The organism is Capnocytophaga sputigena, from assembly GCF_900446695.1.
Taxonomy (GTDB): domain Bacteria; phylum Bacteroidota; class Bacteroidia; order Flavobacteriales; family Flavobacteriaceae; genus Capnocytophaga; species Capnocytophaga sputigena.
On sequence record NZ_UAVP01000010.1, the window covers coordinates 57,672 to 115,342 of the forward strand.

General features: G+C 38.2%; 60 protein-coding genes (2 of these 60 cut by a window edge). 25 read left to right on the top strand and 35 right to left on the bottom strand.

Features of this window, described 5'->3' with window-relative positions; all coding sequences use genetic code 11:
• On the top strand, positions 1–742 hold the 3' portion of the coding sequence (locus tag DR017_RS11630; protein ID WP_002680741.1) for a YoaK family protein. Its footprint begins 98 nt before the window's first position; only the last 742 of its 840 coding nucleotides appear in the window; the start codon falls outside the window, past its left edge; its stop codon occupies positions 740–742.
• Complete coding sequence (locus DR017_RS11635) at positions 633–1,313, top strand: RluA family pseudouridine synthase (protein ID WP_040361571.1); 681 nt, start codon at positions 633–635, stop codon at positions 1,311–1,313. Before DR017_RS11630 ends, DR017_RS11635 begins: the two co-directional genes overlap by 110 nt.
• On the opposite strand, the gene DR017_RS11640 is transcribed toward DR017_RS11635, so the two are convergent.
• The 4 genes from DR017_RS11640 to DR017_RS11655 form a co-directional block, all read right to left on the bottom strand.
• Complete coding sequence (locus DR017_RS11640; protein ID WP_002680742.1) at positions 1,314–3,113, bottom strand: AMP-dependent synthetase/ligase; 1,800 nt, start codon at positions 3,111–3,113, stop codon at positions 1,314–1,316. It abuts the gene before it with no gap.
• Between the two features lie 144 nt (positions 3,114–3,257).
• Positions 3,258–3,944 carry a PAS domain-containing protein gene (locus DR017_RS11645; RefSeq protein ID WP_002680743.1) on the bottom strand — a complete coding sequence of 229 codons (687 nt, stop codon included), beginning with the start codon at positions 3,942–3,944 and terminating at the stop codon, positions 3,258–3,260.
• A 53-nt stretch (positions 3,945–3,997) separates the two neighbouring features.
• Positions 3,998–4,681 (bottom strand): PAS domain-containing protein, encoded by a 684-nt coding sequence (locus tag DR017_RS11650; protein WP_002680770.1) that lies wholly within the window; start codon positions 4,679–4,681, stop codon positions 3,998–4,000.
• Between the two features lie 134 nt (positions 4,682–4,815).
• The gene (locus DR017_RS11655) at positions 4,816–7,347 is read right to left on the bottom strand and encodes a DUF2339 domain-containing protein (protein ID WP_002680744.1); all 2,532 of its coding nucleotides are present in this window, start codon (positions 7,345–7,347) and stop codon (positions 4,816–4,818) included.
• 181 nt (positions 7,348–7,528) lie between these two features.
• Here DR017_RS11655 and DR017_RS11660 point away from each other — a divergent pair, with 181 nt between their 5' ends.
• The 4 genes from DR017_RS11660 (at position 7,529) to DR017_RS11675 (ending at position 11,150) form a co-directional block, all read left to right on the top strand.
• Entirely contained in the window at positions 7,529–8,947 is a 1,419-nt protein-coding gene (locus DR017_RS11660) for an L-serine ammonia-lyase (protein ID WP_002680799.1), read from the top strand.
• A gap of 55 nt (positions 8,948–9,002) precedes the next feature.
• Entirely contained in the window at positions 9,003–9,821 is an 819-nt protein-coding gene (folP, locus tag DR017_RS11665) for a dihydropteroate synthase (protein ID WP_002680682.1), read from the top strand.
• Entirely contained in the window at positions 9,818–10,594 is a 777-nt protein-coding gene (locus tag DR017_RS11670; RefSeq protein WP_002680782.1) for a diadenylate cyclase, read from the top strand. Before folP ends, DR017_RS11670 begins: the two co-directional genes overlap by 4 nt.
• 76 nt (positions 10,595–10,670) lie before the next feature.
• Positions 10,671–11,150 (top strand): hypothetical protein, encoded by a 480-nt coding sequence (locus DR017_RS11675; RefSeq protein ID WP_002680657.1) that lies wholly within the window; start codon positions 10,671–10,673, stop codon positions 11,148–11,150.
• A gap of 43 nt (positions 11,151–11,193) precedes the next feature.
• On the opposite strand, the gene DR017_RS11680 is transcribed toward DR017_RS11675, so the two are convergent.
• A complete protein-coding gene (locus DR017_RS11680) occupies positions 11,194–11,805 on the bottom strand; it encodes a fumarylacetoacetate hydrolase family protein (RefSeq protein WP_002680686.1) in 612 nt (203 codons plus the stop codon).
• Positions 11,806–11,935: 130 nt separating this feature from the next.
• Here DR017_RS11680 and DR017_RS11685 point away from each other — a divergent pair, with 130 nt between their 5' ends.
• From DR017_RS11685 to DR017_RS11730, 10 genes are all read left to right on the top strand, one after another.
• Positions 11,936–12,889, top strand: a complete 954-nt coding sequence (locus DR017_RS11685) for a phosphoribosylaminoimidazolesuccinocarboxamide synthase (RefSeq protein WP_002680677.1) — start codon at positions 11,936–11,938, stop codon at positions 12,887–12,889.
• 146 nt (positions 12,890–13,035) lie between these two features.
• A complete protein-coding gene (folK, locus tag DR017_RS11690) occupies positions 13,036–14,163 on the top strand; it encodes a 2-amino-4-hydroxy-6-hydroxymethyldihydropteridine diphosphokinase (protein ID WP_002680668.1) in 1,128 nt (375 codons plus the stop codon).
• Positions 14,164–14,166: 3 nt separating this feature from the next.
• Positions 14,167–15,045, top strand: a complete 879-nt coding sequence (locus tag DR017_RS11695; protein WP_002680716.1) for a hypothetical protein — start codon at positions 14,167–14,169, stop codon at positions 15,043–15,045.
• A 91-nt stretch (positions 15,046–15,136) separates the two neighbouring features.
• Positions 15,137–16,375 carry a sulfate adenylyltransferase subunit 1 gene (locus tag DR017_RS11700; RefSeq protein WP_040361574.1) on the top strand — a complete coding sequence of 413 codons (1,239 nt, stop codon included), beginning with the start codon at positions 15,137–15,139 and terminating at the stop codon, positions 16,373–16,375.
• A 512-nt stretch (positions 16,376–16,887) separates the two neighbouring features.
• Positions 16,888–17,301 (top strand): hypothetical protein, encoded by a 414-nt coding sequence (locus tag DR017_RS11705; RefSeq protein ID WP_002680698.1) that lies wholly within the window; start codon positions 16,888–16,890, stop codon positions 17,299–17,301.
• Positions 17,302–17,419: 118 nt separating this feature from the next.
• Positions 17,420–18,664 (top strand): ornithine--oxo-acid transaminase, encoded by a 1,245-nt coding sequence (gene rocD / locus DR017_RS11710; RefSeq protein ID WP_002680797.1) that lies wholly within the window; start codon positions 17,420–17,422, stop codon positions 18,662–18,664.
• Between the two features lie 121 nt (positions 18,665–18,785).
• On the top strand, positions 18,786–19,595 hold the full coding sequence (locus DR017_RS11715; RefSeq protein WP_002680779.1) for an enoyl-ACP reductase FabI: 810 nt from the start codon (positions 18,786–18,788) through the stop codon (positions 19,593–19,595).
• Positions 19,595–19,804: a membrane protein insertion efficiency factor YidD gene (gene yidD, locus DR017_RS11720; protein ID WP_002680684.1), complete on the top strand. Its 210-nt coding sequence runs from the start codon at positions 19,595–19,597 to the stop codon at positions 19,802–19,804. The genes DR017_RS11715 and yidD overlap by 1 nt, the downstream gene beginning before the upstream one ends.
• Positions 19,805–19,905: 101 nt before the next feature.
• Complete coding sequence (locus DR017_RS11725; RefSeq protein WP_002680679.1) at positions 19,906–20,484, top strand: hypothetical protein; 579 nt, start codon at positions 19,906–19,908, stop codon at positions 20,482–20,484.
• The gene (locus tag DR017_RS11730; protein WP_002680754.1) at positions 20,453–20,908 is read left to right on the top strand and encodes an SMI1/KNR4 family protein; all 456 of its coding nucleotides are present in this window, start codon (positions 20,453–20,455) and stop codon (positions 20,906–20,908) included. The genes DR017_RS11725 and DR017_RS11730 overlap by 32 nt, the downstream gene beginning before the upstream one ends.
• 21 nt (positions 20,909–20,929) lie before the next feature.
• Here DR017_RS11730 and DR017_RS14555 read toward each other — a convergent pair whose 3' ends face one another.
• From DR017_RS14555 to sucC, 7 genes are all read right to left on the bottom strand, one after another.
• Entirely contained in the window at positions 20,930–21,247 is a 318-nt protein-coding gene (locus tag DR017_RS14555) for a hypothetical protein (RefSeq protein WP_172458410.1), read from the bottom strand.
• Positions 21,248–21,654: 407 nt separating this feature from the next.
• Positions 21,655–22,035, bottom strand: coding sequence for a type II toxin-antitoxin system HicB family antitoxin (locus DR017_RS11740; RefSeq protein WP_002680655.1), 381 nt, complete (start codon positions 22,033–22,035; stop codon positions 21,655–21,657).
• A 15-nt stretch (positions 22,036–22,050) separates the two neighbouring features.
• Positions 22,051–22,230 carry a type II toxin-antitoxin system HicA family toxin gene (locus DR017_RS11745; RefSeq protein ID WP_002680670.1) on the bottom strand — a complete coding sequence of 60 codons (180 nt, stop codon included), beginning with the start codon at positions 22,228–22,230 and terminating at the stop codon, positions 22,051–22,053.
• 157 nt (positions 22,231–22,387) lie between these two features.
• Positions 22,388–22,897, bottom strand: a complete 510-nt coding sequence (locus DR017_RS11750) for a lipocalin-like domain-containing protein (protein ID WP_002680707.1) — start codon at positions 22,895–22,897, stop codon at positions 22,388–22,390.
• 450 nt (positions 22,898–23,347) lie between these two features.
• On the bottom strand, positions 23,348–25,648 hold the full coding sequence (metE, locus tag DR017_RS11755) for a 5-methyltetrahydropteroyltriglutamate--homocysteine S-methyltransferase (RefSeq protein ID WP_040361650.1): 2,301 nt from the start codon (positions 25,646–25,648) through the stop codon (positions 23,348–23,350).
• 158 nt (positions 25,649–25,806) lie between these two features.
• Entirely contained in the window at positions 25,807–27,513 is a 1,707-nt protein-coding gene (ggt, locus tag DR017_RS11760) for a gamma-glutamyltransferase (RefSeq protein WP_002681098.1), read from the bottom strand.
• A 79-nt stretch (positions 27,514–27,592) separates the two neighbouring features.
• The gene (gene sucC, locus DR017_RS11765) at positions 27,593–28,786 is read right to left on the bottom strand and encodes an ADP-forming succinate--CoA ligase subunit beta (protein ID WP_002681011.1); all 1,194 of its coding nucleotides are present in this window, start codon (positions 28,784–28,786) and stop codon (positions 27,593–27,595) included.
• A 139-nt stretch (positions 28,787–28,925) separates the two neighbouring features.
• Here sucC and tsaD point away from each other — a divergent pair, with 139 nt between their 5' ends.
• Together tsaD and DR017_RS11775 are read left to right on the top strand one after the other, a co-directional pair.
• Positions 28,926–29,942: a tRNA (adenosine(37)-N6)-threonylcarbamoyltransferase complex transferase subunit TsaD gene (tsaD, locus tag DR017_RS11770; protein WP_002681087.1), complete on the top strand. Its 1,017-nt coding sequence runs from the start codon at positions 28,926–28,928 to the stop codon at positions 29,940–29,942.
• A gap of 78 nt (positions 29,943–30,020) precedes the next feature.
• On the top strand, positions 30,021–30,803 hold the full coding sequence (locus DR017_RS11775; RefSeq protein WP_002681040.1) for a class I SAM-dependent methyltransferase: 783 nt from the start codon (positions 30,021–30,023) through the stop codon (positions 30,801–30,803).
• Positions 30,804–30,894: 91 nt separating this feature from the next.
• On the opposite strand, the gene DR017_RS11780 is transcribed toward DR017_RS11775, so the two are convergent.
• Positions 30,895–31,539, bottom strand: a complete 645-nt coding sequence (locus DR017_RS11780; RefSeq protein ID WP_002681031.1) for a hypothetical protein — start codon at positions 31,537–31,539, stop codon at positions 30,895–30,897.
• Between the two features lie 99 nt (positions 31,540–31,638).
• On the opposite strand from DR017_RS11780, the gene DR017_RS11785 reads away from it, so the two are divergent.
• The gene (locus tag DR017_RS11785; RefSeq protein WP_002681020.1) at positions 31,639–32,820 is read left to right on the top strand and encodes a C1 family peptidase; all 1,182 of its coding nucleotides are present in this window, start codon (positions 31,639–31,641) and stop codon (positions 32,818–32,820) included.
• A gap of 111 nt (positions 32,821–32,931) precedes the next feature.
• Here DR017_RS11785 and DR017_RS11790 read toward each other — a convergent pair whose 3' ends face one another.
• The 3 genes from DR017_RS11790 to DR017_RS11800 form a co-directional block, all read right to left on the bottom strand.
• Positions 32,932–33,309 (bottom strand): RidA family protein, encoded by a 378-nt coding sequence (locus tag DR017_RS11790; RefSeq protein ID WP_002681047.1) that lies wholly within the window; start codon positions 33,307–33,309, stop codon positions 32,932–32,934.
• A gap of 7 nt (positions 33,310–33,316) precedes the next feature.
• Positions 33,317–35,029: a M23 family metallopeptidase gene (locus tag DR017_RS11795; RefSeq protein WP_002681049.1), complete on the bottom strand. Its 1,713-nt coding sequence runs from the start codon at positions 35,027–35,029 to the stop codon at positions 33,317–33,319.
• Positions 35,030–35,194: 165 nt separating this feature from the next.
• Positions 35,195–35,902, bottom strand: coding sequence for a metal-dependent hydrolase (locus tag DR017_RS11800; protein WP_002681019.1), 708 nt, complete (start codon positions 35,900–35,902; stop codon positions 35,195–35,197).
• Between the two features lie 139 nt (positions 35,903–36,041).
• Between DR017_RS11800 and def the strand changes: the two genes are divergently transcribed.
• Together def and DR017_RS11810 are read left to right on the top strand one after the other, a co-directional pair.
• Complete coding sequence (def, locus tag DR017_RS11805; RefSeq protein ID WP_002681010.1) at positions 36,042–36,623, top strand: peptide deformylase; 582 nt, start codon at positions 36,042–36,044, stop codon at positions 36,621–36,623.
• A gap of 30 nt (positions 36,624–36,653) precedes the next feature.
• Positions 36,654–37,061: a DUF5606 family protein gene (locus tag DR017_RS11810; RefSeq protein WP_002681042.1), complete on the top strand. Its 408-nt coding sequence runs from the start codon at positions 36,654–36,656 to the stop codon at positions 37,059–37,061.
• A 73-nt stretch (positions 37,062–37,134) separates the two neighbouring features.
• Here the strand turns inward: DR017_RS11810 and rpmF are convergent, their stop codons facing one another.
• From rpmF to DR017_RS11900, 18 genes are all read right to left on the bottom strand, one after another.
• On the bottom strand, positions 37,135–37,329 hold the full coding sequence (gene rpmF, locus DR017_RS11815) for a 50S ribosomal protein L32 (RefSeq protein ID WP_002681079.1): 195 nt from the start codon (positions 37,327–37,329) through the stop codon (positions 37,135–37,137).
• A 10-nt stretch (positions 37,330–37,339) separates the two neighbouring features.
• Positions 37,340–37,873: a YceD family protein gene (locus DR017_RS11820; protein WP_002681064.1), complete on the bottom strand. Its 534-nt coding sequence runs from the start codon at positions 37,871–37,873 to the stop codon at positions 37,340–37,342.
• 90 nt (positions 37,874–37,963) lie between these two features.
• Positions 37,964–38,719: a response regulator transcription factor gene (locus tag DR017_RS11825; protein WP_050772808.1), complete on the bottom strand. Its 756-nt coding sequence runs from the start codon at positions 38,717–38,719 to the stop codon at positions 37,964–37,966.
• A 47-nt stretch (positions 38,720–38,766) separates the two neighbouring features.
• On the bottom strand, positions 38,767–40,308 hold the full coding sequence (locus DR017_RS11830) for a sensor histidine kinase (RefSeq protein WP_040361647.1): 1,542 nt from the start codon (positions 40,306–40,308) through the stop codon (positions 38,767–38,769).
• A gap of 184 nt (positions 40,309–40,492) precedes the next feature.
• Entirely contained in the window at positions 40,493–41,518 is a 1,026-nt protein-coding gene (gene ruvB, locus DR017_RS11835; RefSeq protein WP_002681066.1) for a Holliday junction branch migration DNA helicase RuvB, read from the bottom strand.
• 24 nt (positions 41,519–41,542) lie between these two features.
• Complete coding sequence (locus DR017_RS11840; RefSeq protein ID WP_002681090.1) at positions 41,543–42,775, bottom strand: pseudouridine synthase; 1,233 nt, start codon at positions 42,773–42,775, stop codon at positions 41,543–41,545.
• 41 nt (positions 42,776–42,816) lie between these two features.
• Entirely contained in the window at positions 42,817–43,680 is an 864-nt protein-coding gene (gene atpG / locus DR017_RS11845) for an ATP synthase F1 subunit gamma (RefSeq protein WP_002681023.1), read from the bottom strand.
• A gap of 66 nt (positions 43,681–43,746) precedes the next feature.
• The gene (locus tag DR017_RS11850) at positions 43,747–44,424 is read right to left on the bottom strand and encodes a DUF2625 domain-containing protein (RefSeq protein ID WP_002681071.1); all 678 of its coding nucleotides are present in this window, start codon (positions 44,422–44,424) and stop codon (positions 43,747–43,749) included.
• Between the two features lie 4 nt (positions 44,425–44,428).
• On the bottom strand, positions 44,429–46,009 hold the full coding sequence (gene atpA / locus DR017_RS11855; RefSeq protein ID WP_002681075.1) for a F0F1 ATP synthase subunit alpha: 1,581 nt from the start codon (positions 46,007–46,009) through the stop codon (positions 44,429–44,431).
• A gap of 81 nt (positions 46,010–46,090) precedes the next feature.
• Positions 46,091–46,639: an ATP synthase F1 subunit delta gene (gene atpH / locus DR017_RS11860; protein WP_002681092.1), complete on the bottom strand. Its 549-nt coding sequence runs from the start codon at positions 46,637–46,639 to the stop codon at positions 46,091–46,093.
• A 9-nt stretch (positions 46,640–46,648) separates the two neighbouring features.
• Positions 46,649–47,140, bottom strand: a complete 492-nt coding sequence (locus DR017_RS11865; RefSeq protein WP_002681103.1) for a F0F1 ATP synthase subunit B — start codon at positions 47,138–47,140, stop codon at positions 46,649–46,651.
• Between the two features lie 85 nt (positions 47,141–47,225).
• Positions 47,226–47,423 (bottom strand): ATP synthase F0 subunit C, encoded by a 198-nt coding sequence (gene atpE / locus DR017_RS11870; RefSeq protein WP_002681043.1) that lies wholly within the window; start codon positions 47,421–47,423, stop codon positions 47,226–47,228.
• 51 nt (positions 47,424–47,474) lie between these two features.
• On the bottom strand, positions 47,475–48,542 hold the full coding sequence (gene atpB, locus DR017_RS11875) for a F0F1 ATP synthase subunit A (RefSeq protein WP_002681038.1): 1,068 nt from the start codon (positions 48,540–48,542) through the stop codon (positions 47,475–47,477).
• A gap of 151 nt (positions 48,543–48,693) precedes the next feature.
• A complete protein-coding gene (locus DR017_RS11880) occupies positions 48,694–49,212 on the bottom strand; it encodes an adenine phosphoribosyltransferase (RefSeq protein WP_002680989.1) in 519 nt (172 codons plus the stop codon).
• 8 nt (positions 49,213–49,220) lie between these two features.
• Complete coding sequence (gene ctlX / locus DR017_RS11885) at positions 49,221–50,156, bottom strand: citrulline utilization hydrolase CtlX (RefSeq protein ID WP_040361644.1); 936 nt, start codon at positions 50,154–50,156, stop codon at positions 49,221–49,223.
• A 64-nt stretch (positions 50,157–50,220) separates the two neighbouring features.
• The gene (gene mobA / locus DR017_RS11890) at positions 50,221–50,781 is read right to left on the bottom strand and encodes a molybdenum cofactor guanylyltransferase (protein WP_002681004.1); all 561 of its coding nucleotides are present in this window, start codon (positions 50,779–50,781) and stop codon (positions 50,221–50,223) included.
• Positions 50,747–51,094 (bottom strand): winged helix-turn-helix domain-containing protein, encoded by a 348-nt coding sequence (locus DR017_RS11895; RefSeq protein WP_002680990.1) that lies wholly within the window; start codon positions 51,092–51,094, stop codon positions 50,747–50,749. The genes mobA and DR017_RS11895 overlap by 35 nt, the downstream gene beginning before the upstream one ends.
• Positions 51,082–52,266 carry a molybdopterin molybdotransferase MoeA gene (locus DR017_RS11900; protein ID WP_002681101.1) on the bottom strand — a complete coding sequence of 395 codons (1,185 nt, stop codon included), beginning with the start codon at positions 52,264–52,266 and terminating at the stop codon, positions 51,082–51,084. The genes DR017_RS11895 and DR017_RS11900 overlap by 13 nt, the downstream gene beginning before the upstream one ends.
• A 200-nt stretch (positions 52,267–52,466) precedes the next feature.
• On the opposite strand from DR017_RS11900, the gene DR017_RS11905 reads away from it, so the two are divergent.
• The 4 genes from DR017_RS11905 to DR017_RS11920 all read left to right on the top strand — a co-directional run bounded on the left by DR017_RS11905 (position 52,467) and on the right by DR017_RS11920 (position 56,820).
• Positions 52,467–54,539, top strand: coding sequence for a TonB-dependent receptor plug domain-containing protein (locus DR017_RS11905; RefSeq protein ID WP_002681069.1), 2,073 nt, complete (start codon positions 52,467–52,469; stop codon positions 54,537–54,539).
• 91 nt (positions 54,540–54,630) lie between these two features.
• A complete protein-coding gene (locus DR017_RS11910) occupies positions 54,631–55,173 on the top strand; it encodes a hypothetical protein (protein ID WP_002681028.1) in 543 nt (180 codons plus the stop codon).
• A gap of 334 nt (positions 55,174–55,507) precedes the next feature.
• Positions 55,508–56,584 (top strand): ABC transporter substrate-binding protein, encoded by a 1,077-nt coding sequence (locus DR017_RS11915; RefSeq protein WP_002681073.1) that lies wholly within the window; start codon positions 55,508–55,510, stop codon positions 56,582–56,584.
• Positions 56,585–56,586: 2 nt separating this feature from the next.
• Complete coding sequence (locus DR017_RS11920) at positions 56,587–56,820, top strand: MoaD/ThiS family protein (RefSeq protein WP_002680999.1); 234 nt, start codon at positions 56,587–56,589, stop codon at positions 56,818–56,820.
• 31 nt (positions 56,821–56,851) lie between these two features.
• Here the strand turns inward: DR017_RS11920 and moaCB are convergent, their stop codons facing one another.
• On the bottom strand, positions 56,852–57,671 hold the 3' portion of the coding sequence (gene moaCB, locus DR017_RS11925) for a bifunctional molybdenum cofactor biosynthesis protein MoaC/MoaB (RefSeq protein ID WP_002681030.1). The gene runs 86 nt beyond the window's last position; 820 of the gene's 906 nt are visible here — the last part of the coding sequence; its start codon lies beyond the right edge, outside the window; the stop codon is at positions 56,852–56,854.

Genomic DNA, 57,671 nt, shown 5'->3' on the forward strand with positions numbered 1-57,671 from the left:
TTTGTTTGTGGGCAAACTCACTACAAACGTTACGGGGCACTTTGCTTATTTTATTTATGATGTATCGGTAGCCGAATTTTGGAAAGGATTGATTTACTTTCTGTATATCTTTGCTTTTTTGTCGGGCTCTTTTACTTCGGGGTTGCTCATAGAAAGTTCTAATTACCATCGTACCCAAAATAAATATCTGAAACCTACACTCTTAGAGTGCTTTGCTTTGTTATTGGTAATAGGGTTACACTTCTTTTTCCCTGAAGCAATTCCTACAGATGTAACGGCTTGTATCTTGCTCTTTGCGATGGGGTTGCAGAATTCTTTTGTAACCAAAATCTCCAACTCAGTAGTGCGCACCACTCACCTTACAGGACTTTTTACCGATTTGGGTATTGAACTCGCTCAAAGGCTTTATTTAAATCGCAATCACTATGAAAATCAACACGCGCAACTGAAAAATACTATTCGCTTGCGACTTTTCATCATTGCCTTTTTCTTTTTAGGGGGATTTAGTGCGGGTTATTTTTATATTGAACGTGGGCTTTCTATATATACACTGCTGATTTCAGTAATTATACTTCTCATCGGACTTTTTTACGATGGAATACGTTTTCTCTACTTCACTAATAAACGACATTATGAAACTTATCACAAACGCCGAAAACGTAGACGTGCTTTACGAAGACAATCACGTTATCGCCGTAAACAAGCGAGTGGGCGACATAGTTCAGGGCGACAAGACGGGTGATATACCTTTAAGCGAAATCGTTAAGGCTTATCTTAAGAAAAAATACAACAAACCTGGGGAGGTGTTCCTCGGGGTAGTTCATCGTTTAGACCGCCCTACTACGGGGGTGGTACTTTTTGCTAAGACATCTAAGGCACTTGCGCGTCTTAATGCGATGTTTGCTAATAAGGAAGAAGTGCAAAAAACTTATTGGGCTTTGGTAGATGCGATGCCTCCGGCCGAGGAAGGGACGCTTATCCACTGGTTGGTGCGCAATGAAAAGCAAAATAAATCGGTTGCTTATAATAAAGAAGTGCAACACAGCAAAAAGGCTGTATTGCACTACAAACTATTAAAAACTTATGATCGTTATTATTTATTGGAAATCGACCTTATTACAGGGCGACATCACCAAATAAGAGCACAATTGGCTGCCATAGGGTTGCACATCAAAGGCGATTTGAAATATGGGGCTAAGCGCTCAAATCCCGATGGCGGTATCTGTCTTCACGCTCATAGCCTTCGCTTTTTACACCCCGTTAAAAAGGAGAATGTTTCAATTGAGGTAGCTCCTAATTGGCAAATTAGTTAATTATTTGTACATCGCCTCTATTTCACGACTGTAATTAGCGTAAATCACCTTTCTTCTCAACTTTAATGAAGGGGTAATCTCGTTGCGTTCAATCGTAAAAGCTGAAGGAAGTAGTGTAAACTTCTTAATTTGCTCGTAGTCAGGTAAGTCTTTTTGGAATTTTTGCAACTGCTTGCCTATGTACTCAATCACCTGACTGTGTTTGATTAAATCTGCTGTATTTTTATACTTAATGTTGAGGTCTTTTAAGGCTTGCGACAGCATCTCAAAATTAGGAACGATAAGTGCTGAAACAAATTTCTTTCCATCGGCAACTACAGCTATCTGTTCAATAAGGTTATATTTGCCCACTTTACCTTCAATCATTTGTGGAGCAATGTATTTGCCATTAGAAGTTTTCATCAATTCTTTGATGCGTTCAGTAATAAAGAGACTATTGTTACCATCTAACTTACCAGCATCACCAGTACGCAAATAACCATCGGGAGTAAATACTTTAGCAGTTTCTTCGGGGTTTTTGTAATAACCCTTCATTACCATTCCTCCTTTTACCAATATTTCGTTATCTTCACCTATACGCACTTGTACGTTAGGCATTACTTCCCCTACCGATTGAGGGTTGATACGATTGTCACCCCAGCAAGATATGGTGGCAACTGTTTCGGTCATTCCATAACCCAATTTCAAATTAATACCAATTGATTGGAAAAACCTACCTATACTGGGTTCGAGATTTGCACCCCCACAAGGCATAAACTTAATGCGACCACCAAGAGCTTCTTTTAGTTTTTTGTATACTAATTTATCAAAAAGGTTATAGGCTTTTTGTAGTGCTAATGACGGTTTTTTGCCTTGTTCGCGCAAGTTCAACACGCGTCTACCGGTAGCAATGGCTAAACGGAAGAGTTTGCGTTTCACAAAGGAAGAAGCATCCGCTTTGTCATGCACTGTTGCAAATATCTTCTCGTAGAAACGAGGTACAGCACACATCAAAGTGGGGCGCACTTGGGCAAGGGCTTCACGCACTAAATTAGTATCGTCTAAATAGTATACCGTAACAGCTTTATAAAGACAGAAAAATGTCCAAGCGCGTTCAAATACGTGTGATAAGGGTAAGAAAGCTAAAGAAATATCGGTGTTATCCACAGTTGATAGGCGCTCAGTATGTCCTATCATTTGGAAAGCTAAGTTCTCGTAGGAAAGCATTACTCCTTTGGGTTCACCAGTAGTACCCGATGTGTAGATAATCGTAAAAAGATCGTCTAAGTTGCGTTCTTTAAGGCGTTTTTCAAACTCAACATCGTACTGAGAGCTGCTGCCGAGTGCTAAAAAGTCGTTCCAATGAATGGAATATTGTTTTTCGGTAAGAGCAACCTCGTTGTCGCATACTATAATCATTTGTAATGATGGACATTGATTAGCAACTTGAAGTACTTTTTGGTATTGTTTTTCATCGCCTACAAATAGTACTTTCACTTCAGCGTGATTCATCACGTAAAGAGCTTGTTCGGCTGTGTTTGTAGTGTATATAGGCACCGTAATAGCGCGTATTTGCAAGCAAGCGAGGTCGGCAAGCGACCATTGAGGAGTGTTTTGAGAGAGAATCCCTACAGTTTCTTGAGGTTGTACTCCCAATGAAAGTAGGGCTTTAGAAAGAAGGGTAGTGGTATTGCCTAAAGTTTCCCACGTGATACCTTTCCATTGAGAAGCAGCGTCTCTTCCCATTAAGGCATCTTTTTGTGGGTATTGCTGTACATTATTGCGGAACAGCGACACAAAATGATAGGCTGTTAAATTCATTTTCGTTATTGAATTAATTAGTCGGGGCAAAAGTATAAAATATTTTTCAATTAGCAATATGCAGTGAGCTACAAATCTCATACCACAAAAAAAGGAACAGAGCATTGCTCTATTCCTTTGTATAATCAATGAAAAATTAAATTACTAAGAGAACAAACGTTCAAAGAAGTTTTTGCGTTTTTCGTTCATTGAGTCGTCTACGTTCAAAATGTCATCGGATACGATTACAGAAGCTGGTGTATTATCTACTGCAGAAACAGTTTCTGAACTAAAGGTTTGTTGTTGTCCTTCCGACATAATATCGATTACAAAGTCGATATAGTCTTTACCTTGTTTAGCCAAGTAGTTTTTGAAGAAACGACTGCTGAGTTCAACACCTCCTATTCTTTCCATTTTCAAAAGTGAATCATAGAAAGGAGCCACGTAATTGGTAATAGCCGATTCGGGTACTGACTTACGTCTACCAATGTAGTGTGTAATTTTACCAGTCTCATCGCGACGCATTTCAAAATCGGTTACTACCCAGTAGTATTCACCTGTTTTTGCTAAGTTTTTGATAACCCCTACAAAGTTGTTACCTACTTTCAAGTTATCCCAAAGGAGTTTGAAAATCAATTTAGGCATATCGGGGTGACGAATAAGGTTGTGAGGTTGCCCGATGAGTTCTTCAGCTGAGTAGTGTGCCACTGAACAAAACACATCGTTCACATTGGTAATAGTACCTGCTGCATCAGTTTCACTGATGAGTACTTTGCTTTTATCCCATTCCACTTCACGGTCTATAGGGGTAGGACGCTCGATAGTAGGTACTGGATTTTGAAAATCTGACATATTATTTCTCTTTTTATTGTTAATAAAATAAGTTCTTCAGTAATAATTTTCTCCTAGTTAAATAGGTGACTGAAGAAACTTTTGCGTTTTTCGTTTTGAGCTTCATTCATTGTTACAATATCATCGGATACTACAGTGCTGGTATCTACTGATGATACAGGAATTTCTTCAAAGGCTACATTTTCGCGGTTTTCATTCATTACATCAATGATGAAATCGATATAATCCTTGCCTTGTTTAGCCAAATAGTTTTTGAAGAAACGAGAACTGAGTTCCATACCACCTACTTTTTCAAGTTTCAATAAGGTTTCATAAAGTGGTGCTACGTAGTTTTCAATAACAGCTTTAGGAACTGATTTACGGCGAGCGATATAGTGGGTGATATTACCCATTGCGTCGCAGCGCATTTCAAAATCGGTAATTACCCAATAGTATTCACCGCTTTTAGCTAAGTTTTTGATAACTCCAATAAAGTTGTTACCTACTTTAAGGTTATCCCAAAGGAGTTTAAAAACGAGTTTAGGCATATCAGGGTGACGAATGATGCTGTGAGGCTGTCCTATCATCTCCTCTGGTGAATAGCCACAAACATTGCAAAACACATCATTCACGTTAGTAATACGACCATAAACGTCGGTTTCACTAATCACTACTTGTGATTTGTTCCAACCTACTTCTTTGTCAATTGGAGTAGGACGCTCTACAGTGAGCTCAATGTCTCTGTAATCTCTAATCATTGCAAAATTTTATTTTATATTGGTTATTATTGCACAAAAGTACAAAGTTTCTTATATACAAAAAGTTTTTTATTTCTTAAACTTTTCATAAAATTTTGATATATTTAAAAGTGATTTCTTTACACTTTTGAATTTCAATTGGTTACATTATTATCTGTAGTCTCGTTGTTCTCTGATTTGTCTGTTTCTTCAATCTTATTTGTATACTTATTGTAAAAGAATGATGCTACAAGCACTAAGAAACCGAGAATTACAAACACAATAGTTTTTCTCAAAGCATCTAAATGGGTGGTATCGTACAAGAATAATTTTAATATACTGAACCCGATGAGTACAATACCTGAAATACGCAGGTGTTTCTTCCGTTTGAAAATACCTAAAACTACCAAGAATAGTGCGTAAGAACCCCATAAAATAGTAAGTCCTAATTTGTAGTTAGAAGCTGAGCGGTAAAGTTCTGTCCAATGCAAAAGCTCGCTGCTGGCAACCCATAAAATAATAAGGTGTAGAACAAATTCTAAACTTTTTTGCATTTCTTCTTTCAAATTGAGAAAACGACTCAATAAATAGGATGTATAACAGAATATAGCAAAAACTACAATCCCTACATATCTCACATTCAAGAACCAAAGTGATAATTGTGGATTGTCGAGGTAACTTTCTCTCAATTCACTGAAAGTGTATAGCCCTAAGGTCATAAAAATAAATGCGAGCAAAATGCTGATGCCAAACTGTATTTCACCCAATAATTTAGATTTGAACAATCTTATATTTAATAAGGTGTAAACAACAACAAAAAGCAAACTATAAACTATTTTCCATACGTTTTTAAAATTATCTAACGCTTCCCAAGCACTATAATTATCTGTAAGATTAGGTGTTTGCTGGAGAGCTCTTACATCGCACAAAATATCGATTTCTCTAAAGAATATAAAATAGAGAGACCCTACACACAAAATATTTAGTATGATGGTAAGGAGCTTGTAGATTTCTTTGTTAGCAAGTTGAGTTAAATGGTGTGTATATGCCATAAAACCAAAGGCAGCACTATATAACAATGCATTGATGAACATCGCATTGCCAAACGGAACGATATTATTAAACTCATTCAAATTTGTATAGTATAAACTGTAGTCTGCTTTTGTCCAATCGATTAATAAACTGATGCTCGCCAATACCATTACAGCGTATGAAATTCGCTCGTATACCAGCAAGTTTTTGCGGCGACCAAACCAGAAGAGCAAAGCAGCTTCAGCACTCCAAAATACTGTAATCCAAGAGCCTTTGAATTGGATAGGTATCACTAAAGTAGCATAGGATAGCGCCAATACTAATATCAAGTATTTTAGAGCTTGTGAAGGGAATTTTTTAACATGGAAATAATAGGCTACCCCAAAGTGCAATAAGGCATTTACCAAAGTGAATGCCGCTATAGCAGTGCGATTACCTATAGAATAGTCGTGAATATACCACACTCCCATACTAAAGAAAAGCAAACTATTAAATAGGAATAGTATTACATCTAAACCTTTTAACTCTTTTTCTTGATGTATTTTCTGGAAGATAAAAGCTATATAAAAAGTGAGAAAAGTAACTAAATTGAAAGTGAAATAAGGTGCAAAATCATCGTACTCGTAATTGTTAGCCCACAATGAAAGCAACATTAACCAAGCGAAAACAAAAGCTGATAAATAAAGAGAACGCCATTGTTTGTAGAACGAAATGATGAGTACCCCAATGTTGATAATAGCTGTATAAGCAAACAAAATAGATACGCGTCCTGAGTTATCGCTCAGTAAGAATGGAACGGCATAACTACCTACTAAGCCTATCAGTGCAATCACTACTTTGTTGTAGTTTAGCGATGCGGCTACCGTAAAGGCGGTAAAGAGGAACATCAGTATAAAGGTAAGCGACTGCGGGAAGAAATTAAATACCGAATAACCTATAAAAGTAACGAAGTAGAAAATCGTCATCGCTCCACTCACAAGCACTGCGCTGAAGCTCTCGTATTTCTTTTTGAGCATTGCTCCTGCCACAAAAAGTCCTGCTCCCACTAAGTAGCCCAATACCAATCGCATTGCAGGGCTGATTAAGTTGTGTTCTATAGAGTATTTTACTCCTATAAACACCCCAATAATGATAATGCCTATCCCTATTTTGCTGAATAAGTTTTCACCAATAAAACGTTCCCAGTTAATAGATTTTTTAGGTTTAAACCAATTGTCTACTTGTTTTTCAAAATCAGGTTTTCTGCTATGGTAAGGTTGGTTTGCTTCTATGGGTTGAGGTGCAATAGTAGTTTCTTCGGCTGTTACTTCTTCTACTATTTGAGGATTAATAATAGGGTCTTCAGCAACTCTTTCTACAGTTTCTTCAGCAGTTTTTTCTATAACTTCTTCCATTGCAGCAGGAGCAAGTTTTTCTTCCACTACTGTAGGATCAAGTTTTTCTTCTTCTACCACTGTGGGTACAATAGGCTGTTCTGCAATTGTCTCTATAACTGGAGGCGCAATAGTTGCTCTCTCAGTACTTTCCTGCATTGTAGCTTTCAGCTCCCAAAGGTAGTTTTTAATACCTTTCATCTCTTTGATGAAATCATATTGTTTATCTACAGCCCCATCAACTTTGTTCATTAGGGCTTCTAATTCTTTATTAGTGATCATATTCTTTTGAAAAACTTCGTTTGAAAGCACAAAGATATAAAACTGTTAATAATTAACAAACAAAAGATAAATAAAAAAATAGTCTTACCTCTTGTTACTTACTGTTTTCACAAATAAAATTTTTGCTAATTTGCTAATTGTTTCCTACTTTTGCGGTCTTAAAACTCTTATAGTAAATTAAATGGAACGAATAAGTGTATTCGATATGCTTAAAATAGGGGTAGGACCTTCCAGCTCTCACACTTTAGGTCCTTGGCGTGCTGCCGAGGCTTTCCTCAAAGAATTGAGAGAGAAGCGCCTATTGTCCAAAACAACGAAAGTACACGTAGATTTGTATGGTTCTCTTTCCCTCACTGGCAAAGGACACGCTACTGATTTAGCAGTAATGCTTGGTCTCAGTGGTGCCGACCCTGAGTATGTGCCTATTGAGAGCTTAGACGTAATCATTACAGCTATTACTAACAATCAAAAACTCTGTTTGGGTAACGAACAGATTATCAACTTCAACCCTAAAGAAAATATCGTTTTTAACAGGAATTTCTTGCCTTTTCACGCTAATGGGCTTACTTTTACTGCTGAAGGTGAAGACTTTAGCTATGCTTCTACTTTCTACTCAGTAGGGGGTGGTTTTATAGTAAAAGAAGGGGAACAAAAAATAACTAAAGATGATAACCGACGCAATTTTCCTTTTCCTATTGATAAAGCTGAAGAATTGATAAACTATTGTCGGCAAGAGGGTAAGAAAATATCTGAAATAGTTTATGAAAACGAAAAATCCTTGCGCTCCGAGGAGCAAATTCACAGCGAGTTGATGCGTATATGGCATACAATGCTGGAATGCACTTATATAGGTTGCCATACCGAGGGAGTACTTCCTGGCGGCTTGCACGTGCGCCGTCGCGCTTATGATATCCATAAGAACCTCATTGGGGTAGTTACCTATAATAGTCCTGAAAATTGGCTGAACTCTATCAAGAAAACGAATATTAAGTTCCGAGAAATTCTCAAATGGGTGAGTTGTTTTTCACTGGCAGTCAATGAAGTGAATGCTTCGTTAGGGCGTGTGGTTACCGCACCTACTAACGGAAGTGCAGGAGTAATTCCAGCGGTGTTGCTCTACTACGTAACTATTGAAAACCAACAGGCTACTGAGGAGCACATTCAGCAATTTCTCTTGGTGGCAGGCGAGATAGGCAGTCTCTTCAAAAAAGGGGCAACCATCTCGGCGGCTATGGGTGGTTGTCAAGCGGAAATAGGGGTGTCATCAGCAATGGCGGCAGGCGCACTCTGTGAACTCTTAGGCGGTTCTCCTGAGCAGGTGCTCATCGCTGCCGAAATAGCAATGGAACACCACTTGGGGCTTACTTGCGACCCTATTGGCGGATTGGTGCAAATCCCTTGTATTGAGCGCAATGCAATGGGGGCAATCAAAGCAATTAACGCTGCCGAATTGGCTATCGAAACCGACCCTAAGAATGCCAAAGTTCCTTTGGATAAGGTGATAAATACAATGTGGCAAACTGCCAAAGATATGAATTCTAAATATAAAGAAACCTCCGAAGGTGGTTTAGCCGTCGCCGTAAATATGGCAGACTGCTAACCCCCTGAACCCTGAAACCTAACACCTGACACCTGACACCTGACACCTAATATTTATGACCATCAATTGTAAAGGAGAATTACTCTCTATGGATACCCCAAAAGTGATGGGAATCCTCAATCATACCCCCGACTCTTTTTACGAAGGGAGTCGTGTAACCGAAAAAACGCTCTTACAACGCGCAGAAACAATGCTTGCTCACGGCGCAGATTTTATTGATGTAGGGGGCTATAGTACCCGCCCCAATGCACCTGAAGTCTCACAAACTGAAGAACTTAATAGGGTAGTACCTGTAGTACGCTCTTTGGTACAACATTTCCCCGAGATACGTATCTCGGTAGATACTTTCCGCAGTGAGGTAGCACGCCAATCGCTCTTAGAAGGAGCTTGTATAATCAACGATATTTCTGCGGGACTTTTAGACGATCAGATGCTCACCGTAGTAGCACAATTTCAGGTGCCTTATATTGCGATGCATCTTGTAGGTACCCCCCAAACAATGCAACAACATACTGATTATAAGGATATCATCAGCGATATGCGTTACTATTTCTCCGAGCGCAAAGCTAAAGCCTTAGAAGCAGGAATTAATGATTTTATAGTAGATGTAGGCTTTGGATTCTCTAAAACCTTAGACCAGAATTACGAAGTATTGAAGCACTTAGAACTATTTCAGTGTTTTGGTTGTCCGCTATTGGTAGGTTTTTCCCGCAAGTCGATGTTGTACAAATTGTTAGAAACAGACCCCGCTAATGCACTGAATGCTACTACCGTAGTCAATACCATTGCCCTAATGAAAGGGGCACACATCTTGCGGGTACACGATGTAAAAGAAGCTAAAGAATGTGTAACACTCTTTGAAAAAATACAATGAAACTATTCGATATTTTAGACTTTACCGTTGTCGATGCGATTGATATACTGCTATTTGCATCCCTTTTGTACTACCTCTACCGATTGATTCGGGGTACGGTAGCTATCAATATTTTTATGGGGATTGTGATTATCTACCTGATATGGAAAATTACAGAAGCCCTGCAAATGCAGTTACTCAGCAGTATATTAGGTCAGTTTATTGGGGTAGGAGTCTTTGCATTAATAGTTGTGTTTCAGCAGGAAATACGTCGCTTTTTGCTCACATTGGGTTCTACTAATATCACAGCGCGCAACAAGTTACAACGCGTATTTCATTTTTTTAAAGAAAAGGAAATTGTACTCAATATCGAAAGTTTGGTAAATGTATGTTTGAAATTAGGAACTACCAATACAGGAGCGCTTATTGTTTTGGAACACAATATGCCCCTTGATTTTGTAACTGAAACGGGTGACAAGGTGAATATAGAATTTTCCGAGCCTATTATTGAAAGTATCTTTTATAAAAACAGCCCGCTACACGATGGAGCTATTGTGATAAAGGGCGATCATATTGTAGCTACAAGGGTGATATTGCCTGTGGCAAGTGAAATCAATTTGCCTAAACGCTACGGTTTGCGCCACCGAGCTGCTATTTCCATTACCGAAAAAACCGATGCTACTGCATTAGTAGTCTCTGAAGAAACAGGGTATATCTCTTACTTCAAGAATGGAGCTTTTGTAAAATTCAAAGACCCCGATGAACTCATCAAAACTATACAAGCTGATTTTTAAAATTGCTTTTGTATCACACACATTGTCAAAGTCCTTGGACTTTGACAATGTCTAAAACTCCTAATGATAGTATGATATGAAGTCTTTATTTTTAATACTTTTTTTTAGCTTATACAACCTCTGTTTTAGCCAACTTTCCACAGCAATGCAATGGGAAAAACTTTATAGGGGATCTATCGACAGTGTGATAGTAGTGAGTAGCAGTGGCTATACTAAAGAAACCTCGCCTAATATAGAAGGATTTCCTGAAGAACAAATTGTTGAGACAATTAAAAAAATCCACTATAACAAAGGAGTTAAATTGTTAAACGCTTTACAACAAAAGAAATCGTTTAACGAAGCCTATCCTTTGGTTAATGATGTATGTGATACTTTCTATTTTTATAGAAATGGACAGCAAAAAATGACCCTCATTTTTATATTCTCTACTAAAGCAGTTACTATTTACAGAGGCGATGACCTTATTTTTGCAGGTTCAGCCACACCTTTCCTACAAAAGAAAATAGGAAAAACTCTTGGCTATAATTTCAGGAAGATAGAGAGACTAAATAGGTAAAATTACACTCGGGGGCTAACTCCCAAATTTGCTAATTTCCAAATTATCTAATTTTCAAGCTAAAACTCTTCTCTTCTCCTAAAAATCCCTCTAATAAATCACCTGCTACTGCTTTCCTTGCACCTTTGGGCGCTCCTGTAAAGATAAGGTCGCCTTTGCGAAGGGTAAAGTACTGTGATACTTCAGCAATGATAGTATCAAATCCTCTGAGCATTTGTGTTGTCTTTCCCTCTTGTATAGTAGAGCCGTTTTTATCTAAGTGAAACTCAATAGGGGAGGAGTTGCTAAACATTTCTTTAGATACAAATTTTCCTACGATAGCCGAGCTGTCAAAAGCCTTTGCTTGCTCCCAAGACAGCCCTTTTTGGCTCAATTCAGCTTGTAGATCGCAAGCTGTAAAATCAATGCCCACAGCAATCTCGTCGTAATATTTATGCGCAAACTTCTCCGAAATACATTTCCCATTTTGGTTGATTTTCAGCACTAATTCTATTTCGTAATACAAATCTTGTGTAAAATCAGGAATGTAATAAGGAATTTCGAGGTTGTGGATAGCTGTGTCTGGTTTCATAAACACTACTATAGGTTGAAGTGGTGTTTGATTGTTTTCTTCGATAGTCTCGCGGTAATTTCTACCTATACAAATGATTTTCATAGTCTTTACTTTTTTAACGTATAAAAATGATATTGCAAAAGTAGTATTTTTTCATAATTCGTAACTCGTAATTCGTAATTATTTTATACCTTTGCCCCGAAAAAAAAGATTTTAAAAACTTTTTACGAAGATGAATACCATAACAAAAACAAACTTTAAATTCCCTAAACAAAAGTCTGTTTACAGAGGGAAAGTACGTGATGTGTATCAACTAAAAGATGATACCCTCATTATGATTGCCACCGATCGTATTTCAGCTTTCGATGCTATTCTTCCCAAAGGCATCCCTTATAAAGGTCAGATATTAAACCAAATAGCTGTAAGTTTTTTGCAACAAACTGAAGATATTGTGCCTAACTGGCTCATTGCCTCTCCCGACCCCAACGTCTCTATAGGGCAAGTGTGCGAACCTCTAAAAGTAGAAATGGTGATTCGCGGTTATCTTGCAGGGCACTCAGCTCGCCTCTATAAAAACGGAGTGCGCAAACTCTCAGGAGTGCCTTTACCAGAAGGATTGCGCGAGTTTGATATGTTCCCTCAACACCCCATCATCACCCCTGCTACTAAAGCAGAACAAGGCTTGCACGACGAGGATATCTCACGTGAAGAAATCATTCGTCGCGGAATTGTAAATGAAGACGACTATCGTTTGATGGAAAAATATACCTATGCTCTCTTCGCACGAGGTACCGAAATCGCTTCTAAACACGGTTTGATTTTGGTAGATACCAAATATGAGTTCGGTAAAACCCGCGATGGTGAAATCGTACTCATCGACGAAATTCACACCCCCGATTCTTCCCGTTATTTCTACAAAGAAGGCTATGAAGAACGCCAAGAAAATGGTGAACCTCAAATCCAACTCTCCAAAGAATTTGTGCGTCAGTGGCTCATCTCACAAGGCTTCCAAGGCGAAAAAGGACAAAAAATGCCTGAGATGAGCGATGAATATGTACAATCTGTTTCCGATCGTTATATCGAGCTCTACGAAAATATTATGGGTGAAAAATTTCTCCCTGCCGATACCTCCGACATTGAAAACCGTATCCACGACAACGTATTGCGATTTTTACAAAATCAATAATCAAAAAATCTATAAAAATAGTATTCTTGCTTCTACTTTGCCAAAGTTTCTAATTGCCCATTGTGGATTGCACCTTTGGCAAAGTTCGTCTCAAATTGTATCAAAAACACTGGGACTTTTGTTAATTATTAATTGTCAATTGTCAATTGAACCACGACGTCTACATATCATTAGGAAGTAATTTAGGGAACCGTAAAGCGTACTTACAACAAGCCATAGAAGGCATTGCTACGCGGGTAGGTACCATTGTGGATATAGCCCCTATCTACGAAACACCCTCTTGGGGATTTTCAGGCGAGGCTTTCCTCAACACTTGTCTGCTCTGTCGCACCTTCCTCTCTGCTGAGCAGGTGCTAATGCAACTCTTGCAAATAGAGCAAGAACTGGGGCGCGAACGTATGCCTCATTCTAAAGGCTACCAGTCCCGTACGATAGACCTCGATATACTTTTCTATGACGATGAAGTGATTCATACCGATGTACTTACTGTGCCCCATCCGCTTTTACACCAACGTAAATTTGTGCTCAAGCCTTTAGCTAATATCGATGACCTCAAAATACACCCCGTACTTAAAAAAACAGTTGCCGAACTGCTCCGCACTACCAATGACACTTCACCTGTACAACGCTTGTCCGACCAACTGTCATTTCCCGCACAAAAGTCGCCGTTTTTAAACTATAAGTACATCGCTATTGAAGGAAATATAGGTTCTGGTAAAACTACTTTGGCTACTAAAATCGCCGAAGATTTCAATGCTAAACTGATTTTAGAACAGTTTTCCGATAATCCTTTCTTGCCTAAATTCTACGAAAATCCTAAACAATACGGCTTTACGCTCGAAATGTCGTTCCTTACCGAACGATACCAACAAATGCGTGAGCAATTAGCACAAACCGATTTGTTTAAAGAGTTTGTTGTTTCCGATTACGATATCTTCAAATCTCTCATTTTCTCTAAGGTAACCCTTACTGATGATGAATTTATGTTGTACCGCAAACTCTTTTATATTCTTTATAGCCAAATTATCAAACCCGATTTGTACGTATTCCTCTATCAAAATACCGACCGCCTCATAGAGAACATCAAAAAACGCGGCAGGGAATACGAACAGAACATCTCTCCTGATTATCTGAAAAAGATACATTATGGCTATTTGGATTTTATACAGAAGAATACTGCTATCAATTCTCTTATCATCGATGTAACCGACCTTGATTTTGTGCAACACTACACTCATTACGAGTTTATCATTGAAAAAATCCGTGAGAATTAAGCTATGAAATGTACACTTTTGCTTTTAGTATTTTCTACGATTGCCCTCAACCATTGTAATACTCAATCATCTACCTCTACCGCTGTTAAAGAGCCTGAAGTAATAACCATTCCTTTCAGCGATGATATTTCTCTACAATGGGATGTCGCTTCTAAACAACTGCTTCAAAACACCAATTATCAACGCTATCAAGAAGATAGTGAGGCTATCACTCTATTGCTTAATAGTATTACTGATACTACAAATCTTAAAGTAATGGTCTGTTCCAAAGAAAAACCATTGCGCAAAGGTGATGTAGTTTTTCTTTATTTGCAAAAAACACTAAATATTCCTTTGTTTCAATGTTTTTATATCCAATTTGATGTATTTGAGAAAAAATGTACTTATCCTTCAGACTTACTGAATTATGTAGAAGAATATCGGACAGAAGTACAACAAAAGCTACGTACATACCTTGGAAAATCCTCGCCTAATCCAAAAATTGGCGTACAAGCAACACTAAACTACACTGATGTAAACCGAGAATATGCTGAGGCAGTTATTGTAAATTACTCCGATAAACCCATTGAAATCAATATTTATAATGTGTTTCACTTTGGGTTACAATATGAAGATGAGAATGGCAAAGCTAAAGATATACAAGGTTGCCTACCTCCTTCTGTACCTCCAGCAAATTTAGATGATTGTAAAATAACTTTGCAGAAAGGTGAGAAGTATAATCTTGTCTATTACATAATTGATAAAATGATCAATTGCCAAGACATAATAGACTTTGATAAACCGGTTGTAAAAATCCGTGCTTCTATACATTACAAGTATCCAAATGATAAGAAATATAATGTAGCTTATACCAATTGGATAACTTATGAAAAACTCCCTTAATATTTTCCTCTTAACAAATTATTTTCGCTATTCGTAACTCGTATTTCGTAATTATTTGTATCTTTGCCAAAAATTGATTTTTAAGATACAAATGAATATATTACGATTTATCACTGCAGGTAGTGTAGACGACGGTAAAAGTACTCTCATAGGTCGTTTGTTATACGATAGCAAAAGTATTTTAGCCGACCAGCTTGAGGCGCTTGAACAACAATCTAAAAATAAGAACGATGATGGTATAGACCTCGCTATCCTCACCGATGGTCTTCGTGCAGAACGTGAACAAGGCATTACTATTGATGTGGCGTATCGCTATTTTGCAACCCCTAAACGCAAATTTATCATCGCCGATGCCCCTGGTCATACACAGTACACCCGCAATATGATTACTGGTGCCTCTAATTCCGAGCTTATTATCATTCTGGTAGATGCTCGTAATGGTGTAACCGAACAAACTCGCCGCCATTCTATCATAGCCTCTCTGCTCAATATTCCAGAGGTAGTTGTAGCTGTAAACAAAATGGATTTGGTAGGCTATAGTGAAGAGGTATTCAAAAATATCCAGCAAGAGTATGAAGGTATCGCCAAACGTTTAGGATTGAAAAGTGTGCACTATTTCCCAATTTCGGCTTTTGTAGGTGATAACATTGTGAATACCACTGAAGCAATGCCTTGGTACAAAGGAAATTCATTATTAGACTTCTTAGAAACTATAGAAATTAATAAAGATAATTACGACCAACCTCGTTTTCAGGTGCAGTATGTAATACGCCCTCAAACCGAAGCCTTACACGACTATCGCGGTTACGCAGGGCAAATTATTTCGGGTACTTACCACAAAGGCGATGCTATAGTGGTACTCCCTGAAGGTATCAGCACTAAAATCAGTAAGATAGAGCACAATGGCGAAGAAGTGGCAGAAGCCAAAGCAGGAGACCCTGTAGTGTTACATATCGAAGATGATATTGATATTTCTCGTGGTGACTATTTTGCCAAACAAGGGGTTGAACCTCAGCAAGGTCAGGATATAGAAGCCCTTGTGTGCTGGATGGACAAACGCGAATTGCGTGAGGGTAATAAGTACTTGTTACAACAGCGCAGTAGGCTCGTAAAAGCCATTGTAAAGGAAATTGAATACAAAATAGATGTCAATACCCTTGACCAAACTGAAGGAGTAGAAAGTGTAAAACTTAACGAAATAGCAAAAATCCGACTTAAAACAGCTGCTCCATTAGTATATGATGCTTTCCAAAGTAATCCCCCTATGGGTAGCGCCATCCTCATCGATGAAACTAGCAATGCTACAGTAGGAGCTGTGATGATATCTTAGCTTTTAGCTAATCTCTAAACTTTGCCAAAGTTTTAATTGCTCGTCGTGCTACGACCTTTGGCAAAGTTTATTACTCTTATTATCAACAGTTTTTGTTATGTAGGAAAGCCAGCGATAGCAGGGTATGTGCTGTAAATTGAAAATAACCAACTTAAAATAATTAACAGCCAACAACTAACAACTAAAAATAAAACTATTTTATTCCCCTAAATAAACTTCATAATAAGTAAAGCCACAAGAAAATTACTGCAAAGGCATAGCTACCATTCACTAGTTTAATGATATTATATTTTTATGATATAAGGGTAATATTTTATCTAAAGAGATATTTTTACCCAGATAATAACAAAAAAATAATAGGAAAATATTTTTTTTAAGAGTTTGATTTTGAGAAAGATAATTTTTATTCTTAATAAAATGTAAATAAAAACACAAAAAAACGTTAAAAATATTTGGAGGTTATAAAAATAATACATAGTTTTGCGTCATAAAAAACTAAACACTATATTATTATGACCGGAACAAAACTACAAGAATTACTCAATGCTCATTGCTTAGAAATGAAAGCCAATATGCCTGGTTTTCTATTTTATGGAATTTTGAGTTGCAAAGATGGAACCATTCTGTCTAAAGCTTCAGCTAATGAAGAATCTTCAAAAATAGTAGAACAAAGTTCAGCTTTTCATTTGACGATTGTAGATCAAGTGAAAAAAGTGATGAATAGCAATAAATCTATGGGAGAAACAGCTTTAGACTATATTCTAATTGAAGCTGATAAAATAACCTATATGCTAATGATTTCAGCTTTAGGAAAATTCTTTTCAATCACTGCATTGGATAGACCAAAATCTAATATTGGTATTTCAAGAGCTCTACTATACAAATGTAAAGCAGAATTTGGAACAATGTTAGACGACTTCTTTTAGGAAACGAATAGTAACGCAAAAACTTTATAGCACAAATTTGGATATTCCAAGTTTGTGCTTTTTTGTTTTTACGAAAATTAGTTGTATATTTGTCGTCTAAAAATAAAACGAAAAATATATGACGTCACAAAAATTAACCTCAGAACAAGCAATGGCACTGGAAAATCAGTACGGTGCTCATAACTATCACCCACTACCAGTCGTTCTCAGCAAAGGGCAAGGGGTATATGTGTGGGATGTGGAAGGCAAACGCTACTACGATTTTCTTTCCTCTTACTCTGCTGTAAACCAAGGGCATTGTCATCCTCGCATCATCAAAGCACTTACTGAGCAAGCGCAAACTCTTACACTTACCTCTCGTGCTTTTTATAACGATAAACTCGGAGTGTATGAAAAATATGTAACCGAGTATTTTGGCTTTGAAAAAGTACTCCCTATGAATACAGGAGCTGAAGCTGTAGAAACAGCTATTAAAATATGTCGCAAATGGGCATACGAACAGAAAGGAGTGCCAGAAAGTGCTGCTATTATTATTGTATGTGACCAGAATTTCCACGGGCGTACTACTACAGTAGTTTCTTTCTCTTCTGATAAGAATGCGCGTAAGAACTTTGGTCCCTATACACCTGGTTTTGTATCTGTTCCTTACAACGATTTAGCAGCTTTGGAACAAGTGCTTGCCGATAATAAAGCAACAGTAGCAGGCTTTTTAGTAGAACCGATACAAGGAGAAGCGGGGGTATACGTCCCTTCTGAAGGTTATTTGAGTGGAGCTAAAGCCTTATGCGAAAAATATAATGCGCTCTTTATTGCAGATGAGGTGCAAACAGGGGTAGCGCGAACTGGGAAGCGTTTGGCAGTAGATCACGAAAATGTAAAACCCGATATATTGGTATTAGGTAAAGCCCTTAGCGGGGGTGTATATCCTGTGAGTGCTGTCCTTGCCGATAACCGTATAATGCACGTAATCAAAGCAGGGCAACACGGCAGTACTTTTGGAGGCAATCCTTTGGCAGCAGCAGTAGCAATTGAAGCTTTACAAGTGGTAAAAGATGAACATTTGGCTGAAAATGCTGCCCGTTTAGGTGAGATTTTCCGCAAAGAAATTGGAGATTATATCAAAACCTCAAAAATTGCCTCATTAGTACGTGGTAAAGGGTTATTAAATGCGGTAGTTATCAACGATACCGAAGAAAGTGACACTGCTTGGAATATCTGCCTAAAGATGCGTGACAATGGCTTGCTCGCCAAACCTACTCACGGCAATATCATTAGGTTTGCTCCGCCCTTGGTGATGAATGAAACAGAATTACGAGAATGTATTGCTATTATTATCAATGCTTTAAAAGCGTTTGAAAAATAATATATCATATTGTATACAAATAGAAAGCTACCTAATGTTTTAGGTAGCTTTTTATTTATACAGAAATATTTTGTATATTTGCCCCACAGAAACAAATTTCACCTTATAAAAAGAAAGAATTATGTACAATTTATTAAAAGGAAAAAAAGGCATCATCTTTGGTGCTTTAGATGAAAATTCTATTGCTTGGAAAACAGCAGAGCGCGTACACGAAGAAGGCGGTAAGTTTGTACTTACCAATGCTCCCGTGGCAATGCGTATGGGACAAATAAAAAACTTAGCCGAAAAAACTGGCTCTGAAATTATTCCTGCCGACGCTACCAATATGGATGACCTCCAAAATTTGGTGACTAAAGCAATGGAAATTTTAGGTGGTAAGTTGGATTTTGTATTGCACTCTATCGGTATGTCGGTGAATGTGCGTAAAAATATCCCTTATACCGAGTCTAACTATATGAATACTGAAAAAGGTTGGGATGTTTCAGCACTTTCTTTCCACAAAGTATGCCAAGTGCTTTACAAAAATGATGCAATGAACGAGTGGGGTAGCATCGTTGCCCTTACTTATATGGCAGCTCAACGCACCTTCCCTGATTATAATGATATGGCTGATAACAAAGCCTACTTAGAGTCTATTGCGCGTAGCTTTGGCTATTTCTTTGGTAAAGATAAAAAAGTGCGCGTGAACACCATTTCACAATCACCTACTGCTACCACCGCAGGACAAGGTGTAAAAGGATTTGATGGTTTTATTGCCTACGCCGATGCGATGTCACCACTGGGCAATGCTACCGCTCAAGATTGTGCTGATTATACAGTATCTCTCTTCTCTGACCTTACTCGCAAAGTAACGATGCAAAATCTCTTCCACGATGGAGGATTCTCTAATACAGGTGTAAGCCAAGAGGTAATTGAAAGATTTGGTAAATAATGAAATACCTTTTCATTTATTTGGTACGCTTTTATCAGGTAGCTATTTCACCACTGAAACCGCCTACTTGTAGGTATACCCCCACCTGCTCTCAATATACTTTGGAAGCCCTACAAAAATATGGTTTCTTTAAAGGAGGCTGGTTGGCTATCAAGCGTATATGTAGTTGCCACCCTTGGGGAGGTAGTGGCTACGACCCTGTACCTTAACAAAAAAGCAAAGTGAAATTAAATCTTCACTTTGCTTTTTTTGTAACTGATTATTTTATACTTTTGTACTTGTAATTATCATCATTAAATATCTAAACTTTATGAGAACCATTGCTTTTATTGTATTATCCTTACTGTTGTTTTCGTGTAAAACAGCACAGCGCCCTAAAATGACTACACCCTTAGACGAAGCTGCTATAAAAACACTCAATGAGGGAACGTACTATGTGTATTCAGAACCTATAGAAAAGCAAACACCTTTGTTCTTTCCGTTACTACCTAAAGAATACCAAGAAAAAGCACAATCTTCAAGTAAATTCAAATTGCAAGTAAAAGCCGATTCGCTTTATGTGAGTTACCAAAAAGTAAAGGATAGTACAACCACCGTTACGATGAGGGCTGGCTTCAAAGGCAAACAGAAAAAGAACTTTTGGCAGCGTTATAATAGGTTTAGAATCTATCCGTTTATACCTATTTATTTAGGAGTGGATATTGATAGAATACGCATAGCTCCTGATAAAGACGGTAATTTATTAGTAGAAGTGTATAGAGACCTACAAGGCGCTGTGTTTTTAATACAATTTTTCAACACCTATTACGATACTTTCGTATTTAAAAGAGAAGAACAAACTCAAAAACCTATATCTAATGAATTATCTAAAGAAACTACAACAGAGTGATGAATTTGAATACTGTGAAGGTGCTACTGCCGAAGAAATTCAAATTGTAGAAACATCTTTAGGAGTATTACTTCCTAAAGCGTATGTAAAGTTCTTGAGCGAATGTGGCTCTTGTAACTTTGGAGATACTTATATCAATGGAGTTTACAAAGAAGATGGGACATTATCATATCCTGTGGTAGAACTCACAAAACAGTTGAGAGAAGAACTTAACCTCCTCGATGATTTTATCGTACTCAATTACGAAATAGATGAATACTTGATTCTATATAAAGTCTCAAAAACAGATCGCCTCAACGATTCAAAAGTATATGATGCTGAAATACATTGTAATAAAGACGGTAATTTTGTAATGAGCAAACCTACACTTCTATTCAATTCTTTTAATGAATATTTTGAGGATTTCTTAGAATTAGCAGACTAATTACTATGTAAAAATAAGCCTTTAAAATGTTGTAAAATTGCTTATTTCTACAAAAATGTAAAAATAAGTCATTGCTATTATGTTTATTTTTACTATTTTTTCTTTCCAAAGTAATGAAATATTTTTAAAAAAGAGGGTGTCTAAAAAGTTTTGTTTTGTGAGACGGGTGGGACAAATGGGACAAGTAGGACGGGGAGAGAATTTTGAATTGGGCACAAACTGCAAGCTTGTGCCAGCGGGGGGAAACGCCACACCATGTTGCTCAAACAGAGAAAGGCGGAGTTTGCGTTGCTGTATATTCCATAAAAGGACTGACAAAACTGACAAAAGACGTGCCATATTCAACTTGGCACGTCTTTTGCTATATCACTTGATAGATTATCGTAGGATTTTCTCGTTAATTGACATCGTTGAGCCATTTTTGCCTATCGGTTTCCAAATAACACTTCAAGTTGTAAGTGTTGTGAGAGCAATACAAAACATAGTTATTAACTATAAAAACTATATCAAAAACATGAAGAAAGTATTTAGGAAAATTCAGAAAGGAACAACAAAAATGATTGAACGTATCAAATCGTTGGGGGAAATGGAGACGAAGCAGAAATGTGTAGTTCAACGGTTCGAGATTATCATTCCCCTCCACCAAAAATAACGACCCAATATATAGCCTGAGGCTGTCCGAGAAGTTCTTTGGATAGCCTTTTTCTAAAAAAACAGAGGCTGTCCGAAAAGGGTAGCCTCTTTTTCTATAACTGTATACTAAGTAATTCTGCACCGAGTTTATGCAACCCTTCTTGTATTTTTTGACGTTGAGCTGTACGAGGTTTTTTAAGCCCCACAGCGTATTGATGTATCAATTTCTGATTGATACCTGTGAGTCGTTCAAAGGCGGGGTTGCTTATTATCCCTTTAAAATATTGTAACAGACTTTCAGTGTCATATTTGTAGGTAAGTTGGTAATTGTTATAAGGAAAATTACCGAGTTCTTTTTGCAGAGCAATAGCCTCAAAGATACCGTTTTTAGCCTCTTGAACAGTTTCACCTCCTGCACTTATACCTTCTACATTTTCAGCATAAGCCCAATAAAAATCGTTACTGCGTTCTATAATGATAGTAATGTTTTTCATATTATATAATGTTTTTTAGGATAGTTCCATTTCCTTTTTTACCTTTTTCTCAAGTCCTTTCCCTACCTCTTTACTTCCGTGATATGGTACGGGATAAGTTTTATCACCTTTTTGATAGATATAATGACTTCCAGAAACCCTTATTAGTATCCAATCATTTTCAGTGATAAGCCGATGTAACTCACTTGACTTCATATATTAGTTTAATTGGTTTTTGATGTTGCAAAGGTATATGTTTATATACTTATATCCAAATTTTTGATGAAATATTTTATAAAAAAGAGCAAAGCGAATTAACACTTTGCTCTTTTTGTTCCTTAAATAAGTTTCTAAGGGTAATGATATAGGAAGTTTATTGCTTTATATAGGTTTCTACAAAAGTATGCTTTTTACCTTTTTCATCTTCTATTGAGTAACTAAAAGTCAGTTTATTTCCTACTATAGAAAATGTACAAGAAACAGCTCCTTTTGTTGTTTTCAAAGCAATTATATTACCAGATATTGTATAGATAAATGACATAGACTCACATTCACATTCTTCTTTACTATTTGGGTGAGCATCAACACAAGTATTTGATACGCCTTCTTTTTCTAAAAATGTAAAAGTACTACGATAAATACATTTTTTTGTGGTTTCAGATATTTTTTCTCCAATATCTGAAGCATAATCTTCTAAACTCTTCCCATCAATAGTCCTACTTTCTAACTTCCAAGTGCCAATCAAATCCTTGTTTTGTACGTTTCCTCCACTATCACTTTTGCTACAAGCGATAAGGGTTACTAAAATTACTGCCATAAAGGCTACTACCTGTGTAGCAGTGCGAAAAGTCGCCCACGCTACGTTTTTGTTTTTGTTTTTCATAGCTATTGTTTGATAAAAATTAAGTTTATACCTACTCTGTTCAGGCTTTTCGGTTACCGCCTTTTAGGTAGGTTTCGTTACATTTAGACAATAAAAAAACGTGGAAACATTCCTTATTGCTCAATTTCTGAAGCCCGACCAAAGGCTATGTTACAAAGCAAAAGGAATGCCCACGTAACCGCAGGCATTTCCACTTTCACTTTCCTTGTAACATTGAAAAATTGGTCGTTTTCAGAAATTAGGAAACTGTAAAGCGAAACGCTATATGTTATTTTATAATACTATTTTAAAAACTATACGAGTTAGTACTTCTTATAATAGTTATTTTGGTTTAATGGGGCAAATGTATAAAAAAGTTTTATTTCTACAAAACAAAAGAACAATTTTAACACAAAAAAGCAATGTGCATTTTCTCGCACATTGCTTTTTTTATTAATTACTTCTTATGTCTTATTTGTAGAGATTGCGAAGTTCTTTGGCGGTATCAACCATTGCGTGAAGAGCTGCTTTGGTTTCTGGCCAGTGGCGTGTTTTAAGTCCGCAGTCGGGGTTTACCCACAATTGCTCTTTTGGTACTACCGAAATGGCTTTCTTCATCAAGTTGGTCATTTCTTCTTGTGATGGTACGCGTGGTGAGTGAATATCGTATACCCCAGGTCCTATTTCGTTAGGATATTTAAAGTCACCAAATACATCGAGGAGTTCCATTTGTGAACGTGAGCATTCTATGGTAATCACATCGGCGTCCATATCGGCGATAGCTTCAATCATATCGTTGAACTCAGAATAGCACATATGGGTGTGGATTTGGGTTTCGTCTTTCACACCTGAAGCTGAAATGCGGAACGCTTTGATTGCCCAATCAAAGTAGGCTTTCCACTCGCTTTTGCGCAATGGTAATCCTTCGCGGATAGCAGGTTCGTCTATTTGAATTACTTGTATACCCGCTTTTTCAAGGTCTACCACTTCATCACGGATAGCCAAGGCTATTTGTAAACAAGTTTGAGAACGAGGTTGATCATCACGTACAAACGACCATTGCAAGATAGTTACAGGTCCTGTAAGCATACCTTTTACTGGCAATTTGGTAAGCGATTGTGCGTATTTGCTCCAGCGTACAGTCATTGGTTCAGGGCGTGAAATATCACCAAAGATAATCGGTGGTTTTACGCAACGTGAACCATAACTTTGTACCCAACCGAATTTAGTGAAGGTATATCCTTTTAGTAATTCGCCAAAGTATTCCACCATATCGTTACGCTCAAATTCGCCGTGTACAAGTACATCAATATTGGTATCTTCTTGAAAACGGATAGACTCTTCAATTTCTTTTTCCAATAACTTGTCGTATTCGGCTTGAGTGAGTTCTCCTTTTTTGAAGCGAGCACGCCAGCTGCGTACCTCGTCGGTTTGAGGGAATGACCCAATAGTAGTTGTAGGGAAGAGAGGTAAGTTCAACGCTTTGTGTTGTGCTACTTTACGCTCGTTGAACGGACTGTGGCGCACATCGTCTTTGGCTGTGATGTTGTTCACGCGCTCTTTCACTTTGTTGTCGTGGATAAGCGGTGAAGTTTTACGTGTTTCAGCTGCTTTTTTGTTTTCTTCAAACACAGCTTTTACCTCAGGAGTTATTTGTCCGTTAGCAATTGCTTGCAAAGTAGTTACTTCTTTTACTTTTTGTTTAGCAAAAGCCAACCATTGTTTGATTTCAGGGGTAAGTACTTTCTCGTTGTTTTCGAGTTCGAGGTTGCAAGGAGAGTGCAATAATGAGCAAGAAGTAGCTATCAATAGGCGGTCAGCACCGATAGCTTCTTTGGCTTTCTCAATCAATGCTAATGAGTGTTCGAAGTTGTTTTTCCAAATATTACGTCCGTCTACTACTCCAAGTGATAGTTTTTTATCGGCAGGAAGAGCTTTGAGCACTTTGTCAAGTTGAGCTGCTGCACGCACTAAATCAATGTGCAATACGTTGAAAGGCAATGAAACAGCTAATTCGGTATTGTTATCGAGTGCGCCGAAGTAAGTAGTGAGGATAAATTCGGTAGTAGGGAATTTGCTTCTTAGTTCGGTATATATTTTTTTGTATACATCGGCAGCACCTTCAGGAAGGTCGAGAGCTAAGTAAGGCTCGTCTATTTGAATAGTTTTAGCACCTGCATCTACTAAACTTTGTACAATTTGTACATACACAGGCAATAGACGATCAGCCAAGTCTAAGCGGTGGAAACCTTGTTCTTTTTCTTTACCGAGAAGCAAGTAAGTTACCAATCCGATAAGCACAGGTTTAGTGTCAAAACCGTGTTTTTTAGCCAAGTTGTATTCTTGCAAAGGTTTGTTTACCAATATACGGAAAGATTGGTCTTTAGTAAACTCGGGTACTATATAGTGGTAGTTGGTATCAAACCATTTGGTCATTTCCATAGCGGTAATGTCGATACCATTTTTTTGATAGCCACGTGCCAAAGCGTAATAACGCTCCAAATTGCTCAACTGATGGATAGGAGCAAAACGCTCAGGAATAGCGTTTACTGTAAACGAAAAGTCAAGCATTTGGTCATAGAAAGAAAAGTCGTTAGAAGGGATCAAGTCAACCCCTGCTTCTCTTTGTAGTGTCCAGTTATGAACACGAATATTTTCAGCCACAGCAAGGAGTTCTTCTTCTGATATTTTACCAGCCCAGAATGACTCATTGGCTTTTTTAAGTTCTCGTTTTTCACCGATACGAGGATAACCTAATACGTTTGATTTCATATAAAATTTTTATTTTGAGTGCAAAGCTACAATATTTTATCAACTTACCAAAATAATACATTAAAAAAATCATTTTAGTAGTTAAAATAGAATATTTTTCTGTTTTTTAATATTGTAAAAGGAATAATTACTGTTTTATTTGATTGTGTTATTTAATTTTAGTATCCTACAGCTGTGTCATCACCACGAGGGTCGGCACCACCTTCTAAGCTGCCATCGGGTTGTACTAAAATAGCATCAACTTTGCCGATGATAACAAAGTTTTCTTCACGAGGTTTATAGCCTTTGGTTTTGAGTTTGGCAATGACTTCAGGAGCAAATCCGTTGGGCTCATACATCACATCATCGGGTAACCATTGGTGGTGGAAGCGCGGTTTACTCACCGATTCTTGCATTGTCATACCATATTCGGCTACATTGAGAAAACACTGTAATACTGAGGTGATGATAGTGGAGCCGCCAGGAGTGCCTATCACCATAAAGAGCTTACCTCCTTTTTCTATAATGGTGGGGCTCATAGAACTAAGCATACGTTTGTTAGGAGCAATAGCGTTTTTTTCGGAGCCTACCAATCCATAGGTATTGGGTTCGCCAGGTTTGATGCTAAAATCGTCCATTTGGTTATTGAGGAAGAAACCTCCACCTTTCACATATACCTTGCTACCATAATTGGTATTGAGGGTAGTAGTAACTGCTACAGCATTACCAAATTGGTCTACAATGGAGTAATGAGTAGTTTCATCGCTTTCGTAACCTCCTATTTTACCGTGTGCTATCTCACTTGATTTACTTGCTTTCTCCCATGAAAAACTACTCATACGCTCTTTGAGATAATCGGGAGAGAGGAGTGTTTCGGTAGGGACTTTCACAAAGTCGGGGTCGCCCATATAGTAAGCCCTATCGGCATAAGCACGGCGTTCGGCTTCTACTAATAACTGAATGTATTGCTCGCCGTTATGAGGATACTGACCTATATTATAAGGTTCTACACTTTTGAGAATCTGTGCCAAACAGATGCCTCCACTTGAAGGCAGGGGCATAGAATTGACCGTGTAATCTTTATAAGTGAAAGTAACAGGCGTGCGCCATTGAGGTTTGTAGTTCTTGAGATCGTCTAAGGAGAGGATACCGCCGAGTTCTTGCACGTAGGCAACAATGCGTTTGGCAGTTTCACCCTCGTAAAATTCAGCCTTCCCATTATCGCGTATGCGTTCTAAGGTTTGCGCAAATTCCTCGTATTTGAAGCGTTCACCCGCTTTCCAACCATTTTCAAAAGGAGTAATATAGTTATTTGCCTGCTTGATGAGGTCAACATTTTTGCTCATATAAGAATCGACTTGCAACTGAGTGATGAGCACTCCATTGCGCGCCAAGTCGATAGCAGGCTGGATAAGTTCGGCAAAAGGAAGAGAGCCAAACTTTTGATGTACTGCAAAGAGGCCAGCGATAGTACCTGGCACACCTACTGATAAAGCGCCTAATGTACTTTTATCGGGGATGACATTGCCATCTTTGTCTAAATACATATCGCGATGCGCTTTAGCAGGAGCTTTTTCGCGATAGTCTAAAGCGCCTTTTTCGCCATTAGCTAAACGGTACACCATAAAGCCGCCGCCGCCTATATTGCCAGCATTGGGGTAAGCTACAGCTAAGGCAAGTTCGGTAGCTACCATTGCATCGAAAGCATTACCTCCTTTTTTGAGGATAGTAAGACCTATTTGTGAGGCTTCTTCTTTGGCACTCACCACCATAGCGTGTGTGGCTACTACTCCTTTTTCGGGAGAGGTGTGTTTTTCAGTAGGTGTATTGCGGCAACTTATGAGTAAGGTTATAGCAGTGAGGATAGAGAAAATTCTTTTTATCATAAGTTTTCTGTTTTTAGAAATGAACTTTGCCAAAGTTCTGAACTTTGGCAAAGTTGAATGTACAATTCTTAAGTGATTATTAGCTAAGCACTTCCTTCACTTTATCAGCAGCTTCTTGGAAGAGGATTGCAGAGTGAACGGCTAAGCCTGAATTGTCTAAAATTTCTTTAGCAAGTTCGGCATTAGTACCTTGCAAACGCACGATGATAGGCACTTTGATAGCATCGCCCATATTTTGGTAGGCATCTACAACTCCTTGAGCTACGCGGTCGCAACGCACAATACCACCAAAGATATTGATGAGGATAGCCTTTACATTAGGGTCTTTGAGAATAATGCGGAAAGCAGCTTCTACGCGTTTGGCATCGGCGGTACCCCCTACATCAAGGAAGTTAGCAGGTGAACCACCCGCTTGTTTGATTAAGTCCATCGTAGCCATTGCGAGTCCAGCACCATTTACCATACAGCCCACGTTACCATCGAGAGCGACATAGTTGAGGCCAACGGCTTTAGCTTCTACTTCTACAGGGTTTTCCTCACGTGTGTCGCGATAAGCTGCATATTCAGGGTGACGGAAAAGCGCATTGTCATCAAGAGTTACTTTGGCATCTACTGCCATTATTTTATTATCAGAAGTTTTTAGAACAGGGTTAATTTCAAACAAGCTCGCATCAGAAGATACATAAGCATTGTAGAGTGCTGTTACGAACTTCACCATTTCTTTTTGAGCGTCACCAGTAACTCCTAAGTTGAAAGCAATTTGGCGAGCTTGGAAAGGCAAGAGCCCTACAGCAGGATCGATTTCTTCGGTGAAGATAAGATGAGGTGTTTTTTCGGCTACTGCCTCAATATCCATTCCTCCTTCGGTAGAATACATAATCATATTCTTACCTTTGGCACGGTTTAATAGTACCGACATATAGAACTCTTTAGGTTCGCTTTCTCCAGGGTAATATACATCTTCGGCGATGAGCACTTGATGTACTTTTTTTCCTGAAGGTGGCGTTTGAGGCGTAACGAGTTGCATACCTATAATTTGAGAAGCGATAGGCTCTACTTGGTCTAAACCTTTGGCTAACTTAATGCCGCCGCCTTTACCGCGCCCTCCGGCGTGCACTTGTGCTTTTACCACATACCACTGAGTATTAGTGGCTTCGGTGAGTTGTTTAGCAGCCTCTACTGCTTCAGTGGGGGTTTGAGCAACGATGCCACGCTGTACGCGCACCCCAAAACTTGAAAGGATTTCCTTTCCTTGGTATTCGTGTAAGTTCATACGAGAATGATTTGGTAACTATTCGGCAAAGATACGAAACAATTTATTAATTAGCAAAAAATAATTAATAATACTTCTAAAAATTGCTAATTTGCTAATTAGCAAATAATCCTTACTTTTGCATTTTAAACTGAAAAGAATGAAAAATACCTATATATTAGCTATAGAATCTTCTTGCGATGACACTTCTGCCTCAGTGCTTTGTAATGATAAAGTACTTTCTAATGAGGTGGCAAACCAAGAGGTTCATAAACAATACGGTGGGGTAGTGCCAGAATTGGCTTCACGCGCTCACTTGCAAAACATAGTACCCGTAGTGGCTCAAGCGCTCAAAAAAGCAGGAATAACCAAAGAAGAACTCTCGGCTATTGCCTTTACCAGAGGACCTGGTTTGATGGGGTCGTTGCTCGTGGGGACTTCATTTGCAAAATCGCTGGCAATGGGACTAAATATCCCACTCATTGAAGTGAACCATATGCAGGCACATATTTTGGCACATTTTATAGAGGAGAGTCAGCCGAAACCCGAGTTCCCTTTTCTCGCAATGACTATCAGCGGGGGGCATACCCAAATTGTGAAGGTAAACAGTTTTTTTGATATGGAGGTGCTGGGCGAAACTCTTGATGATGCAGTAGGGGAGGCGTTCGACAAAACTGCTAAAATATTAGGACTTCCTTACCCTGGGGGACCTCTCATCGATAAATACGCCCAAGAGGGTAACCCTAAAGCCTTTACCTTCTCTAAGCCTAATATACCAGGTCTTAACTTCAGTTTTTCTGGACTTAAAACAGGTATTCTCTATTTTGTGCAGAAAAACACTGAGGAAAATCCTAATTTTATAACTGAACATTTAGCTGATATTTGTGCTTCAGTACAACACACGATTGTGGAAATACTGATGAGCAAACTCAAAAAAGCTGTAAAAGAAACAGGTATCAAGCAAGTGGCTATTGGAGGGGGAGTATCGGCTAATTCGGGTATTCGCAATGCTCTCACAGCTTTAGGACAGCAATACAGTTGGCAAACCTTTGTGCCTAAATTTCAGTATTGTACCGATAATGCAGCGATGATAGGTATCGTAGGTTATCACAAGTTTTTGGAAGGAAATTTTGTAGCACAAGAAGTCACTGCTCAAGCGCGACTTTCTTTTAATTAGCAGATTTGTTAATTTATTTTGAATGTTTCAAAATAAATTCGTACTTTTGTCTCCTAAATTATAAAAACCATTGAAACGATGAAGACAGAAACATCATTAAATGAAAAACAAGGGCACTGGATTCTCGCCAAACTCGGCAAGAAAGTGTTGCGCCCAGGAGGAAGAGTACTCAGCGAATGGTTAGTAAAAAACTTAGAGATTACCTCCAAAGATGATATTGTAGAGTTTGCCCCAGGCTTAGGATTTACGGCTAATATAGCCTGTTCTTACAAGCCTTTCAGCTATACGGGAGTAGATATGAATGAGGCAGCTGCTGCTTTGGCTAAAAAGAATATTCACTATGAGAATTCACGCGTGATTGTAGCTGATGCCGCAGCTTCTACACTTCCTGATGCTTTTGCTAATAAAGTGTATGGAGAGGCGATGCTCACTATGCAACCTCTTGAACACAAAAAAGCTATTATTGCAGAGGCTTTTAGGATACTCAAACCAGGAGGTTATTACGCTATTCACGAATTAGGCTTACAACCAGACAATGTGAGCGACGAGGTGAAAAACGATGTTTTTAAAGAACTAAGTGCTAATATACGTGTGCACGCACGCCCAATGACCCCCAGTGAGTGGAAAGCTCTTTTTGAAGAGCAAGGTTTTAAGGTAGTGAAAGAACAGCACAACGCAATGCTCCTACTTGAAAACAAGCGTGTATGGCAAGATGAAGGGATATTCCGCACGCTTAAATTCTTCTTCAATCTCTTTACCCACCCCGATTTGCGCAAACGCGTAATGAATATGAAGAAAACGTTTAGAAAACACCAAAAGAACTTAGATGCTATTGCTCTTGTTGTTCAAAAACCTCTTTAAACGATTTTACAAAAAAGCTCATATCTTTATAGGAAATTTCCTATAAAAATATGAGCTAAAAAAAGTAACAAATAAAAATAATTCTTCTCTTTTATTGGTCTTTTACAATTACGAGTTGCGCTTTTGATCCTGTTGCTAAATCCCAACGGTTGCGTATAATGGTATTGCCTTTGTCATCCAGCACCATAAACTCGGCTGTATTAGGACCCGATTCGCCTTGGTTGAGCGCTAAAAACTCTACTTTGTTGAAGCCAGGTTTTAATTCTACTTTAAAACCTCTGAACTCTCCAAGGAGAAAAATGTCGCGAACTTCTTCTACTCCATTCACATATAAACTCACTCGATCGCCATCAATAGCAGCGAAGTCGCGACAATATACATTTACAAACTTTCCATTATTAGTGAAGTCACCAAAAAACTGGTCGCCTTTAGGAGCTTCGTAATCTTCTCGCTTATGGTCGTTCAGTACCTCATAATTAGGTTTGAACTCTACTTTACGCTGTACTAAATTGCTTTTTCCTGTAAAATCAATGCTTTTTTCGGGCACCTTCATCCAAGGGTTGTTTTCTTTTTTAGGAGCTACCCGCAGATTGATAGGGCTACCCTTGTACTCCAGCTCAGGTGATTTTTCTAAAGGAATGACAACCTTCTCATCTTTTTTCCGTGTTTCAAACGGTTGAGCCTGAGCAGCTAAGCATCCTAATAAAAGTAATATGTACAAGCATAAATATTTCATAATGTTTGAGCATTTACTTTTTTATAGCTATAATTATGCCAAATTTGCTATTTTGGTAATTGTTTCATACCTTTGCGCTTCATTATTAAGTATTCTTTTATGAAAAACATTACATTATTTGTAGCGCTATCTTCCTTTTTTATAGGAACTGCACAGGACGACCTTATCAAATCGGTAGCTGGTAACCACTCAGAAAACGCTGGTTTTAAGTTTACTACCGTTATCAACCTCGAACGCACCGACGTGAAAGACCAAGGTAGCAGCGGCACTTGCTGGAGCTATGCAGGGGCTTCGTTTATTGAAAGTGAAATGAAGCGTATGGGCAAAAAGCCTATTGACCTTGCTGAAATCTTCACTGCTCGCAATTGCTATATCGAAAAAGCTAAACAATACGTGCGTATGCACGGAAATTTAGATTATGGACAAGGAGGAGAGCTCCACGATGTAATTAATATGTACGCCAAATATGGTGCTGTACCTCAAAATGTTTATACAGGTTTGCACTATGGTACTACCCGCAATGATTTTGGTGAACTACACGCTATCTTGAAAGGATTTCTTGAAGGAATGCTAAAGAACGGAGAGAAAAAGAATAAACTCACTCCTAATTGGTTACCTGCTTTCACCGCGACCATCGATGCTTATTTAGGTGCAGTGCCCGAAAGTTTTATGTATGAAGGCAAAAAATATACTCCTCAGAGTTTTGCTAAAGAGCGCGTAGGTATCAATCCTGCCGACTATATAGAAATGGTATCGTATGCCGACCAACCTAAATACCAAAATGTATTTATGGCAGTACCCGATAACTGGAGCTTTGATTACGCTTACAATATCGCAATGACCGACCTTACAAAAACCATTGACAACGCTCTTAAAAAAGGTTATACTGTAGCGTGGGCAGCCGATGTGAGTGAGCGTTATTTCAGTTGGAAAAACGGAGTGGCTTTTGTGCCTGAAAAAGAAGTGAGTGAGATGAGTAACGAGGAAGCCTTGTATCTTTTTTCTAATCCTCCTACTGCCGAGAGAACCATCACCCCCGAGATGCGTCAGCGTGATTTTGACAACTATCAAACTACCGATGACCACGCAATGCACATTGTAGGGCTTGCTAAAGACCAAAACGGACGTGAGTACTACATCGTGAAAAACTCTTGGGGCTTGCGCAACGATTATGAAGGCTACTTGTATGTAACTAAAGCCTTTGTAGAGTTCAAAACAACTGCCATTATGCTTCACAAAGGCGGAGTGCCTAACGATATCCTCAAAGGGTGGAAAAAATAGTATTAGTAATACGAAATTGCTAATTTTCTTTCATAGGAAATAAATACAAAAACAAATCCCCGCAAGATTTAGTATAAGTCTTGCGGGGATTTTTTTCTCTACACGGTATTACTACAATACAGCAATACAAGAAATTTCTACTTCTACGGCTTTAGGCAATTGAGCTACTTGCACAGTTTCGCGTGCGGGTGCTGTTGCCTCGTTGAAATAGCGTGCATATACGCTATTTACTTGCGCAAATTGCCCCATATCGGCTAAGAAAATAGTGGTTTTTACTACATTCTCAAAAGTAGCTCCTGCTTCGGTGAGAATGGCTTTGAGGTTTTCCATCACTTGCTCGGTAGCAGCTTCTATGCCTTTTACTACTTCACCTGTTGTAGGATTTACAGGAATTTGTCCTGATACGTAGAGCGTGTTGCCAGCTTTTACCGCTTGTGTGTAAGGGCCTATTGGTGCTGGCGCTTTTTCTGTAAAAATGATATGTTTCATATAGCTATTAGTTATTAGTCGTTATTTTGGTAAAGTTTGCTTTTAGAGTTCCTATGTTACCTACTTTGTCTTTCGCATTTACGATGAGCTCGTATTTATCAGTTTTAGTAGTATCAATATCACTAAAATGGAAAGTAAGGCATTTGTTTTTGGGTTCGTATTCAAAAAGTATCCACTCACCATTAAGGGTTGCTGAACAAGAAGAAAAACCACTTAAATTATCGCTTACTAAAATTTTGAGAGTATCGGCTTTTACGATACCACCATTTTTGAAATTCACGGCTTTGAGAGTAGGAGCAGTTACATCTTTGCGCAAGGTAAAAGTACCAAAGTTGCGCGCACGTGCTGTAAATACACCATCTTTATAAACTGTAGGTTCATAGCTGCCGCCACGTGATAGGAACATCTTGCTAGCTTCTTCGGGCGTATAACTATCGTCTTTTATTGTTATAGTAAAGTATTTCTGAGCAGGAATACGGTGATCACCTACGGTAATAGAATCTTTTTTGCTGGTGATGAGCATTTGCACATCCTCATAAAGGGTATTTTCAGGTAAATAAACACTGCCGTGTTCTAATTCATAGTAGTTATCGCGAGTGGCTACCACCTGTTTGTTGCCTTTAGGTTCGGGGCGTGGAGTTTTTAATATTTCGCGTTTGCCTTCTATAGGAATGTTGATAGTAGTGGCATTCCCTTTGAAATCTTCGGCTATAATAGTAACAGTGTATTGTTTGCCTTCTTCTATGGTAAGGTAGCCAAAATTGCTTTTGGTAGGAGGGGTAGGGTAGACGTCCAAACGGTTGTTAGGCAGTTTGTAAAGACGTTGTACCATCACTCTTTTTTGAGTATACATCTCGTAGTCTATCAGAGCGTTGAGGTAGCGTGTGTCGTTGTAATTCACCTTGTCTAAAACAGTTTGGAATTGTATCTCTCCATTGAGCAGGAGGGTTACTTTGTAGATGCCATTCCGGTGCATTGTCTCATTTTGGCGGTCAAAACCTTGAATGCCAAATCCAATAGTACCAATAGCACTGATATTATCGGTGAGGTAGGTGCGGTCGGCTTGTAAAGTTTTATTGATTTGTCGGGGGAGTTGAGTGCTTTCTATTTGAGCATCTTTGCCGAGTGAATAACCATAGAGGTTTATAATTTCGGGAGGAGTAGTATCTTCAATGAGGTCTTTAAAACCAAAGAGCAGTGGATTCCAGCCATTGTCGCTGGTATCACGTACCTCAAAGTGTAAGTGAGGTCCTTGGCTACCCCCTGTGTTGCCACTGAGGGCTACCCAATCACCTTGTGCTACGGGAAATTGTTTTTCATTGAGGATAATATCGATGTCGTAAGTTTGTTGTGCATATTGTTTTTGTTTTACAAAAGCCTCTATTTCGGGAGCGTATTTTTGCAAGTGTCCATAAGTGGTTACATAGCCGCTCGGATGGGTGATATACAGCATTTTACCATAACCATACGGACTTACTTTGATACGAGAGATATAGCCTTTATCGGCAGCTAAAACTTGCAATCCTTCGCGACTTTCAGTTTTTAAGTCGATACCGCCGTGGAAGTGATTAGGGCGCAATTCGGCAAAAGTACCTGCGAGTAAAGGTTTGGTATTCAGAGGAATGATGGGTTTAAATTCTTGACCTTTTAAGGTAAGAGGTAAGGAGTAAGAAATAAGAGATAAGAGGATAGTTAAGTGATAAGTGATAAGTTTTTTCATTCTTTGCTAATAAAAGTTTTGCATATAAAACGGCGCAAAAGTAAGAATAATTTGTCAATTAGCCAATTTGTCGATTCGTCAATTTGTAAAATGTACAAAAAAACTTTGTTGAAATTTAGAGATTTCAACAAAGTTTAATAGTAGTTATTATTTAACAACTAATACCTATAAGGTACTAACTTTCAAATCTTTTAAATCTAAGGAAGCCCCTATTTCTAAGAGGTGAAGGCGACGATGGTCGTCTTTGAATTTGCGTTTAGCAGCTTCTTTATCAATTTTGATTACAGGAAAGGTATCGTAATGTACGCCCAGCACGTTGTTTACCTCTACAAAACGAGCAGCTGTAAGGGCATCGCGCACTCCCATAGTATAGTTGTTGCCGATAGGGAAAATAGCTAAATTCACTTTGTATTGGTGAGGGATAATTTTCATATCGTAATGCAAGGCGGTATCTCCTGAAATGTAGATAGTATCATCATTACAATCAATCAAGAAACCTGCAGGATTACCCCCATAAGAGCCATCGGGGAAAGATGAAGAGTGTTCAGCTTTAATCATCTTGATTTTTACTTTGCCATCTACAAATCGGTGAGAGCCCCCAAGGTTCATAGCGTGACCACTGAGTCCTAAATTTTCGTAATGAGCGAGAATTTCGGGATTGGTAATTAGCTGAGCACCTGTGCGTTTAGCAATAGCTTCTACATCGGCAATATGGTCGCCGTGGGCATGAGTAATGAGAATGTAATCAGCTTTAAGCGTATTGATATCAATGTGTGAAGCCAAAGGATTAGGGCTAATGAAAGGATCTACAAGAAAGTGAGTCCCATCAATGTCTATATTCACGCAAGCGTGACCTAAATAAGTTACTTTCATAATAATTTTTTTATAGGTTATCAACAAGGCAAAGGTAGTGATTTATTTTTTAAAGTGCAAAATAATTTAATAATTGGCAAATTGGCTAATTAGCAAATTATTCTTATCTTTGCCGCCGCAAAATATAAAAAATATCACAATGGTTTTACCTATTATAGGATATGGCGACCCTGTGCTTAGGAAAGTAGGGGAGGATATTACCCCTGATTATCCTGAGCTTAAAGCGCTTATCGCCAATATGTACGACACTATGCGTCACGCTTATGGTGTAGGCTTGGCTGCCCCACAAGTAGGGCTTGCTATACGTTTGTTTGTAGTAGATGCCTCTCCGTTTGCTGAGGACGATGACTTAACAGCTGAAGAACAAGCGTTTTTGAAAACCTTTCAAAAAACTTTCATCAATGCTAAAATCACCGAAGAAACAGGTGATAAATGGAATTTCAATGAGGGGTGCCTCAGTATTCCAGGGGTGCGTGAAGATGTGAGCCGCCACAAGCAAATTACTATTGAATACCTTGATGAGGATTTTAAACCTCAAACACTCACTCTTGATGGTTTGGCAGCGCGTATTGTTCAGCACGAGTATGACCATATAGAGGGCATACTATTTACTGACAAACTTTCAGCCTTTAAAAAACAGCTTATCAAAACTAAATTGAACAATATTATGAAGGGGAAAGTGAAGGTAGATTACAGAATGAAATTTTCAAATGCTAAGTAATAATAAGTAATCAATATTAAAAATATAAAAATGAATTTAACGAAAATACTTGCCATATCGGGAAAACCAGGTTTGTATCATTTAGAAACGCAAACGCGTACAGGATTTTTAGCTACTTCTTTAGCCGATGATAAACGTATTTCGGTAGGAATTCGCAACAATGTGAGTTTATTATCAGAAATTGCTATCTACACTATGGAAAAAGAAGTGCCCCTTAGTGAAGTGTTTGAAAGTATGAAAACTTTAGAAGAAGGTAAAGAAGCAAGTGTATCAGCAAAATCTGATGGAGCTACTTTAGAGTCTTATTTTTCTAAAGTACTTCCTAACTACGATCGTGACCGCGTATATGCTAGTGATATTAAAAAAGTAATACAATGGTATAATCTCCTACTCAGCAAAGGATTTTTAGAAGAAACTCCAACTGAGGAAGAAGCATAAAAAAGAGGCTGTGAGAATTAATTCTTACAGCCTCTTTTTCATTTAAACTTCATTTTTGTATGAAAGCTACTGATTACTCAGCGTTTTCAGTATTGTCAATAAGTACTTGTCCACGATAGTAAAGTTTACCTTCATGCCAGTGTGCACGGTGGTACAAGTGGTTTTCGCCCGTTGTAGGGTCTTTTGCAATTTGTGGAAGTACTGCTACATCGTGAGTTCTTCTCTTATCTCTTCTTGTTTTTGATTGTCTTCGCTTAGGATGTGCCATTGCTTAATATTTATTTATCAGTTATTAATTTTTTTAAACTTTCCCATCTTGGGTCTATAGCTTGTGGAGCTATATGGTTTTCTTTTGGGGCTAATGCTTCAAGTTTGTCTAACACCTCGGAGTGCATCGAACCATTGATTACATCAGGATGTACGCGTTTTGCTGGGATTGATAGTACAATGAGTTCATAAAGATATTGAGCTATCTCTAATTGATGTTCGCCGTGAGGGAGTATTAGTAACTCTTCGTCGTCATCGTTGTATTCTTCACCGAATTTTACTACCAAGAACAATTCACCAGTTATAGGTAAATCAAAAGGTTCATTAGAAACATCACAATTCACATTCACTGTTCCTTTGTTGTGAAAGTGCAATTCCATAAGGTTGCTCTTTTTTTCTAAATCTACAGTGATAGTTTGTTGAGTATTGTTTATTTCATCAAAACTAAAAAGTTCTAAAAACTTTTTATCAATATTGTAAATAAACTGATGTTTTCCTTGTTTTAAGCCTGCAAAAGAAATAGTATAATCTTTTAACTTTCTCATTTTCTACAAGTTCAGTAATTGATTGCCTATCTTTTGAGGCGCAAAGGTAAGAATTTTCAGTGAACTACCAAAAAAAAAGTAAAAAAGTTCCTAAATAAAGCCGTCAGCATCTTTGTTAGCAACCAATCTAAAACCTTCACCGTGGATGTTTAGAATTTCTACTTTCTCATCTTTTTTCAGTAATTTTCTCAGTTTAGCGATATATACGTCCATACTGCGAGAGGTAAAATAGTTGTCGTCTTTCCATATTTTAGAAAGGGCGAGTTCTCGTGACATAAAGTCATCAGTATGTAGAGCGAGGAGTCGCAAGAGTTCATTCTCTTTAGGAGAAAGTTTCATAGGCTCTTCGTCTTTGTATTTAAGGATACGCAACTTTGTATTGAGGAAAAAATTACCTATTTCAAACTCAAACTTATTGTTGTCTACCATTGTCTCAATGTTTTTGCGTTGTAACATTGAGCGTATTTTCATTAAGAGAATTTCGGAATCAAAAGGTTTGTTGAGGTAGTCGTCGCCACCTGATTTGTATCCTTTGATAACATCTTCACGCATAGTGCGAGCGGTAAGGAAAATGATAGGAATTTTCTCGTTTTTCTCACGGATTTCTCTTGCAAGGGTAAAGCCATCTTTGTAAGGCATCATTACATCGAGAATGCACATATCAAAGATTTCTTTTTTGAATAGCTCAAAGCCTTCCATACCATTTTTAGCTAAGGTTACATCAAAACCACTCATTACTAAGTAGTCTTTGAGTACTGTGCCAAAATTAGGGGCGTCTTCTACTAAGAGGATACGTTTATCCTCTGTAGAAGGTTTGGCAGGGTAATAGTTTCCGTTCATATTCATTTTTTATTTGTTTTTTTTTTGTTATTTAAAGTTTGTTATTTTAGTACTTATATGACGGGCAGCTTAATGAAAAAAGTAGATCCTTTACCTTTATCACTTTCTACATAAATAGTTCCTTGATGGTATTCCACAATGCTCTTTACATAAGCAAGTCCTAATCCGTGCCCTTTTACGTTGTGTAAATCACCTGTATGTTCTCTATAGAATTTATCGAAAATATATTTGGCAGCTTGTTTGCTCATTCCTTGACCTTTATCCTTGATGCGGATGAGGATTCTATTTTTAATGTTCTCTGTGTAAATGTCTATTTCAGGGGCTTCGGGTGAATACTTGATGGCGTTTTCTATTACATTTACAAAAATATTGGTGAGATGTGATTCGTTAGCCGATATGTCGCTATTACTTGCTAAAAAGTGAGTGTGTATCACTCCACCACGTTCATTAATCATCACTTGCACGTGACTGATAGCACTTGTAATAAGGTCGTGTACATCTAAAGGTTCTCTTTCTAATTGTAAACTACCTTTTTCAAGACGTGATATTTGCAAGATGTTTTCTACTTGGGCAAGCATTCGTTTGTTCTCTTGTTTGAGAATTTTTACGTAATGCATAACCTTATCAGGATTGTTTATAGCCATAGGACTCTTGAGCGTATCAAGTACTAAATTCATTGTAGCGATAGGCGTTTTGAACTCGTGAGTCATATTGTTGATAAAGTCTGTTTTTATTTCTGAAATGCGGCGCTGTGTAATTAGTTGGTTTAAAGTAATGATAAATACCGCAATAATTATGAGCATAAAAACAGTAGAAAGACTTGCTATCTCTATAATTGATGACAATACAAAACGCTCTCGTTGTGGAAATATAACAGCTAATTCATAAAAAGAATCGTCGTTGCTATTAGCTCCAAAAAGAGGGGTTCTGTATTCTTTGGTCTCATTAGGTTCAAAGTACTTAGAATGTACTTTTGAAAGTACGTTTTTATTGTATATAGCAAACTCAAAATGTAATTTGAGATCACTTTTGTCTAATTTTTTTTCAATGAGTTTTTGAATCTGAGGGAGTGATACTCGCTCGCTTATAGATTGTTGGCGAATAATACTCTTAAACGATTCTTCAATCATCAAGCGCTCTATTTCAGGCAATTCACTTAGTTTTTCATAAGCTTTTACTAAATATGAATTGGCGTCTAATTCTTCGGTGTTTAAAATACCTCCTAAATCATTATTAGATGAATAAGTAGATGTTATGGGTAGTTCATAATCTTCATCTAAAACCCCGTGATTGTAAGCAAAAGTTTCTCTATTATCTTTGTTGTTTTGTATAAAAATAAAGTCGTGCAAAAGAGGATCTCTAAGTTTGAGAGTGCTGTCATTTTCTCTTAAAAAAATGATTTGAGCTACATATTTATCTACTTCATCTTGCTCAATTTTTTTTACTACATTGTTGAGAACCTGCCGAATAGAGTAAGTAAAAGCCTCTTCTTTATCATCAATAGCCATCTTAATCCAATATCCTTGAATGAAGATAATTCCAACAAGAGATAAACTTGTGAGGACTAAAGCTACTATGTATAAACGTCTATTCATCGCGCAAAGTTAATACAAAATATTAAAAAAACAATAATAAGTCTTAAAAAAACTTTTATCTTAAGGCAAAAAGTTTCGAAATTCTAAGTAAATAAAAAGAGAAACCTTTAAAATCTATAAAAAAATCCTTAAAGCGTAATGTTACTTTAAGGAATTTTTTGTTAATTGTATATGTTTATTTCGTTTATTCAAAAAGCGTTCCCTGTTTTGCAGGATGTACTTTTCCTAAGTGTTTATAAGCTAACTCAGTTACTTCACGTCCGCGAGGGGTGCGTACAATGAAACCTTCTTGAATGAGGAAGGGTTCATACACCTCTTCAATAGTTTCGGCACTTTCGGATACGGCAGTTGCTAAAGTAGTAATCCCCACGGGGCCTCCTTTGAACTTATCAATAAGGGTTGAGAGGATTTTGTTGTCCATCTCGTCTAATCCGTGTGCATCTACATTTAAGGCTTTTAGTCCGAAGCGGGTAATAGCAATGTCTATTTCACCGTTGCCTTTTATTTGCGCAAAGTCGCGAATACGGCGTAAAAGGGCATTGGCAATACGTGGAGTACCTCTACTTCTGCTAGCTAATTCTATAGCAGCTTCCATAGAAATCGGTACTTTAAGGATAGAAGCACTACGCTGAACGATATCAGCTAAAAGCTCGGTAGAATAATACTGCAATCGACTTTGAATACCAAAACGTGCACGCATAGGAGCTGTAAGTAGCCCTGAACGGGTAGTTGCTCCTATAAGTGTAAAGGGATTGAGGTTAATTTGTACAGTACGGGCATTGGGTCCTGACTCTATCATTATGTCAATCTTGTAGTCCTCCATAGCTGAGTATAGATACTCTTCGACTACTGGACTCAAGCGGTGTATTTCGTCGATAAAAAGTACATCGCGCTCTTGCAAATTAGTGAGTAATCCAGCTAAATCACCAGGTTTATCAAGTACAGGACCTGAAGTAATTTTGATGCCTACGCCTAATTCGTTAGCCAGAATATGAGCGAGCGTAGTCTTTCCAAGCCCTGGAGGCCCGTGAAAAAGTGTATGATCAAGGGCTTCGTGGCGCATATTAGCAGCTTTTACGAATACTTTTAGATTTTCTAAAACTGCTTCTTGCCCCGCAAAATCATCAAACGACAAAGGGCGCAAGGCTCTTTCTATATCGAGTTCTTGCGCCGAATAATTTTCTTTATTTGGATCTAAGTTTTTATTCAAGCCTTTAAGATTTAGGAGATAGCATCACTTCATATTGCGAAGATTGATTACTTCTTGCTGAGTGAGACGACGCCAATGACCACGAGGTAAATCTTTTTTAGTGAGCCCAGCAAATACTACGCGATCGAGTTTTTCTACTTGATAGCCTAAGTGTTCAAAAATACGGCGTACAATACGATTGCGACCGCTATGGATTTTAATACCTATTTCATTTTTAGGTTTATCGTTTACATAGCTGATTTCATCTACTTCAATAAAACCGTCTTCTAACTCTAAACCATCTTGAATCTTCATAAAATCTTTGTAGTCGAGTTTACGGTCGAGGATTACGTGGTATATTTTGCGCACACCGTGAGTGGGGTGGGTGAGTTTTTTGGTAAGTTCACCATCATTGGTGAGCAATAACAAACCTGTAGTAGCTCTGTCTAAACGACCTACAGGCAAGATACGTGCACTGGTAGCATTTGCCACCAAATCCATCACAGTTTTGCGTCCTTTTTCATCGTTGGTAGTGGTGATGAAGCCTTTGGGCTTATTGAGCAAGATGTATTCTTTCTTTTCAGAAGAAAGGAGTTTACCATCGAAACGCACTTCATCGGTAGGTTTTACACGATAACCAAGCGTAGTCATCACTTCACCATTCACAGTTACATTACCTGATGAAATATACATATCGGCATTACGGCGAGAGCATATACCAGCATCAGCAATATATTTGTTCAAACGTACTTCAGCTGGAGTAACAGTAGGATAGTCTATAGGAGCGTTGTTTTGAGGCTTGTAGGTATTGTTGTAAGGTTTCTTGTTGAAAGGTTTTTTATAATTATCGTTTTGCTTATAACCTTCATTGCGGTTATAACTTTCGTTACGATTGTAGCCTTCGTTACGGTTATAGTTGTTAGGTTTACTATATCCCTCATTCTTTTTGAAATTAGGATTATATGATTTTCTGTTTTCTGAGTTATAACCATTGTTACTATTGTTGTAACGATTGCCACCGTTATTTTCATAACGATTACCGCTATTGTTATCATAGCGGTTGCTGTTATCATAGCGGTTGCTGTTGTCATAGCGGTTTCCACTGTTGTTGTAACTGCGTCCTTCGTTCTGTCCGTAAGTTTTCTTTTTGAATGAACTATTGCTGTTGTTGCGATTGTTACCGCTGTTGTAAGAAGAATTGTAAGGCTTTTTCTCTGAATTCCCATTAGAGGAATAGCTATTCTTCTTGTAGTTGTTGTTAAATTTTTTGTTTTCCATATAAAATTAAATCTCTCTATTATGTATCCCAATGTATTACATTATGCTAAGGCCTCTGAACCTCCTACGATTTCTATAATCTCACCAGTAATAGTAGCCTGACGGGCTTTGTTGTAGGTGAGAATAAGTTCATTCTTAAGATCTTGAGCGTTGTCGGTAGCCTTGTGCATAGCTGTCATACGAGCACCGTGCTCAGCAGCTACTGAGTCGCGTAATGCTTTAAAAATTTCTGTTTTTAGCGAACGTGGGATGAGTTCTTCTACAATTTCTTGCTTAGAAGGCTCATAAATATAATCTGTGTTTAGTTCTTTAGCTTTTGATTTAGTAGCTATAGGTTGAATAGGCAAGAAAGTTTCTTCTGTAAGGATTTGAGTAGCTGCATTCTTAAAGCTGTTGTACACCAATACTATTTGGTCATATTTCCCCGAAGTGTATAATTCCATCAGTTCTTCGGCTAAAGTTGCTGCTGTCGCAAAGGTGAGCTTATCAAAAATTTCGCTATTATGAGCTATAATATTGTCGTATTTTTTCAATACATCATTGCCTTTTTTGCCTATGGTATAGAGTTGTACTTGTTTACCTTTGTAGGTGGTTTGCTCTAACTCTAACACCTTTTTTATCACACTGGCATTGAATGCCCCGCAAAGACCTCTGTTGGAAGTAATAGGTACTAAAAGTACTTTTTTTATCTCTCCTTTGCGTGGGTTATAAACGTTCTCATCACCCAAGGCAGCGCTAAGGTGTTCTAACAACTGCTTGAGTTTATAAGCATAAGGTTTCATCGCTAGAATAGCATCTTGTGCCTTTTTCAATTTGGCTGCTGATACCATTTTCATCGCTGCTGTGATTTGCATCGTTGAACTTACTGATGAAATTCTGCTACGTATTTCTTTTAAATTTGCCATTTTATTAGGTAAGAGGTAAGAGGTAAGAGGTAAGCCCTATATACCACATTTACCACTAGTCATTAACTATTTTTTATTTAATTGTGTTTGAAATTCGATTGTAAGAGCATAACTCTCTTCTATAGGAACTAACTTTCTACTGTTGTTTTCAAGGTCTTTACCTTCTTTTGTCCAAAGTGGAGGAAAGAACGAAAAAACTTCATCGGCATTAGCTTGAGCCACTTCTTCTTTACAACTATTCCAATAAGAACCTTCATAGAACATTTTGAGGTCGCCAGCAAAAGCCCAATTAAGGAAATCGGAATAGGTGCAATCCATATCTTCCCACTGCAATGTGTCAGGGGCTAAATAGAATATTTTGCCTAAACTTTCTTCACTGAGCCCACCACCATTAATAGCAAAATACCCACCGAGTACATCGTCTGCAATGAGGAGGAAACGAGGTTGTTTGCCATAATTATCGAATGATTTACCTTTGTTCCATTCCATTATACCTCTTTGCAATCTTTCGCAACCAGAACCTAAGATCCGTATCCAACCACCATCAATGAGAATACCACCTGTTTCGTAGATGATTGCGCCCATAGGAGAACGGGTAGTTATCTGCGCTCTTACCAATTCTTCCTCAGCACGTTTGATATTGCGAGGGAGTATTTCATAAGGATTGGTAGCCTGTTGCAACCATTCTTGCACTAAGTCCCAGCCAGGCTCTTCGGTATTAATGAGCTCTTTTAAGGTTTTCATTCAATTATTTTGCGTATTTTTCGCTCAAATCTTTAGCTACTTTTTCGAGAGTAACTGTAATCTCATCAGTAAGTTTTCCTGCTTTGAGCTGGTCTAAAATATCACGATGAGATACATTCAGGAACTCTAAATATTCTTTTTCGAACTCTTTTACTTTATTTACAGGAACTTGACGCAACAAGTTCTTAGATCCTGCATAGATAATTGCAATTTGACTTTCTACAGGGTAAGGGTCGTTTTGTGGTTGTTTTAAGATTTCCACATTGCGTTTTCCTTTTTCGATAACCCCCATAGTAGCTGCATCGAGGTCAGATCCGAATTTGGCAAAGGCTTCAAGTTCACGGTATTGGGCTTGATCTAATTTGAGCGTACCTGCAACCTTTTTCATTGATTTAATCTGAGCTGAACCGCCCACACGAGATACTGAAATACCTACATTGATAGCAGGGCGTACCCCAGAGTTGAATAAGTCAGATTCCAAGAATATCTGTCCGTCGGTAATAGAAATTACGTTAGTAGGGATATAAGCTGATACGTCACCCGCTTGTGTTTCAATAATAGGTAAGGCAGTGAGTGATCCCCCACCTTTTACGAGTGGAGCAATACTTTCGGGTAAGTCATTCATCTGGCGTGCAATAGTATCATCACCTATTACTTTGGCAGCGCGTTCTAACAGACGAGAGTGCAAGTAGAATACGTCACCAGGGTAAGCCTCACGTCCAGGTGGGCGGCGTAACAAGAGTGATACCTCACGGTAAGCCACCGCTTGTTTAGAAAGGTCGTCGTAGATGATAAGAGCTGGGCGACCTGTATCGCGGAAGTACTCGCCAATAGCAGCCCCTGCAAAAGGTGCATATACCTGCATAGGAGCAGGATCGGAAGCGTTAGCCGCCACGATAGTAGTATAAGCTAAAGCCCCAGCATCTTCTAAGGTTTTGGTAATTCCTGCTACGGTAGAAGCCTTCTGACCGATAGCTACATAGATACAATACACTGGATTGCCTGCATCGTAGAACTCTTTTTGGTTGAGGATGGTATCGATACACACGGTAGTTTTTCCCGTTTGACGGTCGCCGATTACCAACTCACGTTGCCCACGACCGATAGGAATCATCGCGTCGATTGCTTTGATACCCGTTTGCAAAGGTTCGTTAACCGGCTGACGGAAGATAACACCAGGGGCTTTGCGTTCCAAGGGCATTTCGTATAGTTTGCCAGTAATAGGGCCTTTACCATCAATGGGTTGCCCTAAGGTGTTTACCACACGACCTACGATGCCTTCGCCTACATTGATAGAGGCGATGAGCCCCGTGCGTTTTACAGTATCCCCTTCTTTAATATCGGTTGACGGTCCTAAGAGGGTAATCCCCACGTTGTCTTCTTCGAGGTTGAGGACAATCCCTTGTAGTCCGTTGTCAAATTTCACTAATTCACCATATTGCGCATTCGATAGTCCGAAGATACGCGCAATACCATCGCCCACTTGTAGTACGGTACCTACTTCTTCGAGAGAAGCATTGGCATCGAAGTGCGCTAGTTGTTCTTTTAAAATTGCTGAAATTTCAGCGGCTTTTATTTCTGCCATTTTTTCAGGTTTTATTTCTTAGTCGTTAGTTTTTTATCGTTTTTGTTGAAAATCTCAAACTTGGAAACGTTCCTCTATTATTTACAAAAATAATTTTTCTTGAAACTCTTGTTTCAATCGGTTGAGTTTGTGTGCTACACTGGCGTTGTATTGCACATCACCTACACGGAGGATAAAACCTCCTATGATATTCTTATCAACCTTATTTTCAAGGGTAACATTGTTGTTTTTTGTGAGTATCATCACTTTTTGAAGCATCTCTTTACGAGTAGACTCGTCAAGAGGGGTAGCTGTAGTTACTACAGCTGTTTTCTGATTTTTATAGATGTTATACTGCACAACAAATTTTTCGGCTACTACCCCAAGTATTGGCAAACGTCCATTATGGATAAGCAACTCAAATAATCGCTGAGTTTCAGGGGTAACCATTGTAAAGATTTTGGAGAGTACATTCTTTTTTACCGTTGTTTTTACAATAGGTGAAATGAGCATACGTTCCAAATCCTTATGAGATTTTATTGTTTTGTCTATCAAGGTCATATCAGCGAATACAGCCTCCAAAGCATTTTGTTGTAAGGCGTATTCTAAGAGTGCCTTGGCATATCTATTTGCTACTCTCGATCCGTACATAACCTATTTTTAGTTTAACGTAACACTTTTTAAATAATCGTTGATGAGGGCGTGTTGTTTTTTCTCGTCGGAAAGTTCGCTCATCATCACTTTTTGTGCCATTTCAATAGAAAGAGCTGCTACTTGGTCTTTAAGTTGAGCTAAAGCCACTTTCTTCTCACTTTCAATTGCTTGTTGAGCTTGCTGGATGAGTTTTACACCTTCACGATGGGCTTCTTCTTTGGCTTCACTTACAATCTTATCTTTGATATCTCTTGCTTCTTTTAAGATAACATCTCTTTCAGTGCGTGCTTCGGCTAAAAGACGCTCGTTATCGGCTTTGAGGTTTGCCATTTGTTTTTGAGCTTCTTCAGCAGCTTCCAAAGCCTTGTTGATAGAGTCTTCGCGTTGTTTTACGGCATTCATTATGGGCTTCCAAGCATATTTTGCTAAGAGGAAGAGCAAGATGAGAAAGATAATGGTATTCCAGAATAATAAACTTTCAGGATGTGATAAATTCATTGTATTTAATTATTAGGTGTTAGGTGTCAGGTGTTAATAAAGAACCGTTGTGCAACCAACCGTTACACAACGGTTTTTTTCAGTACTATTTGAGGAAAGCTACAACAATACCGAAGAGGGCTGCCCCTTCGATAAGAGCTGCTGCAATCAACATCATAGTTTGAATTTTAGAAGCGACTTCGGGTTGGCGTGCTACACCTTCTACGGCAGAAGCACCGATTTTACCAATACCGATTCCGGCTCCGATGGCTGCTAATCCAGCCCCAATTCCTGCTAAAGACATAGGAGTCATATTTATAAAAATTAATTAGTTACTTTTGTTAGGTTTTAGAGATTAGTGAGTTTCTTCTACAGCTTGCCCTATGAATAGTGCGGAAAGTAATGTAAATACATAGGCTTGCAATACAGCTACTAATAACTCTAACATTTGCATAAACACTGTAAAGGCAACCGATACAGGGGCTATTGCTACTGATTTGAATATGAATATCAGTGATATCAAACTTAGGGCGATGATGTGACCTGCCGTCATATTGGCGAACAAACGTATCATCAAGGCGAAAGGTTTGGTAAATACACTCAATATTTCGATAGGTATCATAATAGGTAATATCCACGAGGGTACCCCAGGTGGAGCAAAAATATGTTGCCAATAGTGTTTGTTGCTACTAAATAAGGTAAGGATAAGTGTAAAAAGAGCTAACATACCCGTAAAGAGAATGTTGTTGGTTACAGTGCCTGCAAAAGGGAAGAAAGGTATAAGTCCGAAGAGATTTCCTACCCAAATGAGGAAAAATACTGTAAGCAAATAAGGCATATATCTATTGTAGTACTTTTCGCCTATATTAGGAATAGCTATTTCGTCGCGCACAAAGATTACAATAGGTTCTAAGAGACCTGCTAAACCTTTTGGTGCTTTAGGATTCTTTTTATATGAACGCGCTACTGCAATGAAAGTGAACAATAATAGTATTGATATTAACATCAATGAAACGACATTCTTAGTAATAGAAAAGTTCAGAGGGCGAGCATTGGTTACATCACCTTGAGCATTAAGTGTAAGAGGTGTATCAGCATTGGCGTAGTAGATATCTTCTTTGTAACGCACAAAGCGCTGTCCATTTTTTTCAACTACAACAATTCCTTTGTTATCGTGATGAAAGGCACTTGATAAGAAAGTTACCAATCCGCTATCTGTATAAAGAATCACGGGCAAGGGCAGTGAATAAGCGTGCCCTTTGTAATCAAATAAGTGGAAATCGTGAGAATCACCAATGTGCTCATCGATTAATTCATTGATATTAAACTCTTCAATCCCCTTATTTTCAGTTGCAAAACCTTGTAGAGGTATTAGTGAGATTACAAATAAAGTGATATATAGAACGTAATTCTTTACTTTCATTACTTGTTTTGTTTTTATTCGCGCAAATGTAGGATTTTTTATTTAAGTGGCGAAATTTTTTAGTATATTTTTATTTTAAAAAAGTTTAAATGGCTGATAGTTAGCATTTAACGTTTCTAATAACTAATGCCTAATTTCTAACTCTCGATTCTTATAAAATGCTATATACTTCATGACCTTTTAGTTTTTCTCTACCATTGAGAAAGTGAAGTTCCATCAAAAAGTCAAGTTGAATAATATCTCCCCCGAGGCGTTCTACGAGTTTTATCACAGCTTCGGCAGTACCACCAGTAGCGAGGATATCGTCGTGAATAAGTACTTTTTCACCTTTAGAGATGGCATCTTCGTGGATTTCAAGCACATCTTGACCATATTCTAAATCGTAAGTTTGAGAAAGCGTTTTGTAAGGCAATTTACCTTTTTTTCGCACAGGAACAAATCCAGCTCCTAAGCGTTGTGCGAGAAGCATTCCGAAAAAGAAACCACGGCTTTCCATTCCTACTACTTTGTCAATTTTCTGTCCGTGTAGGTTTTCAACAAGCAGGTCGATAACGTATTGTCCTGCTTTTACATCCATTAATAAAGGAGTAATATCTTTGAAAATAATACCTTCCTTAGGGAAATCTTTAATGTCTCTAATTTTACTTTGAATATATTCTTTTTTGTCCATTGTTATAATTACTTGTTACTCGGATTAAACACTTCAGCCATCATACATCTTGCACTACCTCCACCACAAGTTTCAATAGTTTCTAAATTGCTGTGAAGTATTTGGGTGTGTTTTTCTATTGTTTGTATCTGTTGAGGGGTAAGGGCATTATAGGCAGCATCACTCATTACTAAGTAAGTGCTGTTTTTTCCTTGTACTTGTAGCATATTGCCCGCGTACTGGCACATCTGTTCTGGAGTGATGTTGATAACCTCTTTTTTATCTTCTTTAAGGTGATGCAAGAGATTTTTGCGTTCGCTTTTATCGGTAATAGTATCTAAGCATACTACTGCGAAATCTACGCCTAATGCCATCATCACATTGGTATGGTAAATAGGTAATTGCTCATTATTTACCTGCTGATAGGCTTTGAAAATCACTGGAGTATATTCAAAATCTTCACAGAATTCAATAAAGAGTTCTTCATCGGCGCGAGGAGAGAGCGCACAATAGGCTTTGCGATTTACTCTATCGAGTATCATAGCGCCTGTACCTTCTAAGAAAATGTTTTCTTTCTCGGCATCGGTATAGTCGTATACGTTTTCGATATCAAAACCTTCAGCTTCTACCTTGTCCAAAATATCCTCACGGCGTTCACGGCGGCGATTTTCGGCAAACATAGGGTAGATAGCTATATCACCATTTTGGTGGAAGGTAATCCAATTGTTTGGAAAAACCGAATCGGGAGTATTTTGTTCATAAATATCGTCTACAACAATCACTTTTACCCCTACGGTACGCAATTTTTCTACAAGAACATCAAACTCTTGTTGGGCTTGGCGGTTGATTTCGTCGTTCTTCAAATCCATTTCCTCTTGGAAATAGTTGTTTACAACGGTTTGTTCATTCATACGGAAGCGCACAGGGCGCACCATTAACACAGTATTGGTAATTTGTTTTTTCATCAGTAAACAGAGGTTAGCAATCAAAGGTACAAAAGTAAGTATAATTTGTTGATTAGCCAATGAGTTAATTAGAAAATGTTTGTATTTTTAAATCTTCGGGAGTATTGAGGTTTGTAAAATATCTTTTTGTATTAGGATGTACTGGATAGGCGATTTTTTGAGCGTTGAGAGCAGTTAGCACTTTCTGCAATTGCAGTATATCATTCTCTATAAACGTCTTAAGAGCTGAGGCTACATTATATGGGTAAATTCCTAAAGTAGGAAATATTTGTCCGTTGAACTCAAGTACACTGATGCGTGTAGGATCATAATTAAGCAGTAGAAAATGAAGTATATAAGTATTTATAAAAGGCATATCACAAGGGCACACCAATATATCATCCTTACAATACTCCAAAGCACTGTAGATACCACCTAAGGGTCCTTTCTCGGGATAAACATCAGCGATTTGAGGATAAGGGAAACTGTTGTAAGCTCCTTTTTTACCTGATATATACACTTTGCTATTCACTTCTTGCAAGATGTTAGTAATGTGTAATAAGAGAGGTTTTTCATTAAAGAGAATTAGGGCTTTGTCTTGCCCCATTCGGCTACTTTTCCCCCCCGCTAATACGACTGCTTTCATCTTCAGAAAATTCTTTAAAGCACTTATTAATTTTTTTGAATAAGGCGACGATTCTTTTCCCTTCTTCTGTAAGTATACTTCTACCTCCGTCTTTACCTCCTACTTCTTTGATTACCAAACTCTCTTTAGCATTAGTGTTCATATCCTTAATCATTCCCCACGCGCGGCGATAAGGGATTTCAAGTTTACGTGCCGCTTCGGAAATAGAACCTGAATTTTCTATTTCTTCTAATAATTTAGCTCTGCCTTCGCCTATACGTAAGCCAGAAGCGGTTTGAAACCAAATATGTCCATTGATAGTTATATTCTCCATATTTTTACTTTTTCGTCTTGAGTGAATGAAGCTTTTCCTGCTGGGAACTCTATGATACAATTCGTTAGAGGAAGAGTGTCTAATTTATGTGATTCTTGAGAGTGTAACACCATTACTTTAGCTTTATCTACATAGGCTTTAAGATACTGAGTGAACTCAGCCTTTGCACGCGGATAATCGTGGGTGATGGTTGCATAATCCATTTCTTTGCGGAAGTTATTTCTACCGTAACAGCCTAATAAAAAAGGTTTTACATATAAATGATAACACGTGAATACCGAAGCTGGATTACCAGGAAGCGCAAACACACTTTTAGTGCCATATTTGCCAAAATAAAGCGGTTTACCAGGTTTTTGTTGTACTTTATAGAAAAGTTCATCTACCCCAATATTTTGTAATGAAGATAAAACAAAGTCGTAATCACCTACTGATATCCCTCCTGTGAGTAACAAGATGTCTACTTGTTCTAAGGCTTCGGCAATAGCTTTTTGAGTATCAGATTGATTATCAGGAATATGTTTGATAAATTGGAACTGCAAGCCTATTTCAGCTAAAGCAGCTTGCAAAAAATAAGTATTAGAATTATATATTTTACCCTCGCTAAGAGGTTCGCCGATTTCTACTAATTCATCTCCCGTGTAGAGAAGTCCAATAGTAGGTTTAGCAAATATTTTCACGCGGTCAATTCCCATACTGCTTAAAAAACCTATTGTAGCGGCATTCAAGTATGTATGTTCGTGTAATACAAGGTCTCCCGTTTTGGTTTGTTCTCCTTCTAAACGGATATTTTGACCTTTTTTAAGGTGGTTTTTATCAAAGCGAATATGGTCTCCTTCGCGAGTTACTACCTCTTGCATTATCACAGTATCTACCCCTGCAGGAATTTTTGCCCCCGTAAAGATACGCACAGCCTCTCCAAAGCCTATATTTACAGACGAATTTTTGCCTGCAGCTACTTCTCCTACAATCTTGAAAGTATCGGTAGTGAGTGTATCAATATACCTAAAGGCATAACCATCCATTGCTGAATTAGAAAAAGAAGGTATATTTATAGGTGAAAACACGTGTTCAGCTAAGTATCCCCCTAAGGCGTCCATAAGAGGAACTTCTATAATATTTGTAGTTTCTATATGAGCTTCAATGAGGTCTTTGGCTTGATTTGTTGTAACCATCTTATTATAATTAGATAATAGTTGGCGGCAAAGGTAGTGTATAATTAGCAAATTAGCAAATTTAAAAAACTACTTTATTTGGTTAATTGAAAAACGATTACTACTTTTGCCCCCGAAAAGACAACTATATTTTTTTAGCTTTCGTTATGCTTTATAATACATAACGTTTTTATATTTAATAGCAAACTAACTATAAAGAAATGAAAAACAAATATTGGGCTTTTGCTTTAACTTTGCTTTCAGCAGCTGCTATTCAAGCTCAGGAAAAAGATTCTCTTCCTGAAAAATATTACGACCTTCAAGAGGTTACCATTTTAGGAAAACCGACTGAAAAAGTATCTGTAGTTCCTATACAAAAACTTAAAGCTACCGACCTTCAAAACAACAACAAAACCAATGTGGTAGAAGCGCTTAACTTGCTTACTGGCGTGAGTATCACTCAATTTGGTGCTCGTAATGAAGGTTCTATATTAGTGCGTGGGTTCGACAACCGTCGTACCCCTGTGTATTACGACGGTATTCCTATCTATGCTCCTTATGACGGTAATTTCGACCTCAGTCGCTTCCTTACTTACGACTTGGGAAGCATCTCTGTAGAGAAAGGATTAGTATCCGTAAAATATGGGGCTAACGCTATGGGAGGTGCTGTGAATATCGTATCGCGTACCCCTCAAAAAGAATTGGATATCAATGGTACTTCTGGTGTTGGTTTCGCCGATGGTGCTGGCGTAAACTCTTATTTCACTGGCTTGAATGTAGGTACACGCCAAGATAAATTCTACGCTATGGTATCGGGTTCCTTCAACAAACTAGAAAACTTCGTGCTCTCCAATAACTTCAATCCTACACAATACCAAGAAGCTGGCAAACGCCATAGCTCTGAGGCTTTCGACAAGAAGATAAACGCCAAAATAGGTTATACGCCAAATGAAACCGATGAATACGCTTTAGGTTTTGTAAACCAACAAGCTAATAAAAACATTTCTCCTAATGTATATACTGCAGGTAATAGCAGTTGGCGCGATTACCCTATCTACAACAAAACAAGTCTATACGCTAAAACAAAAACCAAAATAGCACGTGAGACTTTTATGAACTTCACTGGGTATTACGACAAATATTACAACGAAATGCGCCAGTATGACGATGATACCTATACTATTATGAACCGTAATTCTTCTTTCCGTAGTATTTACGACGATTATTCATTGGGTGGTATCCTCACTTTCAGTTCTAAAGCACTCAATCGCAACGCTATTACGCTTACTATCAACGAAAAATACGATCACCACAAAGAACACAATGCCGAAGTAGCTACCAATGCTCTCACTGGGCAAATGTTCAAAGCAGGAGAACCCGAACAGTCTTATAAAGATAATACCCTTTATGTAGGGTTAGAAGATGTTGTTACCCTCACCGATTGGCTCAATGTGGTAGTAGGAGCATCTTACAACCAACGCGAAAATATCTTAGCACAAGAGTACGGTACACACTACCTCACTGGCGCACGCAATACTTTATACGATTTTCCAACAGGTAGCGACAACGCTTTCGATTTCAAAGGCGGACTCGTATTTAAACCTCTCGAAAACCACCAAATTACCCTTTCAGCTTCTAAACGCTCTCGCTTTGCTTCTCAAAAAGAACGCTATTCAAGCAGGTTTGGCGGTCAAGTGCCTAACCCCGATTTAAAATCTGAATACACTATTGCTTACGACCTCAACTACACAGGTAAAGTCTTAGATAACAAATTGCAATACGAAGTTTCTGGCTTTATCAACGATGTAAGCAACGCTATCTACGAACTCACTGTAGGGGTAGACAATAGTGGCAGAAATATAATTTATAATACCAATCTGGGTAAAGCTCTCTACCAAGGTTTTGAAGCAGGTGTAGGATATGCTCCTATAAAATACCTCACTTTAGGGGCTAACTATAGCTTTATTGAAATGAAAGACAAAACCAAAAACAGCGATTTGAAATTCACTAATGTTCCTAAATACAAATTGGTAGGTTTTGCGACTATTTCAGTGCCCGAAATTAAAACTCAACTACACGTAAATACTGAAACTTACGGCAAACGTTATCTCAACAGCCAAGGTGATGAAGCCCCCGATTTTACTTTGGTAAATGCTAAACTCAATGTAAAACTTTACAAAGGATTAGACTTCAATTTTGGGGTGAATAACCTTTTAGACAGAGATTACTACTGGGCTTATGGCTGGCCACAAGCAGGTCGTAATTTTATCACAGGAGTATCCTATAACTTCTAAATTTTGTTTTTACTCTTAATAGAAATGCTTTGGTAGGGCATCTATCAAAGCATTTTTCCTAAGCAAACTCTTAAACACTATTATATATCAAATGAAAAGATTTTTTAAATACCTATCATTAGTGGCTGTTAGTATAGCCCTAACTACAGCTTGCGAAAAAACCGATGAAAATGCCTTGCCTAATCTTCCTCTCAAATTGAGTACTGATGAGGCAAATACCAAAAATGTAACCCTTACACTCGAAAAAGGAAAAACCTTCCCCGAGGCTACTAAAAAAGAAGATAATAAAGGTGGTGGCAAAGGTCAAGGTGGCAATAAACAAGGAGGTAAAGGACAAGGTGGTAACAAAGGAGGAGGTAAAGGCAATAAAGATGTAGCCCCTACAAGTATCACTATTGTTTCAGGTAGTAGTGATTATAGTATCAAATCTCTTAATGAATCGGTAGCTACTGCTTCACTCAAAAAAATGAGTGTAGAGATCAAAGCCATCGAAACAGGTACTACAACTATAGTAATAACCGATAATTACACCCAGCAAACTAAAGAAATAGGTGTAAAAGTAATCACAGCCAACAACAAAGGTAATAATGGTAACAACGGTGGCAACAAAGGCGGTGGTAAAAAGAAAAATTAATTAAATTCGGTTTGTAAATTTTACATCGCTACACTTTGCTAAAGTTGATTGCTCTTAAAAGTAAGCCTATTAGCAATCTATTTTTGTTTGACTATTAATAGGCTTTGTCTATATATGAATCAAGAGTTGAAAAATAATAATCACTGATTAACAGAATGTTATCGCTTTTGCATCGCATCTCCCCCTTTCGAGGCTTGTCGGCAATTGCTGAGTAAGTGAATTAGGGGGGGAGGTTTATAATCAACAAATTAATTTAACCCTTGATTGGTATTATATACGATTAAAGCATTTTTTTTCTATATTTGCACCTTTCAAACAAATTATCATTCATTAAATGAAGTATTTATTCCCTATACTCATCGCTTTCCTCCTTTCAGCTTGCGACAATACTCCTAAAAAGCAAGCTAATACAGCTGAAAAAGTAACTATCACCGATATGGCAGGGCGCAAAGTCTCTGTGCCTAAGCAGATAAACCATGCTTTTATTGACCGTTCATCAGTGCATCTCATCTATGCACTCGATACCTTGTTACCTGTCAATAGAGTCTTTAACTACAACGAATCAGAAAAGAAATACCTCAAAAAAGGCTTCTATGAAGGTAAACCTTATGTAACGGGTTCGCCTATCGAAGAAATTATAAAGCTACACCCCGATGTAATTCTCTTTACTGTTTCCTTGCAAAACGATACCGAGCGCGCCAAAGAAACTGAAAAAGCCAATGCACTCCAGCAGAAAACTAAAAATCCCGTAGTGCTTTTCAGTGGTGAATTCCAGCAATATACTGAGGCTATTAGCCTTTTAGGAACGCTCTTGCATAAAGAAGAAAAAGCTAAAGAGCTGAATGCTTTTATAGAAAAATATTGTTATTCTATTCCTAAAATAGTAGCTACCATCCCCGCGAATGAACGCAAAACTATCTACTATGCCGAGGGTATGAACGGACTGCAAACTGAGCCCCCTACCTCATTGCACAGCTACCTTATTAATTATACAGGTGGGAAGAATATCGCCGAGGTAGAACTCCTCCCTGGCAAAGGGAAAACTAATGTTTCTATCGAGCAGATATACAATTGGAATCCCGATATGATATTAGTATGGTCTGGTAATTTTGATGATTTGTACAGTTATAAAGCCATTCGCCAAGAGAAGATATGGCAACAATTGCGTGCCGTAAAAGAAAATCAAGTGTACCAAGTGCCTTGGCGTCCTTTTGGCTGGATCGACCGTCCCCCTGGGCTCGGTCGTGTGATGGGTAGTATATGGCTTGCAAGCCTTACCTATCCTAATTATTTCAAAGCCGATTTAGTGCCTATCACCCAAGAGTTCTTCAAGAAATTCTATCATTATGATATGGATTACATAGAAACCCGAGACATCATAAGCGCACAACCCTATATTACAAACAAATAACAATGATAACAATTCAAGTATTCGGTAAACTAACCGAAATCTTAGGTACCAATACCTACACCACCGACTTCACTAAAAAAACAGTAGCCGAACTAAAAGCCCAGCTACATACAGCCTTTCCTGCCCTCAGTACAATGACGTACTTTGTGGTGGTCAATAACCAAAAAGCCCCCGATGAGGCAACAATCCCCCCCGATGCTCAATTGGCACTATTACCACCCTATTCAGGAGGTTAATGTTTAATATCACTTCACCATTAATCATTAACTATTCGTGTCTCCCCCCCTTCAATACTTTAAAAATATGTAATACTGCAGGGAAAAGAGCATCCATCGACTCACTTGCACCTTTGGTAGATCCTGGAAGAGCTATCACCAAAGTATTGCCTATAGTCCCCGCCACACTGCGTGAAAGCATAGCATAAGGCGTACGGTCTTGTCCGTAATTTCGCAAAGTTTCTGCAATACCGTCGATTTCGCGGTCTAATAGTGGGCGTACAGCTTCTGGAGTAACATCGCGAGGTGAGAGCCCTGTACCTCCTGTGATAAGTACCAAAGAAGTACCCGCGTCTACCGCTTTTTTTATGTTACTTTGTATATCAGCTATTTCATCAGCGATAATAGTATAAGTAGCAGGAATGGCATAACGCTCTAAATGCGTTATAATTGCTTTGCCTGCTTTGTCTTCTTTCTTGCCCGCAAAAATACTGTCGGAGCATACAATCACTGCTGCGGTAAGTCCTTCAGCAGCCTCCTTGTAGTCTGTTTTGCCTCCTTTCTTCTCAACCAAACGGATATTGCGAATTTCAATTCCCTTGTCGATAGGTTTTAGCATATCATAGAGCGTAAGAGCTACTACCGAGGCGGCGTGCATCGCTTCCACTTCCACACCTGTTTTGTAGATAGTGTGTACTTCTACAAAAATATGAATTTCCAATTCCTTTACCTCAAAACTGATATGTGTATATTCAATGGGCAGTGGGTGGCAGTCAGGAATCATATCGCTAGTGCGTTTAGCAGCGAAAAGTCCCGCTGTTTTGCTCATTTCAAACACATTGCCTTTAGGCACTTGGTTATTTTTTATAGCA

Coding starts and splice junctions, on each gene's coding strand:
- rpmF (WP_002681079.1), bottom strand. CDS start 37,329: ATGGCACATCCTAAGCGAAGACAATCAAAAACAAGAAGAGATAAGAGA.
- DR017_RS11650 (WP_002680770.1), bottom strand. CDS start 4,681: ATGATTAGAGATTACAGAGACATTGAGCTCACTGTAGAGCGTCCTACT.
- DR017_RS11705 (WP_002680698.1), top strand. CDS start 16,888: ATGACCGGAACAAAACTACAAGAATTACTCAATGCTCATTGCTTAGAA.
- DR017_RS11910 (WP_002681028.1), top strand. CDS start 54,631: ATGAAAAGATTTTTTAAATACCTATCATTAGTGGCTGTTAGTATAGCC.
- DR017_RS11900 (WP_002681101.1), bottom strand. CDS start 52,266: ATGGTTACAACAAATCAAGCCAAAGACCTCATTGAAGCTCATATAGAA.
- DR017_RS11655 (WP_002680744.1), bottom strand. CDS start 7,347: ATGATCACTAATAAAGAATTAGAAGCCCTAATGAACAAAGTTGATGGG.
- atpB (WP_002681038.1), bottom strand. CDS start 48,542: ATGAAAGTAAAGAATTACGTTCTATATATCACTTTATTTGTAATCTCA.
- tsaD (WP_002681087.1), top strand. CDS start 28,926: ATGAAAAATACCTATATATTAGCTATAGAATCTTCTTGCGATGACACT.
- DR017_RS11730 (WP_002680754.1), top strand. CDS start 20,453: ATGAATTATCTAAAGAAACTACAACAGAGTGATGAATTTGAATACTGT.
- sucC (WP_002681011.1), bottom strand. CDS start 28,786: ATGAACTTACACGAATACCAAGGAAAGGAAATCCTTTCAAGTTTTGGG.
- DR017_RS11880 (WP_002680989.1), bottom strand. CDS start 49,212: ATGGACAAAAAAGAATATATTCAAAGTAAAATTAGAGACATTAAAGAT.
- DR017_RS11830 (WP_040361647.1), bottom strand. CDS start 40,308: ATGAATAGACGTTTATACATAGTAGCTTTAGTCCTCACAAGTTTATCT.
- DR017_RS11725 (WP_002680679.1), top strand. CDS start 19,906: ATGAGAACCATTGCTTTTATTGTATTATCCTTACTGTTGTTTTCGTGT.
- DR017_RS11780 (WP_002681031.1), bottom strand. CDS start 31,539: ATGAAATATTTATGCTTGTACATATTACTTTTATTAGGATGCTTAGCT.
- DR017_RS11740 (WP_002680655.1), bottom strand. CDS start 22,035: ATGAAAAACATTACTATCATTATAGAACGCAGTAACGATTTTTATTGG.
- DR017_RS11920 (WP_002680999.1), top strand. CDS start 56,587: ATGATAACAATTCAAGTATTCGGTAAACTAACCGAAATCTTAGGTACC.
- atpA (WP_002681075.1), bottom strand. CDS start 46,009: ATGGCAGAAATAAAAGCCGCTGAAATTTCAGCAATTTTAAAAGAACAA.
- DR017_RS11685 (WP_002680677.1), top strand. CDS start 11,936: ATGAATACCATAACAAAAACAAACTTTAAATTCCCTAAACAAAAGTCT.
- DR017_RS11695 (WP_002680716.1), top strand. CDS start 14,167: ATGAAATGTACACTTTTGCTTTTAGTATTTTCTACGATTGCCCTCAAC.
- DR017_RS11745 (WP_002680670.1), bottom strand. CDS start 22,230: ATGAAGTCAAGTGAGTTACATCGGCTTATCACTGAAAATGATTGGATA.
- DR017_RS11680 (WP_002680686.1), bottom strand. CDS start 11,805: ATGAAAATCATTTGTATAGGTAGAAATTACCGCGAGACTATCGAAGAA.
- DR017_RS11915 (WP_002681073.1), top strand. CDS start 55,508: ATGAAGTATTTATTCCCTATACTCATCGCTTTCCTCCTTTCAGCTTGC.
- folP (WP_002680682.1), top strand. CDS start 9,003: ATGACCATCAATTGTAAAGGAGAATTACTCTCTATGGATACCCCAAAA.
- DR017_RS11775 (WP_002681040.1), top strand. CDS start 30,021: ATGAAGACAGAAACATCATTAAATGAAAAACAAGGGCACTGGATTCTC.
- DR017_RS11795 (WP_002681049.1), bottom strand. CDS start 35,029: ATGAAAAAACTTATCACTTATCACTTAACTATCCTCTTATCTCTTATT.
- DR017_RS14555 (WP_172458410.1), bottom strand. CDS start 21,247: ATGGCACGTCTTTTGTCAGTTTTGTCAGTCCTTTTATGGAATATACAG.
- DR017_RS11675 (WP_002680657.1), top strand. CDS start 10,671: ATGAAGTCTTTATTTTTAATACTTTTTTTTAGCTTATACAACCTCTGT.
- def (WP_002681010.1), top strand. CDS start 36,042: ATGGTTTTACCTATTATAGGATATGGCGACCCTGTGCTTAGGAAAGTA.
- DR017_RS11905 (WP_002681069.1), top strand. CDS start 52,467: ATGAAAAACAAATATTGGGCTTTTGCTTTAACTTTGCTTTCAGCAGCT.
- DR017_RS11785 (WP_002681020.1), top strand. CDS start 31,639: ATGAAAAACATTACATTATTTGTAGCGCTATCTTCCTTTTTTATAGGA.
- mobA (WP_002681004.1), bottom strand. CDS start 50,781: ATGAAAGCAGTCGTATTAGCGGGGGGGAAAAGTAGCCGAATGGGGCAA.
- DR017_RS11700 (WP_040361574.1), top strand. CDS start 15,137: ATGAATATATTACGATTTATCACTGCAGGTAGTGTAGACGACGGTAAA.
- DR017_RS11715 (WP_002680779.1), top strand. CDS start 18,786: ATGTACAATTTATTAAAAGGAAAAAAAGGCATCATCTTTGGTGCTTTA.
- DR017_RS11670 (WP_002680782.1), top strand. CDS start 9,818: ATGAAACTATTCGATATTTTAGACTTTACCGTTGTCGATGCGATTGAT.
- DR017_RS11810 (WP_002681042.1), top strand. CDS start 36,654: ATGAATTTAACGAAAATACTTGCCATATCGGGAAAACCAGGTTTGTAT.
- DR017_RS11750 (WP_002680707.1), bottom strand. CDS start 22,897: ATGAAAAACAAAAACAAAAACGTAGCGTGGGCGACTTTTCGCACTGCT.
- metE (WP_040361650.1), bottom strand. CDS start 25,648: ATGAAATCAAACGTATTAGGTTATCCTCGTATCGGTGAAAAACGAGAA.
- atpG (WP_002681023.1), bottom strand. CDS start 43,680: ATGGCAAATTTAAAAGAAATACGTAGCAGAATTTCATCAGTAAGTTCA.
- DR017_RS11640 (WP_002680742.1), bottom strand. CDS start 3,113: ATGAATTTAACAGCCTATCATTTTGTGTCGCTGTTCCGCAATAATGTA.
- DR017_RS11790 (WP_002681047.1), bottom strand. CDS start 33,309: ATGAAACATATCATTTTTACAGAAAAAGCGCCAGCACCAATAGGCCCT.
- DR017_RS11820 (WP_002681064.1), bottom strand. CDS start 37,873: ATGAGAAAGTTAAAAGATTATACTATTTCTTTTGCAGGCTTAAAACAA.
- DR017_RS11660 (WP_002680799.1), top strand. CDS start 7,529: ATGGAACGAATAAGTGTATTCGATATGCTTAAAATAGGGGTAGGACCT.
- atpE (WP_002681043.1), bottom strand. CDS start 47,423: ATGTCTTTAGCAGGAATTGGGGCTGGATTAGCAGCCATCGGAGCCGGA.
- yidD (WP_002680684.1), top strand. CDS start 19,595: ATGAAATACCTTTTCATTTATTTGGTACGCTTTTATCAGGTAGCTATT.
- atpH (WP_002681092.1), bottom strand. CDS start 46,639: ATGTACGGATCGAGAGTAGCAAATAGATATGCCAAGGCACTCTTAGAA.
- DR017_RS11800 (WP_002681019.1), bottom strand. CDS start 35,902: ATGAAAGTAACTTATTTAGGTCACGCTTGCGTGAATATAGACATTGAT.
- ctlX (WP_040361644.1), bottom strand. CDS start 50,156: ATGAAAAAACAAATTACCAATACTGTGTTAATGGTGCGCCCTGTGCGC.
- DR017_RS11635 (WP_040361571.1), top strand. CDS start 633: ATGAAACTTATCACAAACGCCGAAAACGTAGACGTGCTTTACGAAGAC.
- DR017_RS11645 (WP_002680743.1), bottom strand. CDS start 3,944: ATGTCAGATTTTCAAAATCCAGTACCTACTATCGAGCGTCCTACCCCT.
- DR017_RS11850 (WP_002681071.1), bottom strand. CDS start 44,424: ATGAAAACCTTAAAAGAGCTCATTAATACCGAAGAGCCTGGCTGGGAC.
- DR017_RS11895 (WP_002680990.1), bottom strand. CDS start 51,094: ATGGAGAATATAACTATCAATGGACATATTTGGTTTCAAACCGCTTCT.
- ggt (WP_002681098.1), bottom strand. CDS start 27,513: ATGATAAAAAGAATTTTCTCTATCCTCACTGCTATAACCTTACTCATA.
- rocD (WP_002680797.1), top strand. CDS start 17,420: ATGACGTCACAAAAATTAACCTCAGAACAAGCAATGGCACTGGAAAAT.
- DR017_RS11865 (WP_002681103.1), bottom strand. CDS start 47,140: ATGAATTTATCACATCCTGAAAGTTTATTATTCTGGAATACCATTATC.
- DR017_RS11840 (WP_002681090.1), bottom strand. CDS start 42,775: ATGGAAAACAAAAAATTTAACAACAACTACAAGAAGAATAGCTATTCC.
- DR017_RS11825 (WP_050772808.1), bottom strand. CDS start 38,719: ATGAATATGAACGGAAACTATTACCCTGCCAAACCTTCTACAGAGGAT.